This is a genomic window from Kordiimonas lipolytica (genome assembly GCF_042651265.1).
GTDB classification, from domain to species: Bacteria; Pseudomonadota; Alphaproteobacteria; order Sphingomonadales; family Kordiimonadaceae; genus Kordiimonas; species Kordiimonas lipolytica.
The window spans coordinates 335,735-391,007 of sequence record NZ_JBHSCR010000014.1; the positions used below are offsets into that span (position 1 = coordinate 335,735).

At 56.0% G+C, this 55,273-nt stretch carries 53 protein-coding genes (1 of these 53 only partly in view); 22 read left to right on the forward strand and 31 right to left on the reverse strand.

Annotated features, from left to right (window positions below):
- Nucleotides 1-604, forward strand: the 3' portion of a protein-coding gene (locus tag ACFO5Q_RS14165) for a putative bifunctional diguanylate cyclase/phosphodiesterase (RefSeq protein WP_068143730.1). It extends 1,820 nt beyond the left edge of the window; only the last 604 of its 2,424 coding nucleotides appear in the window; its start codon lies beyond the left edge, outside the window; its stop codon occupies nucleotides 602-604.
- Here the strand turns inward: ACFO5Q_RS14165 and ACFO5Q_RS14170 are convergent.
- The 4 genes from ACFO5Q_RS14170 to folE all read right to left on the reverse strand — a co-directional run bounded on the left by ACFO5Q_RS14170 (nucleotide 601) and on the right by folE (nucleotide 4,815).
- Complete coding sequence (locus ACFO5Q_RS14170; RefSeq protein WP_068143733.1) at nucleotides 601-1,443, reverse strand: trypsin-like serine peptidase; 843 nt, start codon at nucleotides 1,441-1,443, stop codon at nucleotides 601-603. The genes ACFO5Q_RS14165 and ACFO5Q_RS14170 overlap by 4 nt on opposite strands.
- On the reverse strand, nucleotides 1,436-1,858 hold the full coding sequence (hisI, locus tag ACFO5Q_RS14175) for a phosphoribosyl-AMP cyclohydrolase (RefSeq protein WP_068143735.1): 423 nt from the start codon (nucleotides 1,856-1,858) through the stop codon (nucleotides 1,436-1,438). Before hisI ends, ACFO5Q_RS14170 begins: the two co-directional genes overlap by 8 nt.
- A 77-nt stretch (nucleotides 1,859-1,935) precedes the next feature.
- Nucleotides 1,936-3,981: a calcium-binding protein gene (locus tag ACFO5Q_RS14180; RefSeq protein ID WP_068143738.1), complete on the reverse strand. Its 2,046-nt coding sequence runs from the start codon at nucleotides 3,979-3,981 to the stop codon at nucleotides 1,936-1,938.
- Between the two features lie 174 nt (nucleotides 3,982-4,155).
- Nucleotides 4,156-4,815: a GTP cyclohydrolase I FolE gene (gene folE / locus ACFO5Q_RS14185; RefSeq protein ID WP_082719661.1), complete on the reverse strand. Its 660-nt coding sequence runs from the start codon at nucleotides 4,813-4,815 to the stop codon at nucleotides 4,156-4,158.
- A 227-nt stretch (nucleotides 4,816-5,042) separates the two neighbouring features.
- On the opposite strand from folE, the gene ACFO5Q_RS14190 reads away from it, so the two are divergent.
- The 3 genes from ACFO5Q_RS14190 (at nucleotide 5,043) to ACFO5Q_RS14200 (ending at nucleotide 8,181) form a co-directional block, all read left to right on the forward strand.
- Complete coding sequence (locus ACFO5Q_RS14190) at nucleotides 5,043-5,474, forward strand: iron-sulfur cluster assembly scaffold protein (protein WP_068143740.1); 432 nt, start codon at nucleotides 5,043-5,045, stop codon at nucleotides 5,472-5,474.
- A 73-nt stretch (nucleotides 5,475-5,547) separates the two neighbouring features.
- Complete coding sequence (locus tag ACFO5Q_RS14195) at nucleotides 5,548-6,603, forward strand: serine hydrolase domain-containing protein (protein ID WP_068143742.1); 1,056 nt, start codon at nucleotides 5,548-5,550, stop codon at nucleotides 6,601-6,603.
- 81 nt (nucleotides 6,604-6,684) lie between these two features.
- Nucleotides 6,685-8,181 (forward strand): FMN-binding glutamate synthase family protein, encoded by a 1,497-nt coding sequence (locus ACFO5Q_RS14200; RefSeq protein WP_068143744.1) that lies wholly within the window; start codon nucleotides 6,685-6,687, stop codon nucleotides 8,179-8,181.
- Nucleotides 8,182-8,278: 97 nt separating this feature from the next.
- Here ACFO5Q_RS14200 and ACFO5Q_RS14205 read toward each other — a convergent pair whose 3' ends face one another.
- The 4 genes from ACFO5Q_RS14205 to ACFO5Q_RS14220 form a co-directional block, all read right to left on the reverse strand.
- Nucleotides 8,279-9,109, reverse strand: a complete 831-nt coding sequence (locus tag ACFO5Q_RS14205) for a hypothetical protein (protein WP_068143746.1) — start codon at nucleotides 9,107-9,109, stop codon at nucleotides 8,279-8,281.
- Nucleotides 9,110-9,210: 101 nt separating this feature from the next.
- The gene (locus ACFO5Q_RS14210) at nucleotides 9,211-10,608 is read right to left on the reverse strand and encodes a protein adenylyltransferase SelO family protein (RefSeq protein WP_068143748.1); all 1,398 of its coding nucleotides are present in this window, start codon (nucleotides 10,606-10,608) and stop codon (nucleotides 9,211-9,213) included.
- Nucleotides 10,605-11,207: a nitroreductase family protein gene (locus ACFO5Q_RS14215; protein WP_068143750.1), complete on the reverse strand. Its 603-nt coding sequence runs from the start codon at nucleotides 11,205-11,207 to the stop codon at nucleotides 10,605-10,607. The genes ACFO5Q_RS14210 and ACFO5Q_RS14215 overlap by 4 nt, the downstream gene beginning before the upstream one ends.
- Nucleotides 11,208-11,277: 70 nt before the next feature.
- On the reverse strand, nucleotides 11,278-11,799 hold the full coding sequence (locus ACFO5Q_RS14220; protein ID WP_156431853.1) for a GNAT family N-acetyltransferase: 522 nt from the start codon (nucleotides 11,797-11,799) through the stop codon (nucleotides 11,278-11,280).
- Nucleotides 11,800-11,904: 105 nt separating this feature from the next.
- Here ACFO5Q_RS14220 and ACFO5Q_RS14225 point away from each other — a divergent pair, with 105 nt between their 5' ends.
- The 5 genes from ACFO5Q_RS14225 to ACFO5Q_RS14245 all read left to right on the forward strand — a co-directional run bounded on the left by ACFO5Q_RS14225 (nucleotide 11,905) and on the right by ACFO5Q_RS14245 (nucleotide 16,307).
- A complete protein-coding gene (locus tag ACFO5Q_RS14225; RefSeq protein WP_068143751.1) occupies nucleotides 11,905-13,182 on the forward strand; it encodes a PQQ-dependent sugar dehydrogenase in 1,278 nt (425 codons plus the stop codon).
- Entirely contained in the window at nucleotides 13,169-13,573 is a 405-nt protein-coding gene (locus ACFO5Q_RS14230; protein WP_082719662.1) for a c-type cytochrome, read from the forward strand. The genes ACFO5Q_RS14225 and ACFO5Q_RS14230 overlap by 14 nt, the downstream gene beginning before the upstream one ends.
- Nucleotides 13,574-13,649: 76 nt before the next feature.
- Nucleotides 13,650-15,608 carry a TonB-dependent receptor gene (locus tag ACFO5Q_RS14235; RefSeq protein ID WP_197420918.1) on the forward strand — a complete coding sequence of 653 codons (1,959 nt, stop codon included), beginning with the start codon at nucleotides 13,650-13,652 and terminating at the stop codon, nucleotides 15,606-15,608.
- Nucleotides 15,609-15,617: 9 nt separating this feature from the next.
- The gene (locus ACFO5Q_RS14240) at nucleotides 15,618-15,941 is read left to right on the forward strand and encodes a hypothetical protein (RefSeq protein ID WP_068143757.1); all 324 of its coding nucleotides are present in this window, start codon (nucleotides 15,618-15,620) and stop codon (nucleotides 15,939-15,941) included.
- Nucleotides 15,942-16,043: 102 nt separating this feature from the next.
- Nucleotides 16,044-16,307, forward strand: coding sequence for a hypothetical protein (locus ACFO5Q_RS14245; RefSeq protein WP_068143759.1), 264 nt, complete (start codon nucleotides 16,044-16,046; stop codon nucleotides 16,305-16,307).
- A 54-nt stretch (nucleotides 16,308-16,361) separates the two neighbouring features.
- Here the strand turns inward: ACFO5Q_RS14245 and ACFO5Q_RS14250 are convergent, their stop codons facing one another.
- On the reverse strand, nucleotides 16,362-16,958 hold the full coding sequence (locus ACFO5Q_RS14250; protein ID WP_068143761.1) for a methyltransferase family protein: 597 nt from the start codon (nucleotides 16,956-16,958) through the stop codon (nucleotides 16,362-16,364).
- Nucleotides 16,959-17,108: 150 nt separating this feature from the next.
- On the opposite strand from ACFO5Q_RS14250, the gene ACFO5Q_RS14255 reads away from it, so the two are divergent.
- Complete coding sequence (locus ACFO5Q_RS14255) at nucleotides 17,109-18,272, forward strand: alpha/beta hydrolase-fold protein (RefSeq protein WP_068143762.1); 1,164 nt, start codon at nucleotides 17,109-17,111, stop codon at nucleotides 18,270-18,272.
- Between the two features lie 2 nt (nucleotides 18,273-18,274).
- On the opposite strand, the gene ACFO5Q_RS14260 is transcribed toward ACFO5Q_RS14255, so the two are convergent.
- Together ACFO5Q_RS14260 and ACFO5Q_RS14265 are read right to left on the reverse strand one after the other, a co-directional pair.
- Entirely contained in the window at nucleotides 18,275-19,519 is a 1,245-nt protein-coding gene (locus ACFO5Q_RS14260; protein ID WP_068143764.1) for a serine hydrolase domain-containing protein, read from the reverse strand.
- Between the two features lie 111 nt (nucleotides 19,520-19,630).
- Entirely contained in the window at nucleotides 19,631-20,554 is a 924-nt protein-coding gene (locus ACFO5Q_RS14265) for a fatty acid desaturase family protein (protein ID WP_068143766.1), read from the reverse strand.
- Nucleotides 20,555-20,809: 255 nt separating this feature from the next.
- On the opposite strand from ACFO5Q_RS14265, the gene ACFO5Q_RS14270 reads away from it, so the two are divergent.
- The 3 genes from ACFO5Q_RS14270 (at nucleotide 20,810) to ACFO5Q_RS14280 (ending at nucleotide 25,276) form a co-directional block, all read left to right on the forward strand.
- Entirely contained in the window at nucleotides 20,810-22,618 is a 1,809-nt protein-coding gene (locus ACFO5Q_RS14270; protein ID WP_197420919.1) for an alpha/beta hydrolase family protein, read from the forward strand.
- Between the two features lie 135 nt (nucleotides 22,619-22,753).
- Nucleotides 22,754-23,539, forward strand: coding sequence for a type 2 periplasmic-binding domain-containing protein (locus ACFO5Q_RS14275; protein ID WP_068143769.1), 786 nt, complete (start codon nucleotides 22,754-22,756; stop codon nucleotides 23,537-23,539).
- A 189-nt stretch (nucleotides 23,540-23,728) separates the two neighbouring features.
- Nucleotides 23,729-25,276 (forward strand): peptide MFS transporter, encoded by a 1,548-nt coding sequence (locus ACFO5Q_RS14280; protein ID WP_068143772.1) that lies wholly within the window; start codon nucleotides 23,729-23,731, stop codon nucleotides 25,274-25,276.
- A gap of 126 nt (nucleotides 25,277-25,402) precedes the next feature.
- On the opposite strand, the gene ACFO5Q_RS14285 is transcribed toward ACFO5Q_RS14280, so the two are convergent.
- From ACFO5Q_RS14285 to ACFO5Q_RS14300, 4 genes are all read right to left on the reverse strand, one after another.
- Complete coding sequence (locus tag ACFO5Q_RS14285; RefSeq protein WP_068143775.1) at nucleotides 25,403-26,218, reverse strand: substrate-binding periplasmic protein; 816 nt, start codon at nucleotides 26,216-26,218, stop codon at nucleotides 25,403-25,405.
- Between the two features lie 76 nt (nucleotides 26,219-26,294).
- Nucleotides 26,295-27,113 carry a substrate-binding periplasmic protein gene (locus ACFO5Q_RS14290; RefSeq protein ID WP_068143777.1) on the reverse strand — a complete coding sequence of 273 codons (819 nt, stop codon included), beginning with the start codon at nucleotides 27,111-27,113 and terminating at the stop codon, nucleotides 26,295-26,297.
- 114 nt (nucleotides 27,114-27,227) lie between these two features.
- Nucleotides 27,228-27,971 (reverse strand): hypothetical protein, encoded by a 744-nt coding sequence (locus tag ACFO5Q_RS14295; RefSeq protein WP_156431854.1) that lies wholly within the window; start codon nucleotides 27,969-27,971, stop codon nucleotides 27,228-27,230.
- 91 nt (nucleotides 27,972-28,062) lie between these two features.
- Nucleotides 28,063-28,764: a hypothetical protein gene (locus tag ACFO5Q_RS14300; RefSeq protein ID WP_068143781.1), complete on the reverse strand. Its 702-nt coding sequence runs from the start codon at nucleotides 28,762-28,764 to the stop codon at nucleotides 28,063-28,065.
- Between the two features lie 211 nt (nucleotides 28,765-28,975).
- Between ACFO5Q_RS14300 and ACFO5Q_RS14305 the strand changes: the two genes are divergently transcribed.
- The 3 genes from ACFO5Q_RS14305 to ACFO5Q_RS14315 all read left to right on the forward strand — a co-directional run bounded on the left by ACFO5Q_RS14305 (nucleotide 28,976) and on the right by ACFO5Q_RS14315 (nucleotide 32,794).
- Nucleotides 28,976-30,409 carry an amidohydrolase gene (locus tag ACFO5Q_RS14305; RefSeq protein WP_197420920.1) on the forward strand — a complete coding sequence of 478 codons (1,434 nt, stop codon included), beginning with the start codon at nucleotides 28,976-28,978 and terminating at the stop codon, nucleotides 30,407-30,409.
- Nucleotides 30,406-31,671, forward strand: coding sequence for an amidohydrolase family protein (locus ACFO5Q_RS14310; RefSeq protein ID WP_068143783.1), 1,266 nt, complete (start codon nucleotides 30,406-30,408; stop codon nucleotides 31,669-31,671). The genes ACFO5Q_RS14305 and ACFO5Q_RS14310 overlap by 4 nt, the downstream gene beginning before the upstream one ends.
- Nucleotides 31,672-31,741: 70 nt before the next feature.
- Nucleotides 31,742-32,794: a serine hydrolase domain-containing protein gene (locus tag ACFO5Q_RS14315; RefSeq protein WP_082719666.1), complete on the forward strand. Its 1,053-nt coding sequence runs from the start codon at nucleotides 31,742-31,744 to the stop codon at nucleotides 32,792-32,794.
- A 49-nt stretch (nucleotides 32,795-32,843) separates the two neighbouring features.
- Here the strand turns inward: ACFO5Q_RS14315 and ACFO5Q_RS14320 are convergent, their stop codons facing one another.
- Nucleotides 32,844-34,874 (reverse strand): S9 family peptidase, encoded by a 2,031-nt coding sequence (locus ACFO5Q_RS14320; protein ID WP_068143787.1) that lies wholly within the window; start codon nucleotides 34,872-34,874, stop codon nucleotides 32,844-32,846.
- Between the two features lie 39 nt (nucleotides 34,875-34,913).
- Nucleotides 34,914-35,513 carry a cytochrome b family protein gene (locus ACFO5Q_RS14325; protein WP_068143789.1) on the reverse strand — a complete coding sequence of 200 codons (600 nt, stop codon included), beginning with the start codon at nucleotides 35,511-35,513 and terminating at the stop codon, nucleotides 34,914-34,916.
- Nucleotides 35,514-35,644: 131 nt separating this feature from the next.
- On the opposite strand from ACFO5Q_RS14325, the gene ACFO5Q_RS14330 reads away from it, so the two are divergent.
- Both ACFO5Q_RS14330 and ACFO5Q_RS14335 read left to right on the forward strand, forming a co-directional pair.
- The gene (locus ACFO5Q_RS14330) at nucleotides 35,645-36,604 is read left to right on the forward strand and encodes a GNAT family N-acetyltransferase (protein ID WP_068143791.1); all 960 of its coding nucleotides are present in this window, start codon (nucleotides 35,645-35,647) and stop codon (nucleotides 36,602-36,604) included.
- Between the two features lie 286 nt (nucleotides 36,605-36,890).
- Entirely contained in the window at nucleotides 36,891-37,319 is a 429-nt protein-coding gene (locus ACFO5Q_RS14335; RefSeq protein ID WP_068143793.1) for a hypothetical protein, read from the forward strand.
- 24 nt (nucleotides 37,320-37,343) lie between these two features.
- Here ACFO5Q_RS14335 and ACFO5Q_RS14340 read toward each other — a convergent pair whose 3' ends face one another.
- The 13 genes from ACFO5Q_RS14340 to ACFO5Q_RS14400 form a co-directional block, all read right to left on the reverse strand.
- Nucleotides 37,344-38,246 (reverse strand): hydrogen peroxide-inducible genes activator, encoded by a 903-nt coding sequence (locus ACFO5Q_RS14340; RefSeq protein WP_068143795.1) that lies wholly within the window; start codon nucleotides 38,244-38,246, stop codon nucleotides 37,344-37,346.
- Between the two features lie 505 nt (nucleotides 38,247-38,751).
- Nucleotides 38,752-39,735, reverse strand: a complete 984-nt coding sequence (locus tag ACFO5Q_RS14345) for a type II secretion system F family protein (protein WP_068143797.1) — start codon at nucleotides 39,733-39,735, stop codon at nucleotides 38,752-38,754.
- A gap of 6 nt (nucleotides 39,736-39,741) precedes the next feature.
- Entirely contained in the window at nucleotides 39,742-40,731 is a 990-nt protein-coding gene (locus ACFO5Q_RS14350; RefSeq protein WP_068143799.1) for a type II secretion system F family protein, read from the reverse strand.
- Between the two features lie 3 nt (nucleotides 40,732-40,734).
- Complete coding sequence (locus ACFO5Q_RS14355) at nucleotides 40,735-42,420, reverse strand: CpaF family protein (RefSeq protein WP_068143801.1); 1,686 nt, start codon at nucleotides 42,418-42,420, stop codon at nucleotides 40,735-40,737.
- A 61-nt stretch (nucleotides 42,421-42,481) separates the two neighbouring features.
- Entirely contained in the window at nucleotides 42,482-43,699 is a 1,218-nt protein-coding gene (locus tag ACFO5Q_RS14360) for an AAA family ATPase (protein ID WP_068143802.1), read from the reverse strand.
- A gap of 9 nt (nucleotides 43,700-43,708) precedes the next feature.
- Nucleotides 43,709-44,362 carry a CpaD family pilus assembly lipoprotein gene (locus ACFO5Q_RS14365; RefSeq protein WP_068143805.1) on the reverse strand — a complete coding sequence of 218 codons (654 nt, stop codon included), beginning with the start codon at nucleotides 44,360-44,362 and terminating at the stop codon, nucleotides 43,709-43,711.
- Nucleotides 44,363-44,389: 27 nt separating this feature from the next.
- The gene (locus tag ACFO5Q_RS14370) at nucleotides 44,390-45,841 is read right to left on the reverse strand and encodes a type II and III secretion system protein family protein (protein WP_068143807.1); all 1,452 of its coding nucleotides are present in this window, start codon (nucleotides 45,839-45,841) and stop codon (nucleotides 44,390-44,392) included.
- On the reverse strand, nucleotides 45,838-46,725 hold the full coding sequence (cpaB, locus tag ACFO5Q_RS14375) for a Flp pilus assembly protein CpaB (protein ID WP_068143809.1): 888 nt from the start codon (nucleotides 46,723-46,725) through the stop codon (nucleotides 45,838-45,840). The genes ACFO5Q_RS14370 and cpaB overlap by 4 nt, the downstream gene beginning before the upstream one ends.
- Before the next feature lie 72 nt (nucleotides 46,726-46,797).
- Nucleotides 46,798-47,289 carry an A24 family peptidase gene (locus ACFO5Q_RS14380; RefSeq protein WP_068143811.1) on the reverse strand — a complete coding sequence of 164 codons (492 nt, stop codon included), beginning with the start codon at nucleotides 47,287-47,289 and terminating at the stop codon, nucleotides 46,798-46,800.
- Between the two features lie 130 nt (nucleotides 47,290-47,419).
- Nucleotides 47,420-47,614: a Flp family type IVb pilin gene (locus tag ACFO5Q_RS14385; protein ID WP_068143814.1), complete on the reverse strand. Its 195-nt coding sequence runs from the start codon at nucleotides 47,612-47,614 to the stop codon at nucleotides 47,420-47,422.
- A gap of 440 nt (nucleotides 47,615-48,054) precedes the next feature.
- Nucleotides 48,055-48,615, reverse strand: coding sequence for a TadE/TadG family type IV pilus assembly protein (locus ACFO5Q_RS14390; RefSeq protein ID WP_068143816.1), 561 nt, complete (start codon nucleotides 48,613-48,615; stop codon nucleotides 48,055-48,057).
- Nucleotides 48,602-49,162 carry a TadE/TadG family type IV pilus assembly protein gene (locus tag ACFO5Q_RS14395; protein ID WP_068143818.1) on the reverse strand — a complete coding sequence of 187 codons (561 nt, stop codon included), beginning with the start codon at nucleotides 49,160-49,162 and terminating at the stop codon, nucleotides 48,602-48,604. Before ACFO5Q_RS14395 ends, ACFO5Q_RS14390 begins: the two co-directional genes overlap by 14 nt.
- Before the next feature lie 9 nt (nucleotides 49,163-49,171).
- Nucleotides 49,172-50,662 (reverse strand): TadE/TadG family type IV pilus assembly protein, encoded by a 1,491-nt coding sequence (locus tag ACFO5Q_RS14400; protein ID WP_068143820.1) that lies wholly within the window; start codon nucleotides 50,660-50,662, stop codon nucleotides 49,172-49,174.
- Nucleotides 50,663-50,950: 288 nt separating this feature from the next.
- Between ACFO5Q_RS14400 and ACFO5Q_RS14405 the strand changes: the two genes are divergently transcribed.
- The 4 genes from ACFO5Q_RS14405 (at nucleotide 50,951) to ACFO5Q_RS14420 (ending at nucleotide 54,354) form a co-directional block, all read left to right on the forward strand.
- Nucleotides 50,951-52,240, forward strand: a complete 1,290-nt coding sequence (locus tag ACFO5Q_RS14405; RefSeq protein ID WP_068143821.1) for a Tad domain-containing protein — start codon at nucleotides 50,951-50,953, stop codon at nucleotides 52,238-52,240.
- Nucleotides 52,241-52,246: 6 nt separating this feature from the next.
- A complete protein-coding gene (locus ACFO5Q_RS14410; protein WP_068143823.1) occupies nucleotides 52,247-52,720 on the forward strand; it encodes a TadE/TadG family type IV pilus assembly protein in 474 nt (157 codons plus the stop codon).
- A gap of 1 nt (nucleotide 52,721) precedes the next feature.
- The gene (locus ACFO5Q_RS14415; protein ID WP_082719668.1) at nucleotides 52,722-53,186 is read left to right on the forward strand and encodes a TadE/TadG family type IV pilus assembly protein; all 465 of its coding nucleotides are present in this window, start codon (nucleotides 52,722-52,724) and stop codon (nucleotides 53,184-53,186) included.
- An 85-nt stretch (nucleotides 53,187-53,271) separates the two neighbouring features.
- Nucleotides 53,272-54,354, forward strand: coding sequence for an alpha/beta fold hydrolase (locus ACFO5Q_RS14420; protein WP_068143827.1), 1,083 nt, complete (start codon nucleotides 53,272-53,274; stop codon nucleotides 54,352-54,354).
- A 109-nt stretch (nucleotides 54,355-54,463) separates the two neighbouring features.
- On the opposite strand, the gene hisN is transcribed toward ACFO5Q_RS14420, so the two are convergent.
- Nucleotides 54,464-55,270: a histidinol-phosphatase gene (gene hisN, locus ACFO5Q_RS14425; RefSeq protein ID WP_068143829.1), complete on the reverse strand. Its 807-nt coding sequence runs from the start codon at nucleotides 55,268-55,270 to the stop codon at nucleotides 54,464-54,466.
- Nucleotides 55,271-55,273: the final 3 nt, after the last annotated feature.

Genomic DNA, 55,273 nt, shown 5'->3' on the forward strand with positions numbered 1-55,273 from the left:
AATTGGCAACTGGATCATCGATGAAGCCTGCAAGGAGGCGGCAAGTTGGGAAAACCCTCTAAGGGTTGCCGTGAACCTGTCACCGGTTCAGTTCCTTGAAGATCATCTGGCCGGCTATATTGCAGACACGCTTCAGCGACATGGCCTTGCGCCACGCCGCCTCGAGCTTGAAATCACGGAAGGCGTGCTGATAGAGGACGAAGAACGCGCGCTTGATATGCTCAGAACGCTGAAGGAGAAAGGTGTTCTGTTGGCGATGGATGACTTTGGAACGGGCTACAGCTCGCTCAGTTATCTCAGGCAATTTCCTTTTGATAAGCTGAAGATCGACCGCAGTTTCATTATCAACCTGCAAAGCGACCCGCAGGCGCTGGGTATCGTCAAGGGCATGATCGGGCTCGGGCACGGCCTGGATATCCCGGTGTTGGCAGAGGGTGTGGAGACCGAAAGCCAGCTTGCGATGCTCCGACTGGAACATGGTGACGAGGTGCAGGGCTTTTTCACCGGCAAGCCAAAGTCAATTGCAGACTATGCCAGCCTGACCAAAGCATCTGAAAAACAGGATGAGGCCGGTCAGCCGGCGATATCGGGGCGTACAGCCTAACGCCCTTCGGCGAGCAGTGCCCCGAGCTTTTCACTGAACGCCAGTGCGGAAACCCCGATGCTATTATGCTTTGTGCCACTGCGGTGCGATACCGTGGTGATGCCAATAACCCGATACCCTCCCGTCAGCTGTTGTAGGATCGGGCCACCGCTATCGCCATTCAGCGACAGACAAGTGGTTACCAGCACATGCCCTTTATAAGGGGCGGCAACGATCTGGCAGTTTTCTTCCAGCGACAGGATGTGCGCCCGGTCGCCGGCATACCCGGCAGTGGTCACCTGGGGCATTATCGAAACTAGCTCAGGTTCCGTATGTTTCCCGGGCAAAAGGTCGGGGTGAAGCTCAAGAAAGCCAATGTCGGCGCCGATGGGGTCAGTCAGGATAAGCAAGGCCCAGTCTTGGGACCAGTTTGCCGGATTTATCGCCGCATTTTCGAGGTTGAAGTCCTTACCGAGGATATAGCCTTTGACCCTTGAGTGGGCGATATAGTCGCCTTTTGCGTAGCCTGCCAGAAAATGAAGATTGTTGGGAACCGATCGTTTTTTCGTGCGCGGGGAATAGACACAATGGGCCGCTGTCAGCACCAGTTTTTCGCCCACAAGCGTGCCGCTGCAGTGGGTCAGGCCGTTGTTGTTTACACGCCCAATGGCACGCCAGGGCGCTTCGCTGCTGTCCACCGTGCGGCGCTTGAAGCTGGTGACCACATTTTCAGGCACACGGCCTTCAGCTGCCCGCATGCGCTTCAGGCGTTCTTCCGGCGTCATGGTCGCGTCCTGGTCCTGTGCCCATACAGGCACAGCCAAAAGCACGAAGGCGATTATGGCTAAGGTCCTAATCATCCGTATTCAGCTTGGGCGGTTCTGTGTCGCTTACAGGGATGTTTACTGTGATGCTGCGGTAGAAGCAGCTGGGGTGTCCCACGTGACAGCATTTTCCCCCTTTTTGCTCCACAACAAGCCACAGCGCATCCTGGTCGCAGTCTGTGCGGAATTCCTTCACCAGTTGAAATTCGCCAGAGGTAGCGCCCTTGTGCCAAAGCTCCTGGCGGGAGCGGCTGAAATAATGCGCCTCGCCTGTCTCGATGGTGCGCTCAATGGCCTCAGCGTTCATCCAGGCCTGCATCAATACCCGGCCCGTTGTTGCGCAGGTGGTGACAACAGGGATCAGGCCCTGGTCATCGAACTTGGGGGCGAAGGCATCGCCTGTTTCCACAGTCTTTCTGTCAGCCCGGTCTGCAAACTGGATTTTGGTCATTGGTACGCTCTTAAAAATAACAAAGCGGCATGATCGCCCGATCACACCGCTTCATCAAGTCTCTTGCTTCGATTTTATCAGAAGATGAAATTATCCGTGGCCAGTTCGCCCATTGTAACACCGGTCAGCAGCACGCTGTCACCGCCACCAAGATCAATCAACAGGCCTTCCGTCGTGTCGGTGGCTGCGGCCTGAACGCTGGCGAGGTCTGTGAAGTCTGTGCTGGTGCCAGAGAGGTTCAAGGTGTCTTCCTCAAGACTGAAGCCTTCAACAATGTCACTACCGCTGCCGCTTTCAAAGATCAGAACATCGGCTTCGCTGCCGGGCCGAAGGATATCGTCACCACTGCCGCCATTGAGTGTGTCGGCACCTGTGCCTCCATACAGCGTGTCGTTGCCCGCGCCGCCGCTGATGATGTCTGCATCGGCACCGCCGTATAGTTCATCGTTGCCGTCGCCGCCATTTATGACATCATCTTCTGAGCCGCCGAAAATGATGTCGTCGCCATCATCGCCAGACAATGTATCTGCCCCCAATCCACCGCCGAGTGTGTCTTGGTCTTTACCTCCATAGCCGAGATCGTCTCCGGCACCAGTCCATATTTGGTCCCCACCGGTACGACCGGTTATTTCATCATTACCATCGCCGCCAAACAGGAAATCGCCATCCGCGCCGCCGTCGATGGCGTCGTTACCATCGTTTCCGTGAATATTATCCCGGCCACGTTGGCCATATTGGTGATCGTCATTGCTGCTACCTGTCAAACGGTCACCGTCATCGCCACCATAAGTGTAAACACGCTCGAATTCACCACTTACCAAAGTGTCTCGGCCCGTACCGCCAAATAAGCTTGCGGCTGAAGCGTTGGCTACAAGGCGATCATGCCCGCCGTCTCCGTAGAGGAATGTGTGTTGCCCGTTTGCCTGAAGCAAATCGTTCCCCTCGCCTCCTCGCAATTTATTATATTCGCCACTGCCCACGATTGTGTCGTCTCCGCTAGCGCCGGAGACTTCCAACTGGTTGCCAACGCCTTCGATAAGGTCGCCGTCTTCGGTGACTGTGTACACGTTAAGGGCGACATTCAAATCTGACGGGGTTTCGTAGCCGGTGAGGTCGATTGTATCATTGCCAAGAACAAGATTCTCGATTTGCATGGCAGGGTTCGAGCCGAAAAATCCGATTACATCGATGCTGGCGATTACTTCATGGTTATTGTTCAAGATGTTGATTTTGAGGTTGTGATAGAAGCTTGAGCCGGAAAAGGCGATGTTGTCGGCACTATGAGCGATATTGGAGATATCGAGGATATCTACTTCGCCTTCTACTGAGGTGCTGCCTAGTTCAGAAATGCTGACTTCAAATTCTTCGGTGGACGCTTCTATATCCCAGTCCAGAATATAGCGATCGCTGCCATTGCCGCCAAAAAGGAAGGCCGGGCCTGCCAGTGAGTGATACAGGATGTCATCGTCACTACCACCATAAAGGCTCTGCCTAATGGCACCAGTATGCAATACGTCTTGCCCACCTTCTCCCAGGGCGACCGCATCCGGTGCGCTTCCAAGCGTGATGGTGTCATTTCCCTCTAGGCCACTGATGTCCAGAGTTAAGCTGTCTGTTGTAATGATGTCATCACCGTCGGTGGCGCCAAAGAAAAAGATACCGTTCATCGCCGCGCCGCTGATTCCCATTGGGATATTCAGGCTATCTGTTCCGATTTTCAGGGTTTCGATCTGGGTATGGGAAAGATTTCTGTGCGAGACATCAACTTGTCCGACGAATTCGCCATCCTCATAAACCCGGATGCCAAATATGTTGGAATAGGTGCCGCTGAAGCGAATATCCGTCAGGTTGCCCGCAACTGCGGACAGGTCCAATGTGTCGTTGCCCCAGCCACTTTCAGGGTATGCGGCGGATTCGGTTTCCGATATCCAGGTAAAGTATGGCTCGTCCGCTGAATGGGTTTCCCAATTAACCACATAAAGATCGTCGCCATCGCCGCCATGCAAGGAGGTATGATTGCCGTCACCTGTGGATAATGTGTCGTTTCCGTCCCTGCCAGCCAGAATATCATTATCCCCTGCCGTCAGAACGTCGTCAGTGTCAGTGCCTTCGATATATGACATTCGATGTCCCCCAATCTCTGTCATCGATAGTCTCAATATGTGTATTTTTTCACATAAATGTGGTATGTGGGAGTGTCAATGCGTTCTCCCTCCCCCCTTCCCAAATTTGAGAGAAAGAAAAGGCTTACTCCCGGAAGAAGTAAGCCTATTTGTGATCGGCTGCAAACACCTGTTCTATCCGCGCACCATGTCCCAGAAACGGCGCTCCTGGTCGGCTTCGCGGAAACAACCACGGAACTGGCGGGTGATGGTATAGACATCACTGTGCTTCACGCCGCGGCAGGACATGCAGCTGTGCGTGGCGTCCACCACCACGGCCACGCCTTTGGGCTTCAGATATTTTTCAATCGCGTCGGCGATCTGCGCGGTCATGGTTTCCTGCGTCTGCAGCCGCTTTGCATAAGCCTCGACGATGCGTGCAAGCTTGGAGATGCCGACTACTGATCCATTCGGCATATAGGCCACATGCGCTGTGCCCAAAACGGGCACCATATGGTGCTCGCAGTGGCTCTCGACTTTGATACCGCGCAGCACCACCATGTCGTCGTAGCCCGCGACTTCTTCAAATGTGCGCGACAGGATGTCGGCCGGGTCGTCTCCGTAGCCCTTGAAGAATTCCTGATAGGCTTTGGTGACACGCTTAGGTGTGTCCAAGAGGCCTTCTCGGGTCGGATCGTCGCCCGCCCAGCGGATCAGCGTGCGCACGGCCTCTTCGGCTTCGGCACGGCTTGGCTTGAGCACACGTGGGGTATTTCCTGCGCCTGCGTCCCCACGGGCGTCATCAGGGATTACCTTCAGTTCAGAGCCATTGGCCCTTTCAAGTACGGCATCCATCTAAAATTCCTTTCTGTGGATGATGGCCAACCTCATGTCGTCGGGTCGGCTATGGAATCGGTTTCCGGCGCGGGGCGCTTCGGAAACACCGATAGATATGGTCAGGATTAGCTGGAAATCAAGGCAAAGGCAAGATTTCTGAACCATGGGCCAAATCCTTCTTGGCATTCACTTACAGTCGGCTTACGTAAGGGGTGAACCTCTGGATCACTGGTTTGGGGCCTTTTATGACCGAACTGTACAATACCGATATCCTGCGCTGGACCACACGCATTCCGCACACCGACCGGCTTCAGGTGGCGGACGCGACAGTGACCAAGACCAGCCGCATCTGCGGTAGCCGGATCAGCGCGGATGCCTGTGTCCGGAACGGGGTGATCACCGAATTCGGTCAGGAGGTGAAAGCCTGTGCACTTGGCCAGACTACAGCCGCCATCGTTGGCCAGCATGTGATCGGGCTCAGTGAAGACGAGCTTTCTGACATCGCCGCGCGTTTCCGCCATATGGTTAAGACCGGTGAGGCTGACTTCCCTGATAAGTGGGCAGCTTTGGCGCTTCTTGCCCCTGTGTGGGAGCATCCGGGTCGCCATGGCAGTGTGCTACTGCCCTTCGAGGTGCTTGAAAGCCTGTTCGCCGAAGCGGATCATGCAGGCAACTGATTTCAATTCGATCTAACTATCGACAAAGTTCTGTTGTTCACTATGGTTGGCGCAAACCGAGTGGAGAGCGAAGATGGTGCGACGTTTCATATCAGGCCTGTTGTTGCTGGCAGTAGGCATTGTCAGCCCGGCCCTTGCCAACGGCACGATGGATGAGATGACAGCCGCCATCAGCCGCGGGGATTTCAAGGACATCACCAGTGTTCTTGTCATGAAAAACGGTGACATCGTCTACGAGCGCTATTTCGGCAATGGCAAGCCCGACTATCTCAATAACACGCGCTCCGCGACCAAAAGCATCACCAGCATGGCGGTGGGCGCGGCGATCGAGCAAGGCGCCTTCACCGGTGTTGATGACCCGGTCATGCCGCTGTTCCATGTCTATGACCCGATCAAGAACCTGAACGATGACAAGAAGGATATCCGCCTTAAGGACCTTCTGACCATGTCGTCTGCGCTTGATTGTAATGACAATGACCAGACAACGCCGGGCTATGAAGACAAGATGCATGAAAAACAGGACTGGACGCGCTTCGCCCTGGACTTGCCAACCATGCCAGGCTGGTCGCGCGATGGTATGGGGCTTGGGCCTTTCCGCTACTGCACAGTAGGGACATTCCTTACCGGTCAGGCGATCGAAATGGCGGTTGGGCAAAGCCTTGACGATTTCGTTGACGCCGCCCTTTTCACGCCGCTTGGGATCAGCAAATACGAATGGTACCGCTCCCCCATCGGGGAAGAGCAGGCCGGTGGCGGGCTGGAACTCACGAGCCGCGACCTGATGAAGTTCGGCCAACTGGCGCTAGAGGACGGTGTCTGGCATGGCCGCAGGTTGCTGCCCGAAGGCTGGATCGCTGCAAGCACCAAGCCGCACCGCAAGGTCAGTGAAACGCAAAGTTACGGATACCAGTGGTGGATCGGGGAGTTCTTCTCAGCCACTACGGGGCTGGTTCACAAGTCCTATTATATGGCCGGTAACGGCGGCAGCAAAGTTGCTGTCTTTGAGGACATGGGCCTTGTGGTGGTGATTACGGCTGAGCGATACAATACGCCCGGCATGCACCAGCAATCGAACGACCTGCTGCAACGCTATATCCTGCCAGCCTATGAGGTTGGCGCCGTTCACTAGAGGTCTGTTGTCGCTTTACTGATCCGCCCGCCTGTGCGAGCCTTCTGGCAAGAACGGTCTGGCAAGGAAAAGGGGCATCGGATGGACGCGCTTCTGGCGAATCTTCCCATCATCTTGAAATATATGGCGCTTGTTTTTGTGCTCGCCATTGGACTGGGCGTGCTGTGGGTCATTGGGGCCTACTGGCGTGACAAGACCCAGCATGAAAGTGCGCTCAGGCGCAACTACCCGGTGATTGCCCGCTTCCGATATCTGTTTGAGCATCTGGGCGAGTTTTTCCGCCAGTATTTCTTCGCGCTGGACCGCGAGGAAATGCCCTTCAATAGGGCGGAGCGGTCATGGGTTTACCGTGCCGCGAAAGATGTGGATTCGACCGTCGCTTTCGGCAGCACGCGGGACCTTCGTCCAGCAGGGACCGTGTTTTTTGCCAACTGCGCCTTCCCCGCGATGGATGAGGAGGAAGCCGAGCCCACGCCTGTCACCATCGGCCCGGGTGCCAGGCACCCTTATACTACCAGCAGCATTTTCAATATCTCGGCCATGAGCTTTGGGGCCCTTTCAGTGCCGGCTGTGCGGGCGCTTTCCATGGGTGCAAAGAAGGCGGGTATCTGGATGAATACCGGTGAAGGCGGCCTGTCCCCTTATCACCTTGAAGGCGGCTGCGACATCGTCTTCCAGATAGGCACAGCCAAGTTTGGGGTGCGGAAACCGGAAGGCGGTTTTGACGAAGAAAAGCTGAAGGCGGTTGCTGCGCGCGAACAGGTTAAGATGTTCGAAATCAAGATGAGCCAGGGAGCCAAACCCGGCAAGGGCGGCATCCTGCCAGGCATCAAGGTGACGGAAGAGATCGCCGAAATCCGCGGCATTCCTGTTGGCGAAAGCGCCATCAGCCCAAACCGCCACCCGGAAATGAAAGGTGTGGGCGATATCCTCGATATGGTCACTTACGTGCGTGAGACCACGGGCAAGCCCACGGGCCTCAAGATGGTGGTGGGTGACGAAGAATTTTTCGGTGAACTATTCGCAGAAGTTGCCAAGCGCGGTGCGGAGAGTGCGCCCGACTTTATCACCCTTGATGGCGGCGACGGCGGCACGGGTGCCGCGCCCATGAGCCTGATTGACAATATGGGTATGCCTCTGCGCGAAAGCTTGCCGCTTCTGGTGGATAGCCTGAAGAAAAACGGCCTGAGGGAGCGTGTCAAAGTGATTGCATCAGGCAAGCTGATAAACCCGTCCGAGGTAGCGTGGGCCTTCTGCGCGGGGGCGGATTTCGTCAATAGCGCGCGGGGCTTCATGTTCTCGCTCGGCTGTATTCAGGCGCTTCAGTGCAACAAGAACACCTGCCCCACGGGCATCACCACCCATGACAAGCGCCTTCAGCGCGGCTTGGTGCCAGAGACAAAGGCCGACCGTGTGGCGCACTATGCTGAAAACATGAAGAAGGAAATCTGTATCATCGCCCACAGCTGCGGTGTGGCAGAACCCCGAGCGCTCAGACGCAAGCATGCCCGCATTGTCATGCGACCGGGCCTGAGCAAATCCATGGCAGAGCTGTGGCCCGATGTGGCGGAAGGGTAGCGGTAATCGATCTACAGATTTTCGCGCGTTCGCTTGTGATGGCGTTTCAATCTAGCTCTATTCCGGGCCGCCGAATCCAGATTGTAGGTCGGAGGTTTTACAGCTGTGCCTGTTCGTATGCCATGTATAGTCGGTTGATCATCTCTTGGTCTTCGATTTCGTCCAATGTCACGTTAAAAACCGCTTGCTGGTTGGTAGTTGCGTCAATAGGGAACAGAATGCCAGACCCATACGGATAGCCTTCTTCCTTCACAAAGAGCCGTGCCATGTCGGACTCAAAGACCGAAAAATTGAAGGCCTTCCGAAGGGTAGGCGTGTTGCTGCCTTGTGACCAGGCAAGCACAAGTAATTGATATTCGCCGATATCAAACTTGCCCAGATTTCCTCGCGTGAAGTCGCGAATGTGCGACATCAGGTCTGTTCCGATCGTGACAGCCGGGCCGTTGGGAACATACTTGGAATTTATTTCGATCTGGGTTTTCTTGGTGATCTCACTGATCGTTGCTGATTGCGTCCTGCTCCAGCTGCTGAAAGATGCGATGAAGCCTGACCAGATCGTATCGCTTGGTACCGTGATGTTGCTGAACGGGATTTGAGCAACGATTTCGTTCCGGCTGATGGCTTCGGGTTGCAGATAGTAAGTTTGAGCCGGCATCACATGGGCATAACCCGTGTCTTTGGACTTGATGAATATGTCCATTCGCTCGACCACTCCGCCCGCGCCCCCTTTGTTGACAAGCTGAACAAACAAGTTTGCGGTCAGGTTTCCCCAGGTTTCAAACAGGGTCATGTTGCGCCCAACAACAAGGTCGAGGTTGGGCTTTTCGAAATAGGTATAAAGCGGCTTCATCTGCGACAGAACGACCGCGACAATGGAAATCACGATTGGGGCTAACGCCCAGCGTCCAGCTTTTGTGTCTTCAGCCATAAGTTCCCCCAATGCTGGAAAGAATTATCACTCAAAACGTATGCGTGCTTAGTAAAGGTGGTTTATGCTAACCCCTGGGTTGAAGGCGGGCAAGCTGCTTTTCAGAGGCTGAGCGCCTCGCCCATCTCGCGGATAGTGTCGATTTTCTGGTTTAGCGGCGACCAGTCGTCGCGCTCGGCGATGTGGGACCAGATGTCTTCCACTTCATCAATCAGCATGGTGCAGGGCGCGTCGCCGTGGAAATAGGGGTGCTTCAGCGCGCCGGGTTTTGCAGGACTATAGCCCTTGAGCGCGTCGCAGAGCTCGCCAAATTCTTTGTAACGCTCTGCCTTGGGGCTGGCCATGGCGCGGTTTTCGCTGATGCCGCCGCCGAACCAGTCGAAGAAGAAGCGCTCATAAGGGAACTGTTCCCTCAGCATGAAATTGTTGATGAGTGTGAGGAGCGCATCATCAACCTTGTCGCCCTTCGGCTTGATGCCCAGCCGCGCCAGCAGCTTTTCACGTAGCGCGGCAAGATAGATGCTGGGGAAGGGCGCCAGCACATCCTTCAGTGCCTGTTCCTCGCAGATATCCGCCAGCGCGCCGCCAAGTTGGTAGATGTTCCAGTGCAGCGCATCGGGCTGGCGGCCGAAGGCATAAAGCCCGGTCTCATCGAAATAGGCAGCGGTGAACTGCAGGTCCATTTTCGGCAGGAAGCGCCAGGGGCCGAAATCGAACACCTCGCCCGAAATATTGATATTGTCTGTGTTCAGTACGCCATGTACGAACCCGGCGGCCATCAGTTCGGCGGCCTGCACAGCCACTCGTTCCATCACAAGGCCAAGGAAATGAAGAGCCTTTTCAGCGGCGCTGCCTTTCATTTCGGTATCGAAATAATATTTCAGGCAGTAGTCCACGAGCTTCGTCAGCTTTTCCTTATCGGTGAAATAGGCGTGGCGCTGGAAGGTGCCGATGCGGATGTTGCCGTGGGTCAGGCGCACCATCACGGCGGAGCGGGTGGGTGAGGGTTCATCCCCGCGCATCAGGCTTTCGCCCGTTTCGATAATGGAGAAGGTTTTTGAAGTGTTCACCCCAAGCGCTTCCAGCATCTCGGTCGCCATGATCTCGCGCACGCCGCCCTTCAGGGTCAGCCGCCCGTCACCGGACCGGCTGTAGGGCGTGGTGCCGCTGCCTTTGGTGCCAAGGTCCATCAATCGGCCCTGATCGTCCCGCATCTGGGCGAACAGGAAACCGCGGCCGTCGCCGATATCCGGGTTATAAACCTGGAACTGGTGGCCGTGATAGCGCTGGGCCAGGGGCGAGGGCAGATTGTCGTCCAGTGGTTCGAAGCGGGCGAAATGTTTGACCCAGTCGTCATCCGACAGGTGATCAAGCCCGACCGACCTCGCAGCCCGGTCATTCCTGTAGCGTTGGATCGCCTGCGGAAAATCAGCCGCCTGAACCGGATCGGCGAAACCTTCACCGAGGTTCAAGAAGGCGGTTTCGGGGCGATAAGTCATCGGCCCTCATTGCTTTCCGGGAAGCCCCAAGTGATATGATCGCTTATATTGGGGCGGGGGCGTTCGGTTGGCTCGTCTGCCTGGTTGCCAAAGAACAGGAAGCCTGCGATCTGCTCGTTTGCCGAAAGGCCCAAACCGTTCGCGACCGTTTTGCTATAGGCCGCCCAGCCGGTCAGCCACTGGCTGGCAAAGCCAAGCGCTGTTGCGGCCACCAGCATGTTTTGGCAGGCCGCGCCGATGGATAGTTCCTGCTCAAGCACTGGGATTTTGTGATCAGGGTTGAGGCACATGATGGCCACCACAAGTACAGGCCCCTGACTAGCGTAGCCCTTCATTTTTTCGGCGACCCTCGGGTCGCGCTCATCTTCAACCACCAGGCCTTCGGCAATCAGGTCACCCAGCTTCTCACGCTCAGCGCCCGTGAGTACCAGGAACCGCCAGGGCGCCAGTTTGCCGTGGTCTGGCACGCGCATACCGGCGGCTAGAATCTTCTCCATCTCGGCCCGGTCGGGGCCCGGTCCAACCATGTCCTTCGCCTTGACGCTGCGGCGGTTCATTAGAAGATCATAGGTGGCTTCGTTGGGCGTGTTGAAGGACATTGATTGACTTTCAGTTTATCGTCGGTTGCTGGCAGGGATATTGGGGTTTGCCCTGCGCCTGTCAATGGGATTAGCCGCCGGTAGGGTCCAGATGTTTGTAGAATATGGTCGTGTCGCCGAAACTGTCATCGGCTTCAATGGTGTAATGGGGCACTGTACCAACGCACGTATAACCCATGCGGGAATAGAGGCCTTCTGCAATATCGCCGGTGGCTGTATCCAGCATCAAAAGGGTGCGGCCTTTCTCCAGGGCGAGCCGCTCCAGCGCGATCATAAGGTTGCGCCCCACGCCGATGCCGCGGGCATCCGGATGGACCATCAGTTTCTGAACTTCCGCCCTGTGGCGGCCGTTGGCTTTCATGCAGGGCGCCAGCTGAACGGATCCGATCACCTTGTCACCGACATGGGCAATCAGCATCCAGACCTGGCCGGATTTCAGTGCGGCATTGACATCATGCCAATAGGCTTCAGCTTCTTCCGGCTCAAGCGGCGCGTGAAACCCGATGGAGGCCCCTTCGCCCACAGTGCGGACCAGCATGTCGACAAAGGCGGGCAGGTAATCTGTCAGGTTGGCTATCTGTTCGATCTTCATCCGAGCTTCCTGAAAAGACGTAAGAAGGCATGATCACCTTCTTGTTTGTTTTCAACATCATACCCATGCGCTATAGCTACTGGCAATCAAGCCCGGAGGAAAAAGATGAAAAAGATTATCGCTGTTGCTGCCATGACCGCAGCGCTTGCAATGCCCGCCGCAGCCGAGGTGGTAGGCGTGAACCCGTCTGCGAAGGTGGATGAGGCAACTGGCATTCGCGTTCCTGCGGGCTTCAAAAGCACTGTATTTGCAGACGGCGTGGGCTTTGCCCGCCATATGGCCGTGTCCGAAAGTGGTTGGCTGTATGTGGCCTTGATGCGACCGCAGGACGGGTTTGGCGCGGTGGCGCTGAAGGACACGGACGGTGACGGCAAGGCGGACGAGCGCAAATATTTTGCACAGGGTTTAACTGGCACCGGCATGGGTATTGAGGGCGGCAAGCTTTACTATGGCACCAACACCTCGATCCTGCGCTGGGATGTGCCGACTGATGGCGCACCCGTGGGTGAAGCAGAAGTGGTTGTGAGCGGCATGGAAGACCGCAGCCAGCACGCAGCCAAGCCTTTCACCTTCGATGGTGCCGGGCACATTTATGTGAACATCGGTGCGCCATCGAACGCCTGCATGGAAAAGATGCGCACCAAGGGCTCGCCCGGCATGGACCCATGCCCGATCCTTGAGGAATTTGGCGGTATCTGGCGTTTTGATCTTTCGAAGGCGGGGCAGAGCCAGGCAGACGGTATGCGCTATGCCACCGGGGTCCGGAACGCCATGGCGCTGGATTGGAACAGCGCGGCTGACAGCCTTTATCTGGCGCAGCATGGCCGCGACCAGCTGCAGAGCTTCTTCCCCGATCTTTATGACGCCGAAGCCAGTGCCAACCTGCCGGCGGAGGAGTTCCACCGTGTGGGTGAAGGCGCGGATATGGGCTGGCCATACGGTTATGTGGACCCCAGCAACGATGGCCGGGTGTTGATGCCGGAATATGGTGGCGACGGCAAAATGACGACTGACCGCGGCCAGATGCCGATGATCGCCTTCCCGGGGCACTGGGCGCCGAATGACATGATTTTTGTCAAGGGTGACAAGTTGCCGATGGGCTATAAGAATGGGGCGTTGATCGCTTTCCACGGTAGTTGGAACCGGGCGCCTTTGCCGCAGGCTGGCTACCGCGTTGTATTCGTGCCGATGGACGGGCAAGGCGAATTGGCAGGTGACTGGGTTACCTTCGCGGACGGCTTCCCCGGCATGGAAGTGGTAAAAAGCCCCCGCGATGCCAAGCACCGGCCTACGGGCCTTGCGGAAGGGCCGGACGGCGCTATTTATATTTCCAGCCTGATGTCGGGCGGACGCATTTATCGGGTGACGTATGAAAGCAATTAATCTTGGAATGGTCGCGGCAGTGCTGGTTTCCAGCACCGCCATGGCGGAAGACGCGCCGGTTGATGTGCGCGAAGTGAAGGGCAAGGCGCTCTATGAAGAGCACTGTGCTTCCTGTCACCAGTTCGACGGTGGCGGCGTGCCTATGCTGCAGCCCGAACTTATCGACAAGCCGCGCGCCAATGGCCCGGTTGGCGGCGTGATTGACATGATCCTGTTCGGCAGCGCCGCCATGAAGCCGACGGACGAAGATTATTCGAACGAGATGCCGGCTTTCGCGCATCTTTCAGACAAAGATATTGCCCTGATTGCCACTTATGTACGCACGCACTTTGACAATAATGGCGGCCTCGTCACTTCTGACGATGTCCGCGACCGCCGACCAGCAAACTGACCCGGAAGCCGAGAACGAGTATTGTGTTCAAAACCCGGAACAATGCGAAGAGATATGGCTCTTCCATGAGATATTGGTGTCGCAAAGGCGCTTGGAGGGTGCCGCTTCCGGTAGCTCCGAAACTATACTGGAGGTCAGGAAGTCTTCGGTAGACAGGCTGGACAAGGTCTTGGGAACCGTCCCGGGTGTTGGCCTGTTCCGACGGGCTGACAGCCGCACGGCGCATCCGACAACACAGGGGCTTTCCATGCGCGGCGTTGGTGCGAATGGGGCGGGGCGTGTTTTGGTCACGCTGGATGGTGTGCCGCTGAATGATCCGTTCGGTGGCTGGATCTATTGGTCGTCTCTCAATTCCCTGGATGTTGGTGATGCCGTTGTACGCAAGGGCGGTTCGCCCGGCGCTTTCGGCGCGCAGGCCCTGGCGGGGCAGGTTGATTTGCGTAGCACAACGCTTAGGGATGCCTATGACGGTGCTCGCGGATGGCTTGGCAGTGACGATAGCAAGAATATCGGTGTTCGCTATGTGAAGGAATTTAAAGGAGGCTCGCTGGCGCTTTCCGGCGGCTATTTCGATACGAATGGCGATTATCTTCTAGCCGAAAATCAGCGCGGGTCTGTGGACGTGCGTGCCGCCTCAGAAACCGCCTATATCGGTATCAATGGCGGCTATGAGTTTGAAGATGCCTATGTTGTAGGGCATGTTCGGTATTTCAAGGAAGACCGGGTGAATGGCCTTAGTCTTGCTGTCAATGAAACGGAGGCGTTGGACGCTTCGTTGACCGTGACGGGCTATGCGGATGCTTTTGATTGGGAGCTGATCACCTATTACCGAACACGCGATTTTGCCAATGTTTTCGCTTCGGCCCGCGATGACCGGACGACCGAACGCGCGGTGCTGGACCAGTTCGACGTGCCTGCGTGGGGGGCGGGGGTGCTGGCGCGCGTGCAGTTTGATGGGGTTGAGTTCGGTATGGATGGCCGCCGCATGAGCGGGGAAACCAACGAACGCTTCCGCAACCTGGGTGCGGGCTTCACCCGCCAGCGCCGGGCGGGCGGTGACCAGTGGACGCTCGGGTTTTACGGTGAATACAGTCATGAGGCGGATTGGGGGGCTCTCTCCGCCACGCTCAGGTATGACCGCTGGCGCACCTACAGTGGCGTGCGGGACGAATATAACATCGAGGACGGCTTCCCCGGCTTCGCTTCGCCAGACCGGTCAGACCTTGTGCCCAACCGCAAGGGCGGCGGATGGACGGGCCGTGTGGGGTATGAACGCGCACTCACCGGTGCGATCGATATGCGCGCGGCGGCCTACAAGACCTGGCGGCTTCCGACGCTGAATGAATATTACCGCCCGTTCCGGGTGGTGAATGACATTACCGAAGCCAACCCGAACTTGACGCCTGAAACGCTCTATGGCGCGGAAATCGGCTTTGACTATGAACCGCTGAATACAGTGAAGCTGTCTGCCACCTATTACCGCAACTGGCTGAAGGATGGCGTGGGCAATGTCACCATCGGCTTCGGCCCGGGCTTTTTTCCGCTGGGCGGCTTTGTGCCGGATGGCGGTGTCCTGAGGCAGCGGGCAAACGTGGATGAAAGCATCACCGACGGCATTGAGCTGGATGCAATGTTGGAGCTTGAAACCCACTGGACGCTCTCCGCCAGCTATCTGTATGCCCGCGCGCGCATCACCAAATTTGACGCCATGCCGGAACTTATTGGTAAGCACCCTGTGCAGACACCACGCCATACCGCCACAGTGCGGGCGGCATATTCTGGCGATGGTTGGGATATGAATATTGAGGGCCGCTATGCCGGTGGACAGTATGATGATGACCTCAATACCCGCCGCCTGGATGCCATCTTCACAGTGAATGCCGGAGCCCGATATGACATTTCAGGCAGTTTCACCCTGACGGCCCAGATGGAAAATCTGTTTGACGCCAAGGTGGTGTCGGCGGTAACTGCTGATGGGCTTGAGACTCTGGCTCAGCGCCGCTTCTGGCGTATCGGTCTTGAAGCCAGCTTTTAGGGGGACATTGTGGCAGTGCCGGTTTTTCATCTTCTCTTGTGCCGCAAAGGCGACAAGCTGCCGCCCTATGTGATCCAGCTGGCGAAAGGCTATAACGCCCAGCTTTATATCGCCAACAATGAAAAGCATGTGCGCACGATGCTGCGTGAGCATCCCATCGACATGGTGCTGATTGGCAGCGGCCTGTCAGCTGAGGTGCGCGGTGCCATGGTGCAGGCCATTGCATCAATCCGCTCAGACCTTTCCATCCACCTTAATGGTGACGTGGAAGGCGGACTATCCTTCCCGCAGTTTATGGAAAAGACACTGTCGGCCTACCTACCCAAGCACTGACTGCTTGCTTTCCGGTATTTTTCTGCTACTACAAAAATCATAAAGAAAAGCTGGCCAACGAGCCCGCAAATATACGACAACGACAGCTTGAGGAATAAACCCATGAAAGCAATCAACGCTATTATTATGTCCGCCGCCTGCCTGACGCTGGGGGCTTGTGCCATCACTATCGACGGCGATGACCATCCACGCAGCTATGACCGCGGCCACGACAGCGTGACAGTAACCCTGCCAAACGGCGACCGTGACCGCTTCTCCTGCCCTGAAGGCACCAGCACGTTTGTTATCAACATGAAGGACGAAGGCAAAGGCATGGTCTATGGCTGCCGCACAAATGGTGCACCGATGCCGGTTGTTGAAGAATAATTGGCGCTATGGCGAAGCGTTTGAAAGCCGGGCATTGCCCGGCTTTTTTGTTGGCTACAGCCAGCGGCGCACCCGCGCCTTGTAGGCTTCAAAGGCGTCACCAAACTTGTCAGAGAGAAATGCTTCTTCCTGCCTGATAATCAGGCTTACGAAAACCCAGGTCAACGCAAGGCAGGTCATGGTAAACAGCCCTGGCGCGACAACAACAGCACCGATTAGGAACAGCATGATGCCAACATAAATCGGGTTGCGGGAAAACTGGTACAGCCCACCGGTGACAAGGTCCATGCCTTCTTCCGCGTCTGGCGGCAGGCCGATGCGCCAGCTGTGCCCCATGTCCATCTGGCTGATCACGGCGATCAGGATGCCTATGGCCATCACCGCCACGCCCCAATGGGCATAGGCGAAGGGCTGCACCATCAGTATGTCATCCAGTGCCGGCCAGAAGGGGCGGGCGAACAGATAGAGGTTCAGCACAATGCCTATGATGCCGGCACTGGCCTCAACCGGGTTACGCTTGCGCCCCAGAAACGCCAGTACACTGACCCCCTCACGCTGGCGCAGGTGCAGGATGCGCGCGAAGCCCCATAAAAGGGCCAGTCCGATCAGGGCCGGTGGGCCATATAAGTTGATGGTGGTTATGCTTGGCATGATATGTCTCCGCTATGGGAAATCCCTTATTCATGCCAAGCATAAAGGTTGAAGCAACTATAAGCTCAAGCCCTTATTTGCCAAATATGCCAGGTTGTTCAAGTTACACTTTTGCTTTAATGTTGCGACACCACGGAGCCAGGGGGGATCATGAAACAGTTCGCTGCATTTTTGCTGGTGGTTTGCGCGGCCATTGCGCCCGTGTGCGCCGAAGATATAACCATCGGGAAAAGCTACACGTTTCATTCAGAAATTCTGGATGAAGACCAGTCCTATGGCGTTGCGCTTCCGGTTGGATATACGCCTGATCAATCTTATCCGGTGATCTATGTACTTGACGGCTGGGAGCTGCAGTTCCAGGCCGTTACAGCTGTTGCGCGCGCCCAGAACATGATGGGGTCCTTGATGCCTGGCGCCATCGTTGTGAGTCTGCCAAGCAACGATCGGTACAGGGATTATTTTGCATCGTCGGATGACACGGATGATGAGGGTCATCACCAGCCATGGATGGCGGCAGCTGGCGGTGGAGAACGCTATCTGCAGGTGCTGCGGCAAGAGGTGTTCCCCCTTATTGAGAAGGCCTACAATGTGAAGCCTTACCGGGTTCTGGTTGGCCACTCAGCAGGCGCGGCTTTGGGGCTTCATGACTTGATGAGCGGAGCCAACAGCTTCAACGCCTATCTGATGATCGATCCGCCGGTTACCATGCAGAGCGGATATCTGCTGAAACTGTCCCAAACCATGGAAGAGGTCGGGGCGCCTAAATTGGCCTTGTATCTGTCATATGTGCCGCATGACGACGGCAAACATATTGCCGCGTTGCGGGAGATGCTGGCCAATATTGAAGCGCGGGCTCCAAGCGGCTTTCGGGCGACCAGCCAGCTGTTTGAAAAGGAAACTCACCAGTCCGTTCAGCTTGAAAGCTATGTTTATGGCCTGCGCGCCATATTTGACGGCTACACTCCACCACCCATTGAGGACGCAGCAAAGGACCCGATGCTTCTGGCGAAGCATTACGCTGGCTATTCAGGCAAATTGGGCGTGGAGTTCCTGCCAGACCAGGCCTTCACTAATACTGTCGCCTACAATGCGTTGAATTATTACCAGTGGCCGGAAAAAGCGCGTCAGCTCTTCCAGATGAATGTGGAAAACTTCCCTAAGTCCAGCTGGGTATGGAGCGGTATGGGAGATTATTACGCAGGCATCGGGGAGACTGAGCAAGCGGCCAAAGCCTTTGAAAAGGCCTTGGCGCTGGAAGCGGACAATTCCTATGCGGCGCAGCGCCTGAAGGACGTGCAAGCCAAACTACAGTAAGCTCACTCTGACTGCATGCCAGCAGCCGTTTCCCGCGCGGCGAGGTCTGCAGAGATGGCCTGGAACGCAGTGACGATCATATCTTTCTGCGCTTTGTTCGCCGGGTCGTTGAAGCCTTTGTTGGCGCTGGTTTTCGCAATCACGATGCCTGTCGTCGGGTCCACATAGATGAACTGGTGATAGATGCCCGCTGCGAAAAAGTCGCCGTGTGGGTTTGTTGGTATCCACCACTGATATCCATAGCCAAACGGCGTTTCCGAGCCCGGGTTGTCGGCGCCGGGCATAAGATGCGGTGCTTCCGGTGTTACGGACGCCTTGACCCATTCGACTGGCACGATCTGTTCATCACCCCAACGGCCTTCATTGAGGTACAGCCGCCCCATCCGCGCCATGTCACGCAGGCTCGCCTGCAGGCCGCCCATGGCCACTTCCATGCCGTGCCCGTCGATCAGGAAATAGGCGTCCTGCTCCATGCCAAGGGGCTGCCAGATTTTTTCCTCAAGAAGCTGGGTGATGGTTTGCCCCGTCACGCGCTTCAGGATCATGCCAAGCACATGGGTGTTGACGCTGACATAGTCGTTATAGGTGCCGGGTTCACGGTCGCGCGGCAGGCTGGTTGCGAATTCGTCGAGGCTGCCACCGGTGCCGATGGTCATGGACATCCGGTTAACGTCTGATGTCAGGTCGCCGTAATCCTCGGTGAAGCGAATGCCGGTGGACATGGTGAGCACATGCCTGAGCGTCACGCCGTCATACCCCGTGCCCTTGAACTCAGGCAGATACTTGGTGACCGGATCGTCCAGATCGTCGATCAGGCCGTCGTGCATCGCAATGCCGAAAAGCGCGGAGATGAAGCTTTTGGTCACGGAAAACTGGATGTGCCGGTCATCCGCCTTTTGCCCCTGGTAATATTCTTCAAACAGGATCGTGCCGTCCTTCGCCACCAGAAGGCCTGTGGTGCCGGTCTCGACCATCAGGTCCTTGATCGACCGTTCTTCGCCGTCATAAATATAGCTGTCGGTGATAGGCTTCAGGTCATAGTCAAAGGCTGAAGGCGTGCCGCTCGCATGCACGGTGGTGGTGTTGAAAAATTCCTTGGTGTTACGGTAATTTTCCGTCAGGTGCTCCACGTCATAGAAACTGGCCATGCGGTAGAAGGCCTGGCCCATATTGACCGCATAATAGCCAAGCGGCACAAGAATGATGATAACCACGGCCCAGAAACCGCGTTTTTTGAATACGGACATAATCCCTCCCCAGGACCCCAAATACACCAATACTGATATTTTTATCAGTTATAGCGGAAGTGGGGAGAAAGCCCCACTCAAAAAAATTTAGGCGCTTCAGGACTGTTCCGGTCAGGCAGAGGCATTCAGCTTGATGATGTCCCAGTAGCCGGTGCGGATTTCCATCTCATCCCCGAAGCCACGCTTGAGCATCAGGTCATGCACCTCCCGAAGCCGCCAGCATGGCACAAACGGCAGCATGTGGTGCTCGATATGGTAATTGACGAAATAGGGCGCGAATGTTAGCCGCTCCAGGGGATTTGCAAGGGTGGTGCGGCTGTTCTTCAACGGGTTTTCAAGGTCTTCCATGGTGGCGTGTTCTGCAATATTGCGCACCCGCAGGAAAAGCTGCTGTGTGGTCATGAGCGGCAACAGCCAGCACAGGAGGAACAGGTCCATCCTGCCCGCCAGCGCAAAGCCGGTGATCGTGAGCGCATAGAAGGCGATCGGCCCTGTATAGAAGGCGCGCAGGCGTTCCCAGCGGCCTTTTTTCTCACCCCATACATAGCGGAAGATGCCCACTTGTGTTCGCAGGAAAACGATACCTGTGAGGTCGCGCAAGATCTTGCGCGCCATGCTGCTTTTTGACACTGGGAAGGGGGTATAGAGATAGTTTTCCGGGTCGGCGTCCGTACGGGTGAAGCGGTGGTGCGCCATGTGCCGCTTCCGGTAGGTGTTCATGCTCAGGATCATAGGCCAGGCGGCCAGCGCCTGCGAAAGCTGTTCATTCAGCCAGCGCGTCTTGAACAGCATGCCGTGGCTGCCTTCATGCATCAGGATCGCCAGCCCAAGCTGGCGGCTGCCGACAATGATCAGGCACAACACCAGGGTGGCGGGGTTCGGGAACAGGGCATAGAGCGCAGTGCTGCCGACAATCAGCCCCCAGCAGTGAAAGAGCAGCCAGAAGCCCATAAGATCCGACCGCTGCCGAAGCCGGTGCGATTCCTCTTTCGTCAGAATATCCGACGGTTTGATGCTGTTCCACTGTGTCGACATGCGTGTCCCCCGACCGGTCTTGTCGTCTTTCATTAATGATAATCATTATGCATGATGAAGGCTGGGTTCGCGAGTCTTAAAAACAATAGCCACGGTGATGGGGCTCAGCTTGCGCAGTAGCCCTGAAGTTTGAACCGATGGCCTATTTGAGAGTGCCTCATTGCGTGCTAGCCTACATCCATGCGTCACCATGTTAGTCGTTTGATATCATTGCTCGTTCTGATTCTGGCCTCGCCCCTAAGTGCGGCGCACGGCGTGGGGGATGCCGCTCTCCTGGAACATCTGTCGCGTCCGCCCATGCTGGCGGCGGTATCCATGTCGCGGGACGGACATTTCCTGTCTGCGCTGCGCCGCAATGGAGATCAGTCGGAACTGGTGGTCTGGTATGCGGACGCGGGGGTTGAGGAAGCCGAAGTGCTGCCCTATGCCTTCGAGGACCTCGACTGGTTGGCCTGGGTTGGCGGCGGGCGGCTTTTGCTGTCGCTGAATGAATATGGCCTGGTTCTATATGACGCCCATGTTCGTCGCCTGAGGCCGTTGATCGACGGTGAGGGGCCCCGCCCGGGCGATTTACCACCTGTGCTCCTGAGCTCGCTGCCGGAAGACCCGCGCCGAATTCTGCTGCAGTGGGAAGATCCCGGCGTGCCTGGCTATCCGGCGGTGTACCGGGTTGATGCAGTGTCGGGCGAAAGCGAAAAGATCGTCGGCGGATGGAAGCCGGTGATCCGCTGGTGGGCGGCGCCGCAAGGGGAGGCGATCCTGGGCGAGGGGTTTGTCAGTCGCCGTCACCGCTTGTTCGCACCGCGCGCTGACGGCAGCTGGAAGATGATCCGCGACCGGGACTATTTTGACGACGATGCGCTTGCGGTTCTCGCGGTGGAAACCGGTGGCGCAACGGCGCTTGTGCTGTCGTCGCACCAAAGCGATACCCGCGCCCTGTGGCGGATGGATGCCCGCAGCGGTGATTTTATCAAGAAGCTGGCCGGCCATGACCGGTTTGACATTATAGCTGCCATACTGGACCCGGAAACCAACATGGCCGTGGGCGCTACGTTTGAGGAAGACGGGATTGAAGACATTGTGTGGGCCAGCCTGCACCGCGACAGGCTGCAGGAAATGGCAAAGCGGGCCAAGGTTCCGAACCTCTCCCTGGTTACAGCAAGCGTGGATGGCAGGCGCCAGCTTTACCGGGGCCGCCTTAAGCACGCGCCGCCACGCTATTTCCTTTATGACGCTGAGATCGATCTCCTGAGCCTGCTGCCTTATGACCCAGCAGATGACACGCTGCCCTCGCCCGATACCGAAGGGGTTTGGATTGATCTTCCGAAAGGAAAGGGGCAGATGCATGCCCTTCTTAGCCGCGCGCACACCCGCCGCGCAATTGTGCTTGTACATGGCGGGCCCGTGAAGCGGGTGACGGCAGGCTACAACCCTTTTGTCAGCTGGTTGACCGCCAATGGATACAGCGTGCTGCAGCCCAATTTCCGCGGCTCCAGCGGGTTTGGCGAAAAGTGGCGCCGGGCAGGCTATGCCGAATGGGGTCACGACATGCAGGATGATGTGCGAACGGCGACGGAGTGGCTGATTGACCAGGACATTGCGGAAAGGGGCCATATCTGTGTGGTTGGCGGTTCCTATGGCGGTTATGCTGCGCTCATGTCGGCGATCAAGGACGATGATTTGATCGGTTGCGCGGTCAGCCTCAATGGCGTGACGTCGATTGAGCTTCTGATCCGCCACCTGAAGGAGGGGCGCTTTCACATGCTGACCATCCCGCGTATTCAGGGACGGCTGTCGAAATGGGCGCTTCGGCGCCGGTCGCCGCTTAACCGGGCCGACCTGGTGCGAGTGCCTGTTCTGCTGTTGCATGCAACGCATGACACCAACGTGCGTTTCGAACATGGCCAGTTGATGCACACTGTCCTGACCCGACTGGAAAAAGACCATAATTTCATTGTACTGCAAGGGGCAGAGCATCAATTGAAGCGACCCGCCGACAAGCGCATCTATTACAGGAACACGCTGAATTTCCTGGATGCTCACATCGGGTCAAGGGCGCCCTGACGGGAATCAATAGTGATGCTTGCTGTTTGTGCTACTTGATGGCTAGAATGAGTTCAGTTGTCTTGTATGGCGTGGGGCCGAGTTTCAAGTGTGGTTGATGGTTACGTGGTAAGTCTGAAAAAGAGGGCAGATGGAATGATACGGGTGGCAGCAGTGTTGCTGTCGCTTGGCTTCCTGTCTTCCCTGCCTATCCATGCCGAAGACGCGAGGCCAATGAAAGTGATCATGCCGCTTTGGGGGCCCAGCATCCAGGCTGATGGCACAGGCATGTTTGTTGATATGTTCCGCTTTGTGCTGAAGGGCCATGAAGACCGCTATGACATTGAATTTGTCAGTTACGACAAGGCGTTGCGTCTGCTTCTCTATAGCGATGTCGATTGTGCCTATCCGATCAGCAAAAAGACGATCATGGTCTCCATGAAGCACACAGACCCGGACCAGATGGTCCAGTCTCTGCCGGTTCTTGTGTCCAAGACTTATCTATTCTCACGTCCCGGCGAGCCGGTCTTCAGCGGCATGGACCAGTTGAAAGACAAGCTTCTCATTCAGATCAGGGGTGAAAATTATAACCATAACTTCAGGATGTCCCAGGCCCGCTTCTGGAACGTGGATACGGAAATCGAAAAGGTACGCGTGCTTCTGGAAGGTCGGGGGGATGCCATGCTTGGCAGCATGCCGGAAATATTGATTTCCTTTGCGGAACTTGGTGTGGAAATACCGCCTTATGATCCTGGTTTTACAGTGCTGGATTATAATAACGCCATGACCTGCCGTTCATCGCCTAAAGCCAGTGCGCTCGTTAACCTGTTCAATCAGCGAATCCGCGAAACGGTTGAGGACGGTAGTTTGCGAGCCCGAGCAGTGGGCCATGGCGTGCCCGAGAGTGTAGTGGATGCATTCCTGCCAAAGCTACCACACTGATAAACCAATCACTCTCTGATGCACCACCATAGAAAATTGGCTTATTTGAGCCGATTTTGCTTCCCGCTTTTCCCGATTTGTGGTTTGTAAAGGCGATGCTTTCCAGCAAGAGAAAGCCAAAGACCTAAAAATGGGGAGTGGCCGCGCCGTCATGATGCAGCGGTCCAAGAGAATATAAAAGGGGTAGAAATGTCCGACACTGTTGTCTCGACCGAAGGGTCACAGGAAAAGGAATTCCTGGGCCACCCGATTGGCCTAACTATCTGTTTCCTAACCGAAATGTGGGAGCGTTTTTCATACTATGGTATGCGTGCGCTTCTGATCCTGTTTCTGACGAAGCACTTTCTGTTTCCTGCCGGTGAGGCAAGCCTGATTTATGGCGCGTACACTGGTCTGGTTTACATGCTTCCTGTGGTCGGTGGCTATCTGGCCGACCGCTATCTGGGTAGCCGTAAAGCGGTGACCTTTGGCGCTATTCTACTGGTGGCAGGGCATATATCGCTGGCCTTTGAAGGGCCACAGGCAGTTATTGACGCTGCGGGCGATGTGACGCGCTCTGATGTGCATGTGTCCGTCTTCTTCCTGTCGCTGGCGCTGATCATCACGGGTGTTGGCTTCCTGAAGGCAAACATTTCCACCATCGTGGGTGCGCTTTATGGCCCCAACGATCCTCGCCGCGACGGCGGTTTCACCATCTTCTATATGGGCATCAACCTTGGTTCGCTTCTGGCAACCATGATTGTTGCAGGCATTGGTGAAACGTACGGCTGGGGTTACGGCTTTGGTCTTGCCGGTATCGGCATGCTGTTGGGCCTTGTCGTTTTCTGGAAGGGCCAGCACCTTCTGGAAGGCCGCGCAGACCCACCAAACCCGGAAGAGCTGAAAAAGCCGATTTTCGCAGGCCTCAGCACCGAATGGTTGATCTATATTGGCGGTCTTGTGGCTGTTGGTGTCATGTGGTGGCTGGTGCAAAACCAGGCGCTTGTGGGCTCCCTTCTGGGCGGCACCGGTGCGCTTATGGTTGCGATCGTACTGGCTTACGGCTTCACAAAATGTACGAAAGAAGAGCGCGAGCGCCTCTGGGTAGCCACGATCCTGATCGTGTTCCAGGTGGTGTTTTGGGCGCTTTTCGAGCAGCAGGGCTCCAGCCTGACGCTGCTTGCAGATCAGCAGTTCAACCGTGATCTTGGCCTTTTCTCACTGACGGCTGCGCAGGTTCAAACCATGAACCCGCTCTTCATTGTGATCTTCGCGCCAATCTTCGCCTGGATGTGGGTGAAGCTGTCGAACCGCGGACTTGAGCCCTCCACCCCTGCTAAATTTGGCATTGCCATGCTTCTTGTGGGTGTCGGCTACCTGCTGTTCTCCTATGGTCTCGGCCTCACAGATGGCCCAAACAAAAGCTTCTTCTGGCTGTTTGTCATCTATCTGTTCATGACCTTGGCAGAGCTTTGCCTCAGCCCGGTTGGCCTGTCGATGATCACCAAGCTTTCGGTGGCGCGTCTCGTCGGCATGATGATGGGCATGTGGTTCCTGTTCACCGCCTTTGCAAACTTCGTGGCGGGCTTCCTTTCCAGCCTGACAGGTGCGGAAGGCCACGGGACAAGCTCGGGCGAACTCAGTGTTGACGCAACAATCGAGCTCTTCCATTCCGTTGGCCTGCTGGCCGTTGGTATTGGTGTGGTTCTGTTTGTGCTGACGCCACTGATGCGCAAGTGGATGCACGGCGTTCACTAAGCGCTGCGACTATGAATATTGGACGGGGCCTGCGGGCCCCGTTTGCGTTTTCGTTGCTTGCGGTGGATTTCTTGGCCCCACTGAGCTGCGGAACGGCTTAGGCAGGTTTTGGGTCTATTAGCGCCTTCACTGCAACGGCATGTAGGTCAACTGTTCCGGCGGCACATATTTGTGCAGGATGGTGGTATAGTCCTCGGTGCTCTGGAAATCCTCGATCGCCTTGTCTATGGCCTCCACCGTGGTGCGGGGCACCGTCAGTTTCGACAGGATAAAGTGGATATAATCGTCATTCAGCAGCGCCGGGTGCACGCCCACCCGGTCGAGGGCGTTCATCTTCTTCAGGATATGGATGCCGTTGAACAGGTCATTGAACACCACGTCCACCCGGTCTTTCACCAGCCAGGTGAACAGAACCTCATATTCGGGTGTCTGCAGGATATATTTCCTGAGTTTCGGGTCCGCCTTGTAGAGCGCCGCGAATTCGTCGCCGTACCAGCTGCCCAACAGTATGCCGATCCGGTTCTTGCCTGAAACCACATCGGCGATGGACATGACATTCTTTTTCTCAAGGTCTTTCAGGCGCATGAACATCACCATGGTTTCACGCCGGTAAGGCCGGGTGAACCAGGCATATTGTTCACGTTCTACCATGCGCGACGCTCCCAGTGACCCGTCTATGGTGCCGAACTTGATGGCCAGAAGGGTTCGCTTCCAGGGCATGACCTTGAGCTCGAACGCGCATCCTGCGGCGCCGAAAGTTTCACGCAAGAGCTCTATGTCCAGGCCAGTGGGGGTGCCATTCTCATCGCGGTAGTGATAGGGCTGCCAGTCAAAGAAGGCGATGGTCAGCTTCTTGGAGCAGGCCGCGTTTTGCGCGCTCGCTGGCAAGGAGAGAGAGGTCAGGATACTCACAACAAGGAACAGTGCAGCATGTCTGGTCATGGCTTTTCCCCGAAGTAATGGGAAACTATAGCATATTTTGCGCGGTTTTGGCCAAGAAGATGCGCCTTTTGGGGCGCTATGGTTGCTGGCCTGCAAACTTCTCGAGCAGGGCGACAGGCAGGTAGCGTTCCGTAATACGGTCTATTGTCCCGTCCTCTTTTAGCCCGGTGATGGCATTGTTGATTGTGGCGACATCTGCTTCGGTCTGTGTCTTACGGCTGAGAAGGATATGAACGCTGTTTACATGCACAGCGAAGGGCAGCAACTGAATGGCGCCGCTGCCAACCGTTCGTTCGGCAACATACCTGCCACCGGCGACGTCATTGACAGCAACGTCAACAAGCCCTGCTTCAAGGGCCCGGAAAAGATTTTCGAAATCCTCGAATGTCTGGATACGTGAGCGGAACACCGGATTGTCTGTGCGGGCCTTCTCGAAAGCCGGGCCGTACCAGCCACCCAGCACAACCCCGACCCGCAGCGGTGTGCTTGTCAGGGCGTCAAAGGATGGCGGCCTTGCTTCATCGACCATGTCGGCGCGCACGAATGCACCGATCACTTCATCTCGCACCGGGACAGTATAATGGCCAAATATGGCCCTGTCTTCGGTGAAGGAAACGGTTGGCATGCCGTCCAGTTCCCCCAGCTCGATATTCCTAAGCGCCCGCTTGAAGGGGATGCGGATAATATGGAGGCTGCAGCCCGCCCTGCCAAAGATCGCGGCCATCAGCTCAATATCCAGGCCGGATGCGAACTGGTCGCCTTCCCAGATGGTGTAGGGCGGCCATTCGATCGCCCCCAGCGTGATCGTTCTGTCGCAACCTTCCGCACTCGCTGGCCGGTCAAGCGCGGCCAGCCAGAAAAGGGTCAGGGCACAGATAACAGCACGAAAAAGCAATTGCGGGTCCTTTCAGGATGCATAGTGCCCCTGAGGAAATTAAATATTTGTGAATACTGGTATGTTGGCCAGTCAGTCGTATTCGTGGTGTTCGCCTGTGCTTGACGGTGCTGTCTAGCCGTTTTGTCGCCGGGCATTTTCTGCTATGGCGGCCCACTTCTTCTGGGTTTTTCGGTAATGACCGGTAGCCCGCCGCAAGCGCGCGGCAACTTCGTCAAATATATGCATTGCAGCATCGGGCTGACCCGAATACTGCAGCAGCAGGCCGTATCGTACGCGCGCTTCTTCCCCTGTCGCATACCCGATGAGGTTTTCGTATGACCCAAGCGCGGCTTCAAGCTGACCTGCTTCTGCAAGGCCGCGGGAATATAGCAAATGCCCTTCCTGGCTATTGAAGCCCGGGTTCTTTTCCTGCAACAGGTCCAGTATCTCCACTGTCTGGTCCGGGCGGCCTTGTTCCAGACTCAACCGCGCCTGTCTCATCAGAATGTGTGGATCGTGCTTGTGGGCGCCTTGCAGGCAGGTCTCGATATGAGGGGCCGCTTCATCCCACTTTTCCAGCGCCATCAGGGCATCGGCAAGGCGCAACCGGTTTTCGGTGCTTTCGACCATATCGAAGGCATGATGTGCTTCCCTCAGCTCCCGTTGTGGGTCCAGGATTTTGACGGCCCCTTTTTTCAGGTTGCCAGCGGCGCGGGTGTTGCCAGCATCAGGCAATACCTGAGTAATGAGATAAATAGCACAGCCAATTCCGGGGGCCATAATGACCAGCCAGATCCAATATTTGTCCCGCCCGGTTTTCACCACATGATAGGCACACCCCAGCTGCAGCAGCACTAGCATAACGAAAATTGGCACGTGAACCCCCTGCATGCTTCCCAGAATGCCCGAACGGTACTGGGTGTCAGGGTCGGAGGCAAGAATTTAGTGTGAAGGGTACTTTAATGGCTTAGGGCAGCAGCAGGATGCGGTTGAAACGGTAGACGTATATCTTGCCACGGTCATTGATATCAATGCGCCAGAAAAGCGTCTCTCCGCCGGATGTCCGCCAGTCCTTGAGGATGAAATCCATCGGGTGCGGGCCAGCTTCTTCTTCGACCACAAGGTGGAAGCCGATCATGCGTTTGCTGCGCTGGCTGAAGAAATATTTCAGTCTTGCGCCTGCGGGCGTGGTGCCGCTGACGGTGAAGGCCAGTTCGTCGGCGAATTCCTCGATCGTCACTTCGCGGTCAATGGTCTGAAGTTCAGAGGCAGGGAACAGGGCGCGGCGATGGAACTGATGCCCGTGAACAAAAGCCGCCATGGCGGGTGTGAGCGTCCTGCGCTCGCCGTCCTCGCCTTCAAACCAGATCGTGCCGTCCGTATCGCCGTAGGTTACGGTGCCGTCCTCGCTGATCATGGTGAAGCGGGCGTCGCCACCAGCCGGTGTGCTTATGCCGCTCGTGACCACTGTGTCATAGGTGCGGCCTTCCACGGTGACATTGGCGCTGGCTTCAATGCGGCCCACATCCTTTGCCTCGCTGTTCCATCCGATTGCCTTGGCGGCTTGCTCGAACAGCATCTCGGGCGTGGGCAGGTCTACGGGCTGCGCCCATGTCCGCGTGGGCGCAAGAACAAGAAAGAAACAGATCAGATACAGGCGTACGGGCATGCCAAAATTCCTCAGTTCGGAAGAATCGCAACCTACCACAGGCAGAGCGCCTAAAACAGCGCCGGGATTTCAAAACGGTTCGTCCTGCGGAGGGAACGGTTCGTCGATCTGAACGAAAGTAGCAATGCTTTTTGATGACTCGGATTAACACGCTTGATACGCTCCGGCGACACGCTGCCAAGGGACAGGGCAGTAACATGGAGAGATTAGTATGAAAAAAGCAATGACGCGGCCCTCATGGCTGCGATCAGGGCTCGCCATCACCGCTATGGGGCTTGCGCTTGCCGCATGCCAGCCAGGCGAGGAGCAGGGCGAGTTTGTCGAGATCAACAAGGATCCGTATCCATCCAGCTACACGCCGCTTCCAAGCAAGCCGACGCTGATCACCAATGTCACCATCCTTGATGGCAAGGGCGGCCGTATTGACGGTGGCTCGATCCTGATGGAAGGCGGCGATATCAAGGCCGTGGGCCAAAGCATTGAAGCCCCCGCGGGCGCTGAGGTGATTGACGGCGCTGGCCGCTGGGTGACACCAGGCATCATCGACACGCACAGCCACCTTGGTGTGTATCCAAGCCCGGGCGTGCGGTCGCATTCAGACGGCAACGAAGTGGGTGAGCCGGTAACGGCAGACGCATGGGTAGAGCATTCCAACTGGCCACAGGACCCGGGTTATATCCGTGCGGCCGCTGGCGGCATTACGGCGCTGCAGCTGCTGCCGGGTTCCGCGAACCTTGTGGGTGGCCGGGCGGTCACGCTTAAGAACGTACCGGGCCGCGTGGCGCAGGACATGAAGTTCCCTGGTGCCCCATACGGCATGAAGATGGCGTGCGGTGAAAACCCGAAACGCGTTTACGGCGAAGGCAAGAATAGCCCGGAATTCCGTCCGCATACCCGTATGGGTAACGTGGCGGGTTACCGCGCAGCCTGGGCAGAAGCGCAGGATTACCAGCGCGCCTGGGACAAGTATGAGCGCGACTATAAGGCCGGCAAAGACGTTCTGCCGCCGAAGCGCGACCTGAACCTTGAGACGCTTGCGGGCGTTCTGAACGGTGAAATTCTTGTTCACATGCACTGCTACCGCGCTGATGACATGGGCACCATGCTCGATGTGATGAAGGAATTCGACTATAAGATCTCTAGCTTCCACCACGCTGTGGAAAGCTACAAGATCGCTGATCGCCTTGCTGAAGACGGTGTCTGCTCCAGCATGTGGGCAGATTGGTGGGGCTTCAAGATGGAAGCTTATGACGGCATCCGCGAGAACATCCCGTTCGTTCACAAGGCCGGCGCCTGCGCGATTGTCCATTCCGATAGTGACAGCGGCATCCAGCGCCTGAACCAGGAAGCAGCCAAGGCCCTTGCCGACGGTCGCAAAGCCGGCGTTGATATCTCCAAGGAAGAAGCATGGCAGTGGCTGTCGCTCAATCCGGCGAAAGCACTGGGCATCGCTGACGAGACCGGCACGATCGAAGTGGGCAAGGACGCCGATATCGTTCTGTGGTCTGGTGATCCGTTCAGCGTTTACACCAAAGCCGACAAGACATTTGTTGACGGTGCCGTGGTGTTCGACCGCCATGATCCTTCCCGACAACCGGTGATGGATTTCGAGCTTGGCCAACCAGGTGAAGGAGACGTGAAATGAGGAATTTGAAATCTCTCATGGGCGCCTCCCTGGTAGCCCTGATGACAGCGGGTGTTAGTGCGGAAGATATCGCCATCACAGGCGGTACGGCCTTCACCGATGGCGGCAGCGGCAAGGTGGAAAACGCCACCGTGCTGATCCATGACGGCAAGATCCAGTCTGTAACGGCTGGCGGTGATGTGCCTGCGGGCTACCGTACGGTGGATGCGTCAGGCAAATGGGTAACCGTTGGCTTCATGGTGTCCGGCAGCAACCTGGGCCTGATGGATGTGCCGCTTTCCGGTAACCTGAATGATGCCCGGGCAACTGGTTCATCGAACGGCATGGGCCTTCAGGTGAAATATGCCTTCAACCCGGCATCCACGCTGATCCCGGTTACCCGCATTGAAGGTGTGACCCGCGCGGTAACGGGCTTCTCGGGCTCGAAAGACATGTGGCGTGGCCAAAGTGCTGTTGTGGCGCTTGCCGGCGATGACATGATCGTTGCCGACTATGTGGCCCTGTCCATCGATATGGACGAAGGCGCGGCCAGCTCGAACGGTGGCAGTCGTGCAGCCCTTTGGGACACGGTCATCACCACCCTTGAAGGCGCGCGCCCAAGCGGCGACGACGACAAGAAGGATGACGAGAAGAAGGACAAGAAACCCAAGTATGACAGCGGCAAGATGGCTCTTGAGCGCGTCATGAAAGGGGAGGTTCCGCTTCTGGTCGAAGTTGAGCGCAAGGCCGACATCCTGAATGTCATCGAACTGAAGAAGCGTTTCGGCATCAATGTGGTGATCACAGCAGGCGCAGAGGCCTGGATGGTGGCGGATGAGCTTGCGGCAGCCGGTATTCCGGTGGTGCTGGACCCATCCCGCAACCTGCCGGAAGACTTCGACACGCTTGGCAACACCAGTGCCGCCGCTGGCCGTCTGCATGCGGCTGGCGTAAAGGTGGCCTTTATGGCGCCTGACACGCACAACAGCCGCTTGGTTGTCCAGAACGCAGGCATCGCGGTTGCCATGGGCATGCCGTGGGAAGCCGCGGTTGACGCCATCAGCAAGAACCCGGCCGAAATCTTCGGTGTGGCGGATAGCTACGGCACTATGGAAGCTGGCAAGGACGCTGATGTTGTGGTTTGGGACGGCGACCCGCTTGAAGTGATGACCAGCGCGGATGCGGTGTTCATTCGCGGCGAGGAAGTGCCGCTTGTGTCACGCCAGACCAAGCTGCGCGATCGCTACAAGGAGCTTTCGCGGTCTCCGGCTTTCAATAAGTAAGCCGACATTGCGAAACACAGAAAGCCGGGGTCATGCCCCGGCTTTTTCATGACAAGAACAGGAGGCTGGAATGCGAGGAATAATCATCGGGATGCTTTTGGGCTTGGTTGCCTTCAGCCCTGCCAGCGCAGGGGAGTTGGCGGAGCGTTTCTCTGCCGCTGCAGGTGACGGCGTGAATGTATCCTATTTCATTCTGGATGATGCGGGTGGCACCGCCGACCAGGCAGGCGACAAGCTTTACCAATCCACGCCTGTGCGTATCGCGAGTGTGACAAAAACCTTCGTGGCGGCGACGGCGCTTCGGCTGGTGGAAGAAGGCAAGCTGGATATCAGCAAGCCGATCAACCACTATATTGACGCGCAGTATGATGACCTGTTGACGTCCGACGGCTATGACACGTCTACTATCACCGTTAGGCACTTGCTGAGCCACACCGGCGGCTTGGTGGACCACACCCACGGCAAGCCTTTCTTCGAGACGTTGCTTTCTGACCCCAGCCACCACTGGACGCGCGAAGAGCAGATAAAGGGGGCTGTCGATTGGCTTGACCCGCTTGGTGCACCGGGCGAGAAATTCAGCTATTCCGATACGGGCTATGTGCTCTTGGGCCATATCATTGAGAAGCAAACAGGCCTGACGCTCGCGGCGGCTGTCAGGCGCTATCTGGCGCTCGACAGCCTTGGCCTCAAGAACACCTATTGGGAACTGGTGGAAGAAAATCCGGATGCCGAAGCACGCCGCGCACACCAGTATTTCCAGGGCATGGACACACACGACTGGAGCGCAACGCTGGACCATTATGGTGGTGGGGGCTTGGTTTCCACCACACAGGATATGGCCACCTTCTTTGCCGCCCTGTTCGGCGGCAAAGTGTTCAAGGACAAAGGCACGCTTGACCTGATGCTGTCACATGACGGCCTGCCGACAGACAGCCCCTACAGGCTGGGCATCTTTGAATATGAAGTGGACGGTGTGACCTTTTATGAGCATTCCGGCTTCTGGGGCACGCTTGTGATGTATGTACCGGCTGAAAAGCGGGCCATCGCGGGCGCGGTGCTGCACCAGAAGCACTTCAAAGCCATGCGCGAGGCGATGGTTGGAGTGATTACTGCAGGCAAGTGATGCCAGTCCGAAGGACCAGAAAAAGGCCGGGTTTCCCCGGCCTTTTTTGTTATTTATATTTCTCGAACCAGGCGAGGATGTTTTCCACCTTGGCCACCAGGCGTGACGGGCGCCCCGCAATGCCGTGCGGGCTGTCGGGCACGCGCACCATCAGCGTGTCGACGCGCCGAAGCTTCAGCGCCTGATAGAACTGCTCGGTTTCCGAAATCGGCGTGCGGCGGTCCGCCTCGCCCGTGATCAGAAGCGTCGGGGTTGTCACATTGCCCACCAGCGAAAGCGGCGAGCGCTTCCAGTAATGTTCCACATGCTCCCACGGCATACCGGGGAACTGGTAAGGGATCTGCCCCAGATAGCTGTCAGCTGTCAGCACCTTCGATATCCAGTTGATCACAGGCTTGGCAACCGCCGCCGCGCGGAAACGGTCCGTCAGGCCAATGGCATAGGCGCTGGCGATGCCGCCTGCTGACCCCCCGGTGATGTAAAGTTGGTCCGGGTCAATGAAGCCAAGGCCGATCATGGCATCGACGCCTGAGTTATGGTCGGCGAAATCAAACTCGCTTGAGTATTTGTTCTGCAGAAGAAGCGCAAAGCGCTCGCCGTAACTGGTGCTGCCCCGGTGGTTATCATAGAAAACCACATAGCCTTCCGCCGCAAAGCGCTGCATCTCTGCCGAGAAATTCGGGCCGTACGAAAGGTGAGGGCCACCGTGGATTTCCAGGATCAGTGGGTATTTCTTGGCTGTGGGGTCAAAGCCCGGCGGCGTGATGTACCAGCCGTGGATTTCCTCCCCATCGATGGACGACTTGTAGGTAATTTCGTGCGTCTGCCCGAGCGTCTTGTGCCCAAGCGCGTCTTCATTCAGGGCTGTGAGCTGCCTGGTCTTGCCGTCACGCACGGTAAAGATATCTGCAGGCCGCGTGCCGCTGCCGCGTGTGAAGGCCACGGTGCCGGCCTTCATGTCAAAGTCGCCGCTGGTGTAGGGGCGGCCAAGCGTGGTGCCGCCTAAGGCGTCCGCCACCATCCGGCGTTTGCCGCGGGTGTCCGTATAGTGCACTTCCGCCAGTCCCCGGTTTTCCATCATGAAATAAAGGCCACGCCCGCGCGCGTCCCAAATTGCCTTGTCAACTGACCGGTCCAGATCTGCTGTCAGGCTTGTTGCTTCACCGCCCGTCAGCGGCATCAGTTTCAGTTCGCGGTTGCGGTATGCGAGTTTTTCACCGTCGCGGGCGAGGAAGGCAATGGTCTTGCCGTCAGGCGATACCGTCGGCGCTTCCTCTGAGCCGGGCGTGTTGGTGACCTGGCGGATCGTGCCGCCCATGCTCACAGCGAACAGGTCGCTGTCACGCTGCTGATATTCCCAGTCCTCATTCCTGTTGGCAGACAGGATAATCTCGCTGCCGTCTGGCGTGAAAGCAAGCGGGCCGTGGTGGTTAAATTCGCCGCTTGTCAGCTGGCGGGCGCTGCCGCCGTCAGCCGGGATGATGAACACATGTCGGAAGGCCGGTTTAAGAATGCCCTGGCCGTCGCGCTGGTACCGCGCCTTCGAGACATATTTCACCTGATCAGACCATGTGGCGCCCTCCGGCTTCTTCGGCATTTTGACCTTCAGCGGTTTATGGTCAGCGGGAACCCGCATGGTGAAGGCGATCTGTTTACCGTCAGGCGACCAGCTGATGTCGCGCGGGCTTTCCTGCAGGTTGGACAGAAGCGCCGTGCGGCCGCTCGCGAGCCACAGCACATAAAGCTGGGTGCTGCCTTCTTCGTTCGAGAGATAGGCGATGCGGTCACCGCTTGGCGACCACACAGGGTTTGAAAAATTCTTGCGCCCCGACATCAGCGGCATATGGCTTGTGCCGTCAGCATTCGCGATCCACAGGTTGGTGCGCGTGCGGTCGGTCATGATGTCGTTGCTGCGGCGTTCATAGACTACCTGCTTCCCGTCAGGGGACACCGCAGGGCCTGTAGCATATTCCAGATTGAAGATGTCTTCTGCGTTGAACAGCGTGGAATTTGCCTCTTCGGCCCATGCAGGTCCGAAGGCTGTCAATGCTGCCACTAAGAAGAGTGCGGGTTTAAACATGTCTTTGTCTCCCTGACAGCTGGCGAATGCCAGCCTGAATTATTCTTGTGTCGCCTGTTTGCGTTTTCCCTGCCTGTAGGCGGCGATCCGAAGGCCAAGGGCAACAAGGCCCAGGATGGGAATCCAGCCCTTCGGGCTTGGTTCCATTATCAGTTTGGGCGTCGACGTGATCATGAAGATAGCCCATATATAGTAGCTGCCTTGCTTATGCAGGCGTTTCCAATGCTTTGCCCCGAATGCCCTGACCCCAGCGTTGTTTGAGGTGAGCGTCATCGCAAGCAGAAACAGATAGGCGAGGCCACCTGCAAATAGCACAGGAGCGGGGCGGCTGGCGTCCGTCAGCGCCAGGTTCGACAGTACCAGCACACCGTGCGTGCCGTGAATCAGCGCGAATGACAGGCCGATGTAGCGGCGGTTTCGCATCAGGAAGCGGGGCCCTGTGCCCGGTGCTAATCGCGCCAGGCTGGAGGCCGTGAACGCGAAAAAGAAGAAGATGAAGCCCATATGGGCCGTTGGGATCATCATGTCCGGCAACGCGGCAACATAGCCGCCAGCCGCAGAAATTTGGCTTGTGATAAACGCCGCCAGAAGAAGTATGACCGGGACAAATATCCTTTTGCCTTCAAAGAGTGCCAACATTCCTGAATTCCCCTTCCTTTCATTGTCGCCTGTTCGGTGCCGGTGTCCAAAGAGTTGACAGGAGCGTCCAGCCTAATGAAAGTCTGACCCAGATACCAAGAAAACAAACACGACAATTAGCGAGTAGCAGCATGCTTGAGATGAAACCGCTAACGGAAGCGGATCTGGAAGCCTACTTCGATCTTTTCAATGACCAGGGCCTAGCGCGAAATGCGGGGACGGTGCCGCATCCGGTTGACCTTGACTGGGCGCGTGAACGCATGATCTCGCGCCGAGAGGCTGAAGCCAATGGCGAGCTCAAGGACCGAGGCTTTTTTGAGGATGGTCGCTTTGTCGGCAGCGGCGGCTATTTTTTCAGGAATGGCGAGCTGGAGATCGGCTATTCCGTGCATAGGAACGAGCGCGGCCGCGGCCTGGCGACACGGATGGCGCGGATGGTGGTTGCCATGGCGCGGGAGGATCGGCTCAAGGGGCCGATCATTGCCAACTATTTTACTGACAACCCAGCTTCTGGGCGGGTTCTTGAAAAAGTTGGTTTTGCAAGAGCCGGGCTTGGCACAGGAACATCCATGGCGCGCGAGGGTGAGATTGAGAGCCAGCGCATGGAGCTGCGGGGAGATGTGCGTGTTGTTGATCCCGTTGTCAGCGATTACCCCGTGCTGTTTGAGCAGCAACTGGACGAAGACGCACGGTGGCAGGCTGGTGCCAGCCGGGTTTATGCCAGTGCCGGGGAATATCAAGCTCACATGGAGGCGGCGATGGCGGCCGGTGCCGTTCGGCGTACGATACTTCATGAAGGGCATGTTGCGGGGTATCTGGCATCGTCTGACCGCCAGGGTATGCGCGAGGTCAGCTATTGGCTTGGAAGGGCACATTGGGGGCAGGGTATTGCGACCAAAGCGTTGGCGGAATTCCTTGACCAAATGGGCACACGAAAGAGTGCCCTGTGTGCCCGTGTGGCCAAGGATCATCCGGCGTCGCTGCGCGTATTGGAAAAATGCGGCTTCGTGCGTATTGGGGAAGACAGCTTCTACTCCGACACCCGCGGGGAGCAGGTCGAAGAATATATCTACCGACTTAATAATCGTTAAATACGATTATTATATTCGTTAATATTCGTTGGAATAGATAAATAGTTTCCACCATATTCAAGGGGAAGCGGCGCCCCGGCTATACCCCTTCCTCACCCTAGTGGCCGGGTCGCTGTCTTCCCAGTTCCTCGCATGCTTCGGTTGATAGCCCCCATACATCGACTGAAGCTGTCGTCCTGCCGCTCCCGGAGATTTCGGGAGCGGCTTTTTTTATTCATAAATCCGGAGGGTTAGGGGGGCGAGCGTTGTCCCATAGGCAAAACAAGACGTGCCACAGGGAGCAAATATGTCAGAAGGCTGGGCAGAACCGGCACTGCGCCAACAGATTGAAGGTCTGGTTGCGATGCTTAATCGCGGTCAGGTTCTGGAAGCCCTTGAGCAGTTTTATGCCCCGGAGGCCCGGGTTTTCGAAAATGACTATCTGTTTGCGGAAGATCGCCTTGAGGCGCTTGCAAGGCAGCGCCCTTTCATTGAACCCTGCCTGTCTATCGATGGTGATGTGAGGCTTGTCTATCAGGATTTGGGGCGCGGCATTTCGGTTTTGAACAACCAGACACGATTTGATCACCCTGAATATGGCCGGGGTCAGATTGACGGCATACATGTGCTCTATTGGCAGGGCGAGCGGGTGGTTCGGGAAAATTATTTTTCCGGATCCAAGGCCGGTGAGGCGCTGACCTTTTGGGAAACTCTGGCTGGCTCTGACCCTGCATAGCGGGCGGTGTGCGTACCGAAGATGCTAAGGGTGTTCAGCGCCAACTTCCTTGATGACTTTTCCCAGGGCTTCAAAGGTAGAGGCGCGTGGGTTGGTTTTCCGCCAGATCAGGCCAATGGTCCGCGTGGGAACGATATCCGCGAAAGGCAGAACCTCCACTCCTGTACCTTCGGTCAGGCCAGCCTCAACGGCCATGCCAGGCAAAAGGGTAATGCCGTGACCTGCTGCAACCATTTGCAGAATGGTGTTGAGGCTGGTGCCGGCCATTTCACGTCTGGCTCCACGGCCAAGAAGCTGGCAGGCCTCCAAGGCATGGTCGCGCAGGCAATGGCCTTCCTCAAGAAGCATCAGCCGCTTTTCATCCAACTCTGTTGATTTGATGCCGCCTTTCGGCGCTTCGCCTGCGGGGAAGGCAACCAGGAACGGATCGTGGAATAGCGGCAGTTCTACTACGTCGCCGCAGGCATAGGGCAGGGCATATAGCACCAGATCCAGCTCACCTGTGCGCACCAGTTCACAAAGCTCCGCCGATTTGTCTTCCCTCAGATGCAGTTCAAGGTCAGGCAGCTTCTTGCTGATAGCAGGCATGATCTTGGGCAGCAGGAATGGCGCTATTGTGGGGATCACGCCCATGCGGACAATACCCTTCAGTGGGTCTTTGGCAGAGGTTGCCAGATCTGTGAGGTCATCCACATCATTCAGGATGCTTTGCGCCCGGCGGACGATTTCTTCCCCAAGTGCGGTGAACATTACGGAGCGTTTGGTGCGCTCTACCAATTGGGTACCCAGAAGGTTTTCCAGTTCTTGCAATCCGGCTGACAGGGTCGACTGTGTCACGTGGCAGGCATCAGCTGCTTTGCCGAAGTGATTGGTCCGGTGCAGGGCCACAAGATATCTAAGCTGCTTCAGGGTGGGAGGAAAGCTCATCGATCAATCCGATTAAATTGCCTGATATAAATTTACCTTGTCACTATAGGTGCCGGCCATGTTTTAGCCAAGCTGAAATCGCGGATATGGCAGGGTGCCTGAATATGGTCACATTTCGCCTCTTTACTACCCGCGCCTGTTAATTGGGGGCAGTGTTTCCAGTTCTATTTTCCTGTGATTGTTTAGCGAAGCCTGGCTTTGGCCAAAAAAATGGCCGGGTAAAAACCCGGCCCGAGTCACGACAGCGAGGATAGTACGGCTGCAGTCACGCAACCGTAATAGGAGTGGGCGCAGTCGAGTCGCGCCCTCTCGCACCTCCTAAGAAACCAAATATCGGCCCTCGGGTCAATGCCTGTCTGCTTCAAATCGTTCAAATCCTTGGTTTTCAGTCATTTTTTCGGGGTGCAGCGCAGCATTTTCTACACTTTGGTGCACTCGGTACAGTCATAGTGGAGTGTCGCAAAATGCTTCGCGTGATCAGGCTTAAGTGATTCGCGCCCAGACCTTAGCCGCGGTTAATGAAACCGTCCGTTACCTTGCATGCCGCAGGGCCTAGAAGCACGACGAAAAGGGTCGGCAGGATGAAGAGAATGAGCGGCACTGTAAGAGTTGCAGGTAGGCGTGCCGCCTTTTCTTCCGCCAGCATCAGGCGCTCGTTTCGGAACTCCGCTGACAGAACCCGTAGGCTGCTGGCAAGCGGTGTGCCATAGCGTTCACTTTGCACAAGCGTCGTGACCACGCCCCTGAGCGCAGGCAGGTCTACACGTTCTGAGAGGTTCAATAGCGCCTGACGCCTTTCCGGCAGGAAGCCAAGCTCAATGGCTGTGAGGGAGAATTCGTCCGAAAGTTCGGGGGCCGCACGACCAAGTTCTTTTGCGACCCTGTTGAGGGCGCTGTCGAGCGTCAGCCCTGCTTCGGCACACACCACGAGAAGGTCAAGGGCATCCGGTAGGGATTTCCTTAGCGCGTCTGTACGTTTGGCTTTGATGTTAGAGACATACATGTCGGGCAGCTTGAAGCCCAAGAGGACAGCAGCGATCGAGAAGACTGGATACATGCCCGCCTTGCTGGACCAGACACCCATGCCGTAAAACATGGTTACGGCCAAAAGCCCCATAATCAACGGCATCGTCAGGCGGGCCACCTGAAAAATCACCAGCGCATCTTTTGATCTGAAGCCAGCCTGTGTCAGTTGGGCTGAGACTTTCTGCGTCTGTTCCTTCTGCAACAGCTGTAGCTTGTCGGCAAGCTTCCGCATGGCACCGACACCGTCTACCTTCTTGACTGGCGAGCGGCGCTTGGAGGTGGTCATCAAACCAGCCTTGAGGGAATCGCGCCTGTCCTGCAGGGACTTCACGCGGCCTTTCATGGGGTCGCGGACCAGGGCGGTCTGATAGATGGTGTACATCACCAGAAGCGCCACAAGCCCTGCAACCACCGAGAGGATATCAATGAACTGAATACCAAGAATGTTTTCGATTTCCTGCATCGGCTTTTAGACCTCGAACTTGATCATTCTGGACATGATGAAGATACCAAAGCTCATCCATAAAAGCCCGCCAATGCCGGCCATGATAGCTTTTGGATGGGTGAATAGAATGATGCCATAGTCATAATTGATGGCGAGGATCGCACCTAGCATGATGAAGGGCAGCAACCCGACGATCCAGGCACTGGCCTTGGCTTCTGACGACAGGGCCCTTACCTTGAGCTTCATGGCTTGCCGGCTACGCAGAATATTCGACAGGTTGCCCAGGGTTTCAGCCAAGTTGCCTCCTGTTTCCCGCTGTACCACAAGTGAAATCACGAAAAATTTGAAGTCTGGTGTGTCCAGCCTATCAGCGGTTTCCCAGAGTGCTTCTTCAAGCTGTTTGCCGAGCCGCATGGCGTCGGTGATTTTCTGGAATTCCACACCGGTTGGTGCGCTCATTTCCTTGGCCACGTTCGAGATACATTCGTTCACTGGCAGGCCGGACTTGAGGCCCCGTACCATAAGGTCCATGGCCTCAGGGAACTGTTTGGTGAAGCGTTCCTTGCGCTTGTTGATGCGGCCTGAAACCCACATATGTGGCAGGCCAAATCCGAGGATAACACCAAGCGCAACGGCAAGCACGCCACCAAAGCCCATGAAGAAAAAGAGGCCACTAGCAGCAACGGCAACGCCGAAGGAAACGGTGGCATATTTAGATAGTTCTATTTCAAGCCCTGCCTGGGCCAGGCGTTTCTGGATCTGATCCTGCCGGGGCAGCATTTCTGCTATCATGCCAGCCAGGCCTGCTTCTGCCTGGCGCAGGCGAATGGACCGTGCCTGTTCGCCCTTCAGTGTGGTCTTGGCGTCAAAGCGGGCCTTGAACTGTTCAAGCCGCGCGCGCGTTTCCTTGCGGCCCTTGCTGAGCATGCCGGTAATGAAGACGCCGAGCACAATCAGGATGATTGTGATCAGCCCGCCGGCCAGAAGGATGATATTCAGATTGGCGCCCTGCATGATCTATCCGTTCATTGCCTCCATCAACGCGCGGTCCAGGCCGAAATATTCGGCCTTCGTCAGGAAATGCGGCCGCACGCCGGTTGAATGGAAATGGCCCACCAGGCGACCGCTTTCGTCCTCACCTGTGAACTCGAATTTGAAAAGATCTTGGGTCGTGATTACGTCCCCTTCCATGCCGACCACTTCGGTCACGTGGGTTGTCCGGCGGCCACCGTCGCGCATCCGCTGCACCTGCACGATCATGTCCAGCGACCCGGCGATCTGTTCGCGGATGGCTTTTGCCGGCAGGTGTAGGCCAGCCATATTCACCATGTTTTCAAGGCGCGTCAGAGCTTCCCTCGGGCGGTTGGCGTGAATGGTGCCCATCGAGCCGTCGTGACCGGTGTTCATGGCCTGCAGCATGTCGATGGCCTCGCCGCCCCGGATCTCACCAAGAATGATACGGTCCGGACGCATCCGGAGGGCGTTTTTTACCAGGTCACGCATTGTAACTTCGCCCTGGCCTTCAAGGTTGGGTGGCCGGGTCTCCAGGCGCACCACATGTGGCTGCTGGAGCTGAAGCTCGGCCGCATCCTCGATGGTGACCACACGTTCGCCCTTGTCAATCATGCGGCTGAGGGCGTTCAGCATCGTGGTTTTACCCGAGCCCGTGCCGCCCGATATGAGGATGTTCAACCGACACGCTCCAGCGATCTTGAGCAGCTTGGCAAGGGGGGCTGTGATTGAGCCGAAATCCAGCATCTTGTCGAGTGTGATCTTGTCTTTGGTGAATTTCCGGATCGAAATCGAAGCCCCATCGATGGCAAGCGGTGGGGCAATCACGTTCACCCGGCTGCCGTCAGCCAGGCGAGCGTCACAGATAGGGGATGTTTCGTCTACGCGCCGACCAACCGCTGTCACGATCCGCTGGGCAATGTTCATCAGGTGCTGGTTGTCGCGGAAATGAATATCCGTGAGAGTCAGCTTACCTTTTTGTTCCACATAGACCTGATTGGGGCCGTTGACCATAATGTCTGAGATAGTGTCGTCTGCCAGCAGGGGTTCAAGCGGGCCAAGACCCAGCATGTCATCAAGAAGCAGTGTAACCAGATCCCGCTGCTCTGAGAGGTTCAGGTTGATCTTTTCCTGAACCAGCAGTTCGCCCACCACTTCTCCGACCTGCTCGGCAAGTTCGTGGCGTGGCAGTTCTGCCGCCGCTGCCGGGTCGATATGCTCCATCAGCAGTGTTTGAACGCGGGTTTTAGCTTCAAACAGAGTCTGTTTGTTGGCATCTTTTGTTTTCGGAGTTTCCGGTGCGGCATCGCCAATGGGGCCGATGTTGGCTTCAGCTTCGTTCAGAAGATAGGTTACCAGGTCTTTTTGTTCCTGCTCTGAAAGCTGGGCCTCTTCGCTTCTCATGATGCGTTCGACCAGCCCTTGCAGCTTTTTGGTTACCTCAGCCTTCTGGGACATCCGAAGTTCGTCGGCTGTGAAATTGTCCTTGAGCTGGGATTCCGCGAGGGAGGCAAGCATTTCGACGGCGCTGACAGTTCCTGCATCTGTGATGGGCGGTGTCGCGGTAGCCGATGGTGTCTGTTGAATTTCCTGCATCGTAGCGACGGAAGGCGAAGCAGCAGTGCTGCTTCTTCCGAAGCCGCTGCCGCGCTTCAGTCCTTGCCGTTTTTTTCCAAATGCCTGCGACTTCATACCGCTTAACCAGTCCTGACTTGCCTAGGTGTACCCGTTGAATTCACTCTCTATAAAAGCGCTATTTCTTTAACAATTTGTCTAGCCACGACCCAGATTTCTGGTTTTCCTCTTCGTCCGCGTCGATTAGCTGCATCAGTTCTTTGTAGGCGGCTGCCGTCTTGCTGTTTGGCACAGCATCGACAACCACTTTCCCTTGCTGTGAAGCTGCCATGGCGGTTTTCGGGTCGAACGGGATTTTGACTTCGACAGAACGCTCAATCGAATTTTCGAAATCTTTTTCTTCGACTTCGTTCGGCACCATGCCGACCTTGTCTGCAACCACATGGATGTCTGCGCTTGGTGCTGCCTGCTTGATGTGTGCCAGAAGGCGGATACAGTCGCGCGCAGCAGGAAGGGAGAAATCTGTCACCAGAATGATGTCCGTTGCTGCCTTCAAAATGTCGGTATGATCGCCCAGCATTTGCCGGGGGATATCAACGATCACATCGGAGTAATTTTCTCCAAGCGCAGTTACCAGCTGTTCAAGCGCCCCCTCAGCGGGTTCACGGAACGCCCCTACAGGTGCTTCAGCCGCAAGGATGGCCAGCTTGTCATGGGGTTTGACCACGGCGCGTTCCAGGAACAGGCCATCAACCCGGTGTGGGTTGTCAAGGGCGTCCGGCAGGCCGCGACCCGGTTCCAGATCAAATTGCATTGCCGACGTGCCGAAATACAGGTCAAGGTCAAGGATTGCGGTGTTCTTGCCCTTTTCTGCCATCAGCCATGCCAGGTTGGTCACGATTGAGCTGGTCCCCAGGCCGCCACGCACGCCAACACATACAATCTGGCGGTTTTCGGTTTTCACTTGTTGTTCCGGTGTTTCCTCCACAGCGACCAGCGCTTCCTGTCCAGCAAGAAGGGCATTCTGCAGAAGCTCAGCCGTTACCGGTTTTACCAGATAATCGAATACGCCAGCATGGATAAGGTCCCGGTACAGGGTAACGTCATTGACGTCGCCGATTGCCAGCACGAGGGTGCCTTCCTCGGCCACGTCAGCGAGCGCCTGCATATCAGCGCGCGGGTCTGCGCTGCCGGAGATGTCGACCACTAGGAATTCAGGGCACGGCATGGCGCCCAGCGCCCGCACCGCCTGGCCGATACCGCCAGAATAAACCATTTCCGGGTTCCAGCCGATTTTGGCGGCCACGCCAGACAAGGTCTGAAGCGTGTCATCATCTACCATGAATGCTGCGAAGGGCTCGCGGGCGGAAGTTTCAACTTTTGCCGTCATGTTCATTTCGCCCTCTTACTTCTTCTGATCGCCAGGCAAGCCAGTACCGGTACCGGAGCCAGATTTTGCCTTGGAATCAGCATTGATAAGCAACGGTGCTACGGCCCTTGCAGTGGATCCTCGGCCTTCTTGTCCAGCTACCAAATCGCGTGGATTGGCAACCATCAGACCAAGGTTGGAGGTGTTCGAACAGCCGAAAAAGCTGCTTGGGTTGTTGCGGCTGTTGTTGCTGCTTTCCGGTGCCCATTCGCCGCAATTGGGCGTAGTTACCACATAGCGCTCCAGATAAAGTACAACGCTTCCGTCTGACGGTAGCCCGCCAAGCGTGGCTGAGCCGCCATAGCTGTAGCCCTGGCTTTTGAGATAATCTTCAAGGGCGCTCAGGCGGGCGTCAGATGCGTTGCCACGATCCAACATCAAAACATCGCCATAGGTGATGTTTGCCGCTTTAAGGAAGCTCTGGATACCGGCATAGGTGGCGCTTGATGGGGTGCTTGTGCCGTCATCTTCCGCCCTGATTTCATAGGGCAGGCGGATCATCTGCACGCTATTGCGCATTGTGGCTTCATAAGGCGAAGCTGTCGCCACATCCGTATGTTGGCATGCCGATAGGCCAAGCAGCCCAAGGCCAAGGAATGCCGATTTCAGAATTTTTGCCTGATAGGTCATGGTCCTGTTCCTTTTCTGCTTTTTTGCCTAGTCCAGCTGGAAGCCGGCTCGCTTCTTCAGCGAGGCACCGCTTTGCTTGTCTTTATTTGCTGCATCGTTTGCAGGTTGCGGCACCCAGGACCGGCCATTCAGATAGCGGTCCATATCGTTGGGGGCAACGAAGCGATCGGTTGGCAGCACCAGCTGACGGTCAGAGACCGGGCGAACAACATAAGGTGTAACGACAATCAGAAGCTCAGTTTCATCACGGCGGAAGGATTCCGAGCGGAACAAGGCGCCCAGGATCGGGATATCGCCAAGGCCAGGAATCTTGTTCGCGTCCTGCACAACATCGTTTTGCAACAGGCCAGCAATCGCGAACGATTGCCCGCTGCCTAGCTCTACCGTCGTTTCTGCCCGACGCGTACTGATAGACGGGATGCTGATGCCTTCAACCCTGATCGCGCCAGCACTTGAAAGGTCGCTCACTTCTGGGCGAACCCGCATGGATATGCGACCGGAGTTGAGGACGGTCGGGGTGAAATCGAGTTTCACGCCAAATTCGCGATACTCAATTGCGATGCCATCACGGCTTGGTACAGGGATCGGAAATTCGCCGCCCGCTAGGAAATTTGCGGCTTGGCCGGTCAGGGCCGTCAGGTTTGGTTCAGCCAGAACCGTCAGGAAGCCCTGTTGGTCCAGCGCGTCGATCGCATAGTTCAAATCCAGCGCATTGCTGACGACGTCGCCATAAATGGATTTCACACCCTGCTCAGGGAATTGGAACAACTTCAGCGGACCTTCGGTGATCGGATCGACGATAATATCTGCCACGTTGCGGCCCGTAATCATGCCAATGCCGAAGTTGGAGCCGAAATAGCCGCCCTCCCAGTTGAAGCCCAGTTGCTTGACCACGCTACGGGAAACCTCGGCGATGCGGACACGCAGGTTCACCTGGGTCGGCTGCATGATTTCCAGCTCGTTAATCACACGGTCTGTCGCCAGAACGTCTTTGGCCAGATATTCAGCTGTGGCCGCCTGGTCCGGGCTGTTAACGCGGCCATGCAGCACGATGATGCTACCGTAGGTGCTGACCGAAATGGCGGTGCCCGGAAGCATATCTTCATAGGCGCGGAAGAGCGCGTCCAGGTTTCTGGTCACCGCCACATTGGCGGCATAGATGGTCTGGTCCTTGTCGTCCAGCGCGTAGAAGCTGGTCTCGCCTTGGGCTTTGCCATAAATATAGATCACGCGCGGTGACTTGACCTGTACGTCAGCCACATTCGGGTCCACAATGAAGACTTCCGCGGCCGGACGGTCAAGCCTTACCAGCGTACCCTTGCCGACCTGTACAGGCAGGGACACTTCGCCAGCATCTACAATGCTGGCACCCGACATGGATTTAAGGGATTCTGCCTGTGCCGGCATAACCGGTGTCAGGGACGTGAGCGCGAGACCGAGCAAGGTCGTTCGCACGATGTTATTCATCTGCCTGATCATTTGCCTCGCTCCTTGCTTTCGCCTGTGCCGTCAACTTCCTGCGCGGTTGAACCACGACGGACAATCACCACATCGCGCTTTTCATCTTCAGCGGCATCGGGGCGGAACTTGCTCACTTCCGGACTGTCCGTGAAGGTAAGCGTGGTACCCACTGGCGGGCTGTCAGGGTCGGAAGGCAGGCTATCATTGCCGCCCACGAGACTACGGAGGCTGAGCGACAGGCTACCAAGGCGCTCCAGCATGGCGACCTTTTCAGCCATCTTCGGAGTGACCTCAAGGGTTGCCGTCTTGGCAATCTTCACTTCTTCCGCATCAGCAGGGCTGCGTTGGTCGACACCAAGTACCCGCACATTCTGGAATACGGTCTCGGACGTTACGTAAGGGATTTTTGTACCTTGCATATCGAAAGATTGGGTCAGGATAACGTCCACCCGGTCACCCGGGAAGACAAAGCCCCCGACGCTGCTGGTGGGTGACAGCTTTACAGTCACAGCGCGCATGCCAGGAGACAGAACCGCCGCCATGAAGCCTTTTTCGCCCTGCGAAACCATCGCAGATTTGGTGACCGGTTCGCCGCCCGAGATCGGCGCACGAACAACCTTGCCTACAATATCTTCGATCTTGCTTTTTGGCTGGCTGTAATAGTCTGCCGCCAGGCCATCTTCAGGCCACGACCGCCAGGACACATGATCCTTTGTCAGGATAGTGCCAACAGGCAGGGGCTTGGATGCAACGAGAATCTTCGCGGCAGGTGCTTGCACCGCCGTTGCTTGCACTTGTCGGCTCTGCTGTTCAAGGCCGCTAAGGAAGCTTCGGGTCAATAGGACCACCAGCAACACGCCGACGCCTGCGACGGCAATTAGAATTAGGCTTCTGGGGTTCATAGTCCCCTCCTGGCTTTTGTCACACACTTCCCAGGCCATGGTCAGGCCAAAGGGTTAATAATTCTTCACGAATTAGGTCGAAAGTGCAGATATCTGGTGGAAGCAGATCCACAGCCCCCCGGCTGAAATCGCGACGCCATAGGGTACTTTGACACTATGTTCCGATTTGTCTTTGCTCCAACGGCTCCAGGCAAGGAGGGCAAGGGCAACAATTCCGCCGATTACTGCAACATAGAGCACAAAAGAGAGCCCCAGGTCCGGGCCGGCGAAAAGGGCCACTGCGGACATTAGCTTTACGTCTCCACCACCCATCGCGCCCGTTGCAAACAGGGCCAGACCGACAAGGAAGACCGAGCCTCCGACAACAATTGGCCATACAAGGGCGGCCATGACATTTGTGCCGGATAGAAGGTCAGCTGCAACTGTTACTCCGAAAAGTCCGACTAGGATCAGGCTAAGGCGGTTAGCGATGCGCCTGGTCTTCAAGTCTTCAATTGCAGCGAGGATAAGCACCACAGCAACGGCCACAAATATGCCTGTATATATGGCTGTCGTTGCTTGCATATCTTGCCTGAGAACTGCTTTCCCGAAATCTGTATTCAGATCCCAATTTCACTAAAAAAGCCGCCGGCAAAAGTTTTCCCCCAGCGGCCTTTTGAGTTTCTTGCTTTCCAACTGTCCGTTGGTAGCCAGCTTAACCTGCAGCAGGCGCTGCTGGTGTAGCAGTTTCAACTTCTGTTGCAACACCTTCAAACATTGCGCTGAGGTCACCGCCAAGGGTGTTCAGTGCAGTGATCAGTGCAACAGCGATGAGGGCTGCGATCAGGCCATACTCGATGGCGGTAGCGCCTTCCTCGTTAGTACGTAGTTTGTTCAAAAACTTAATCATTGGTTTTCTCCAGCTGCCAAGATTGGATGTCACCTTTATAGCGGCGAACAACTAAATAAAAAGTTAACAGCAAGTCTAAAATGCTTTTTATTACAAAGACTTATTGTAAAAACTGAAGTAAAATTAGCTAAAATTTTATCATGCTTAACAAGCTATTGATTATGTTCATGAATCTAGGCATGGGCGACATGAATATCGGGGCGAATTAGGGAGAGTTTTGGGCTTTCATTAGGCTGAAAAAGGCAGCTGGCTGGAAGGCTGTCGTGAAAACTTTAAAAAAAATCGGTGATTTTTAGAACCCGAAAGGTGCTTCCGGGTGCAAAACGAATCGAAAATCAGCGTTATTACAGGACAGCGAAAGACTCGGGGCTAAGCCTTTCATGCTTGCGTGTCCGAGCGAGAATGTTGTTTGCTGTCACTTGCGGCCAATGACTGCTTGGTCAGGGTTGGATTTCCTGCAGGGCGCCAATGCGGGGCCGAAAATAGGATGTCTTGCGGATCGTGTAGCTGTCGAGGAATGAAAATATGAGAGGCTCGTAGCTATAGAATATTTCTGTTGCCAGGATGGTTTCATCGTCCCTTAGCGTTAGTCCTGCGGGAACGTCGATGGCATCACCCTCATCTCCGATGTCACTGCCGTGGACAAGGTTGCCACCACCAGAACGCTGCCAATAGATCGTCGAGGGTACGTCTTCTGCTTGGCTGATAGCGGATACATAGGCGATAGTCCGGGTTTCCGTGTCAAACGGTCTCATGATCTGAGGTACAACCTCGAAAATATCTGCGACAACAGCTTCGGTGATTTCCTCATCCCGGGTGGCCAAGTCAGATACTGCAACCACGGTATGCTGCAGCTTCAAGTGCAATAGAAGATAGTTCCCCACCTCTACGGTTCCCATCAGAAGCACTATATAGAGCGGCATCGACAGTGCGAGCTCAGTCAGAACTGCCCCGCGCTGATCCGAGCAGATGCTTTTGATGATGCGTCTAAAACGGTTCATTGCGGACTGCTACTGTTGCCTGGATGGTGATTGAACGCTCTGCCCATTCGGCGAAGCCGGTGATGCTGTTTGCAGGGTAAGAGAGACGGTAAAGTACTATGTCGCCCGCGTCTCCAAGGCCTGCAGAAGCCATGTCAGAGTCCCATTTTCCGTTGCCATTGACGTCCGAATAGGCTTCGCCTTCGTCGTAGGTGCCACTGTCATTTGCGTCGGTGTATGGCTCGGCGTTGCCGATGTCCGAGAATTGTTCATATACCAGTGTCTCTACTGTCACCTGGTTCATGTCGATCCAGCCAAAAGTTTCCTCTTCGACGATCTGCAGCAACTGCTCTTCGCGCGTCGCTGTTGGGTCGCTACCTCCCGTAACACCAAACCGTGATGCACGAAGGACGGCATTCTCAAGCGCCGCATTGATGAAAAAATAATTTCCTACTTCGAGGACACCGACGATCACGGAAAGCAGGATAGGAAGCCCGATCGCAGCTTCGACTACAACTGAGCCTTCTGTCTGCTTCCGAAATTTCTTTAGCCATTTCCGAATTGCCATAGCCACCTCCTACTTTGAAAGCCTGAGGTTGGATAGTTGCCTGCCAATGGAATCGAAAGCCTCTTCAAGTGACGCGGCGGTGGGCGCATGGAAATAAAAGGATGGGTTGGTGGCGCAGGCGGAGTAGGCAGCCTGCGTACTGCTATCGGGCGTGTCGCCGAAGGTGATGGTGTAGATAATGATACCATCGGCCTTGATGTTTGCGCATGTGGTGTCGAACCGGTCATCCAATTCGTTGCGTGCGTCATAGATATTGTTGAACCCAAAGTCCTCGACTCGGCCGTAGGCGGTATAGTCTGATCCGCCGAGCTCATCATCAGCGCTGATGAACTGGTTTACGCCGTCGGTCAACATCACGATCACTTTGTCCATAAAGGGCTCGTCATGATCCAGCGGCAGCTCTGCGGGGCTGCCAGACCACTGTCCGCGCCAGTTGGGGCTTACGACGCGCCAACCCCAGGTCAGCCCAAGGTTGGCCGCAGTGCCACCGAAGCTCCAGGGCTCCATGGCATCGATGGCATTAAGGATTTTCGTCTTCTCGGCAACCAGTGGTGTGATTTGGGGGCCGCATCCCCTGTTGGGGCCGAGTGCGGTTGAAGAGTTGTTGACTTCTTCAATGGTGCGCACGCCTGTGTCGTCATCGATCCAGGGGTTGTCCTCTTCCGCTTCATACCAGCCCCGTCGCCAGCTGTATTTCCATGTTACATAGTCTGTGTCTTCCCAGAAATAAGGCTCAAACGGTGCGAGGCTGGGGGGCGTATCTGTCTGGTCTTCACCGTCCGGGCGCGCCTCAAGGCATCCCATCCATTCAGTGGGTGAATATTCATTATCCACCTTTGTTTTCCCCGCAGCCGACAGCCAGTCATAATGCGCGTTTCCGACATTGACGTGGGTAATATAGGGAACAACGCCAACCCATAAATTTGTGTTGGTCTCATCATCGCCATACACCACATCAATCAGATTAGCGGCGGCGGTTTTCATAGTGGTAATCTTGTTGTCGCTTCGCATGGAGCCGGTATTGTCCATTACCAGTACAAGTTCCATGCCGCGGGTTTCCCGCGTAATTTCGGTATCTACCGTTACGGTCAGGGAATCGTAACCAAACAATGTCATAAAGGTGGCTTCGACGGTGGCGGTCGCGGTCAGTGTGATCAGTTCATTGTCATCGCTGATGACAATATTCATGTCGCTTGCGGATGCCATGCCGCCCGTAGCTGCTATGTTCGCATTGAAAAATTCAATCGCGTCGGCCTGCATGGTATCTACGTCCATTGCATGGCCAGCGGCCAGCCCGGCAGAGTCCAGTGACTTTTGCAGCACATCCTTGACATAAAAGACGCGCGCACCGTCGATTGTGAGCCCGGCCGCGGCCGTCAGTGTCAACATGCTGCCAGCCACCATGGGCAGAAGGCTGCCGCGCTCATCCTGACCAAGACGCGCCAATAAGCGGTTGGCAGCATCAAGTGCCTTACCTGTCTTTTTTATCCACTGTTTCATTGCCTGAACCTTGGAAACTACCTGTTTGGTTGAAAGGCTGAGCCTCTGGTTGTGGCATGTAAAGAAATGCAGAAAGTTTTAGGTAAATTGCGCCCATGAAATAGTTGGGTTGTGTGAATACGATCTATGATTTTATGTAATGTTTTTAGGAAGTTAAGGTGTGTATTTGGGCAAGTTCAATCGCCAATTTTGCTAAAAAACGGGTTATTTATGCACCGAATGTAAACGAATCTGCAGTAGCGTTTTAGGTCCAGGCAACGTGACCGGAACGACAGGCAAACGATTCGGATGATAAAGCTTTCGGAAATAAAACGCTTCTGGCGTGACGAGACTGCTGGCATGATCACTTTAAGTGCATTCATGTTGCCAGCAATATTGGGTTTCGCCGGGTTGGGCATGGATGTATCAGGCTGGTACATGGAGCGGCGTGATGTCCAGAACCTGACAGATATGGCCGCAATCGACACCGTGCACTCCGGCAATAACTTTACCGACGCTGATCTGCAAGCGCAGGTTTCTACTTTCCTGAATGACCGGGGATTCGACCCCGCCCGGGACACTCTTACGCTGAATACTCCCCCAAGTCAGGGCGATTATGCAGGGCAGACCGGCTTTTATGAAATTATTGTCTCCCGGAATGTAGAGCTGACGTTCCTTAGCGCTTTCTATGCCATTACAGGCAACTCGCTCACCGTCAATGTCTCGGGGCGGGCCGTGGCAGGTACACTCATTATCGGCACTCAGTGCGTCGTGGCACTGGACGACACAGAAGATCGGGCATTGAATTTTTCGGGCAGCACGATTGTGGGGACCGACTGTGGTGTGGCATCTAATAGCGTTAGCGAGCAGGCCATCTATATCGGGGGTAATGCCGAGCTTGATACGGTATCTGTGCAAACTGTAGGTGATATTGAAGTCTCTGGCGGCGGGGTTCTCACGAGTGATTCTCCGCCACAGTCGCTGTCCACTCCCGCTGATGATCCATATACCAGCCTGCCGATCCCAACCGATATGGGGTGTGATGTTTCTGGCAACACAAATGTTGGTGACAATGATGTAATGACGCCGGGTCGTTACTGCGGCAATTTGCGCATCCAGGGTGAGAATATTGTATTTGAGCCGGGCGTATATGTGATCGAAGGTGGCGACCTGATCGCCAATGCGAACTCCGAGTTCTCGGGGGAAGGCGTGACCTTTATTTTCACAGGTGATACCGCCGGTGATGTGGGTAGCATTTCGATGAACGGTAGTGCTACGGCAACGCTTTCCGCACCGACCACAGATGGCGATACATATGAAGGTATCCTCGTTTATCAGGACCCTATTGCCGATTACCGCAGTGCAGGGGTGTCTGCCATCTTCAATGGTGGGGTTAACCTCATGCTTGATGGTGTGATTTATATGCCGCGTGCAGACATCACTTTCACCGGCGGCGCCCAGGCAGAACCATCCTGCCTGCAGGTATGGGGTGCGACGGTTACATTTTCTGGCGATAGCGTAATCGGCAATGATGATACAATATGCGAATCCATGAACCTGGAGACATCTCCACAGTTCCGGATCATGTTGGTGGAGTAGGGAGAAATGGCGTTCCTGCAAAAACTGCGAAAAGACGAAGACGGCTCCATCGTTATTGAGACAGCAGCCATCATGACGGTGTTGGCACTGATTTCTGTTGGCGTTGTAGATTTTGGCCTGGCCTACGCTCGCAATATGCAGCTTTCAAACGCGGTCAGGGCTGGGCTTCAGTATGCGCTCGTGCGCAAGCCCGTGAATGACGATTATTCGGCCATAATCGCCGCAGTTGAAGCCTCCGCGCCGGCGGCGGACCCCAGCGCTGCCCGTGAAGTAACGGCAACGCTATATTGTGAGTGTCCAGACGGATCCGCAAGCGATTGTACCACCACTGGCGGGGTTGATATCACATGTGACGATGGCACGCTCAGGAAGGCCTATCTGGATATAACACTCACTGAAGAATATGATCTTCTGCTGACTTATCCGGCAATAGCAAGCAGCCTTACGCTGAGCCAAACCGTAACAGCGCGGTTGAACTGATATGACAAAGACGTCTCCATATCAGCGACTGAAAGCTTTATTGGGGCGTTTGCGCTGCCGAGATGACGGTGTTGCGGCGGTTGAGTTCGCCATGACAATTCCCATTTATCTGGGCACCATCATCATGCTGATTGAGTTGTCGCGCATCGTCTACACGCAGGCGGTGGTTCTTTATGCGGCAGAGGAAGCGACGCGCTATGCGCTCGTGCATTATGACGCTACATCTAATGACGTACAGGCGATCGCCGAGGCGAACCTGCTGGGGCTGGACCCAGACAACATTACGGCCATAATTATCACATCCCCTGTTGACCCGACGGATCAGACCAAACTGGTGACGGTGGAAGTGCAATATCAATATTTGCCGATCCTGTCGCTAGAGGCATTCCTCAACTTGGGCGATGATGCCGGACTTGCCATAACCGGTGAGTCCAGAGGCTTTTTGACAGAAGAAATACCCTACTAAACTTTCGTGTAACCGCCAGTTTCTCCCAATTACCGCTTGTCTCAAACGGCTATAAGTGGCAACGATTGGGGAAAATGGGTGTGTTATGACGACAGAAAACGAACAGGAAGCCAGCGCAGCCATGAGCGTGGCTGGCGAAGAATATCCAAGTGCCGAGATTTTGGCAGCTGCCAAAGAAAAACGGCGCACTGTGCCAGAAGATGCGGTCTTCAGTTATTTTGTGGCTCCGGATGACCGCCGCATTCGGTATGCCCGGTTTCCAGCAAGCAAGGTTTTGGAGCCCAAAGGCACTGTGATCTTCCTGCCTGGTCGCACCGAGTTCATCGAAAAATTCCTTGAAGATGTGCATATATTTAATGCGCTTGGGTTCGCCTGTGCAGCCATGGACCTACGTGGTCAGGGCATGTCCTGGCGCCCGCACCCGAACCGCGACAAGCACTATGTACGTACGTTCGACACACACCTGACCGATGTGAAAACCCTGTTTGAAGAAAAGCTGATTGGCAAAATGCCAAAGCCTTTCATTCTGATGGGCCATTCGGCCGGCAGTCATGTGATCCTGCGCTTCCTTCGGGAACACCCCGGTTATGCTGATGCAGCCATTACAGTTGCCCCGATGGTGAGAATTGCGACGGGCGGGTTGCCAGATTTTGTCGCCAAGGGGCTGCCGCTAATCATGCGTTATATGGGGCTTGGGGCGGCTTATATTCCTGGCCATACGGCCTTCAAGGAAGGACGCTGGGGCTGGCGCAAGAAACTGACACACGATGATGACCGTTTTGAAGATGAAGACTTCTTCATCAAAACCAAGGACAAGCGGCTGGCCGTCGGCGGGGCAACATACAAGTGGCTATGGGAAGCTTTGAAATCATGTGACAAGCTGAACGCAGAGGGTTGCCCGGAAGGGATCGAAACGCCGGTACTGATGCTTCAGGCAGAGAAAGACAGCATCGTCGACAATGCCGCCCAAACCAAACTTGCCGAACGGATGCCGAATGCCAAACTGGTGGTCATCAAGGGAGCGATGCACGAAATCCTGAAAGAAACCGACGGGATGCGGGCAGATCTGTGGCATGCCATCGCCGCATGGATGGATTTGGAAAATGGCCCTGATTTTGGCGACGATGTGCTGCAGACCAACACACCGGCCCCATTGGAGGACAGTTGAGTTCTTTCCGGTCCCCCCGGCAGTGTGTTCGCTAGAATAGCCCAAAGGTCGTCCTTCGGGCTATTTCGAAGATAGCCTTCGCTGCAGCATGCTTGATATTGCAAAGTCGCTAGGACTGGAGGATATCCATCACCTGCTCAAGAAGTGTCGGGTCCCCCAAGGCCAGGAGCCGCCCACAGTCGCCTGGCGCCTCCCCTTCCCAATTGGTGGCGGATCCGCCAGCACCCCGGATCACCGGGATCAGCGCCATCATATCGTATGGCTTGAGGCCGCTTTCTACCACCATATCCATGTGGCCTGCCGCCATCACGGCATAGGCGTAACAGTCAAGTCCATAGCGAACCAGCCGGATTTCCCTTAGAAGCGTATCGAAACGGTCGCGCTCAACACCCTTGAACAGGCCTGGGTCGGTACTTGAAAGAGTAGCCTTGTCAAGGCTTGGGCAGGCACGGGTTTTGATGGGCATATCATTCAACGTAGCGCCGCCGGGCCAACCCAGATAGCGTTCCTTGATGTAAGGCTGGTCGATCACGCCGATCACCGGCTCGCCATTGTGCCGGAGCGCAATCAGCGTTCCCCAGGTTGGCAGGCCGGAAATGAAAGCGCGTGTGCCGTCGACCGGATCAAGCACCCATTCGAACGGGCCTGCGGCTTCCTTGATGCCAAATTCTTCGCCGAAGATGCCGTGGTCGGGGTAGTGTTCTTCAATCAAGGCGCGGATCGCTTTTTCCGCTCCCTGGTCTGCCTTGGTCACTGGGTCGAAGCCGTCGCCCTTGTCTTTGTCGTCCACACCAATCGGTTGCCGGAAATAGCTGAGCGTGATCTCCGCGGCAGCGTCAGCCAACTTGCAGGCGAAGGCGCAGAGTTCATCAACCTGATCCTTTGAAAGCACATCGGAATGTGGTGTGGCGGTCATGAT

What these genes read in the sequence shown, in the direction of transcription:
- ACFO5Q_RS14180 (WP_068143738.1), bottom strand. Translation starts at nt 3,981, where the DNA reads ATGTCATATATCGAAGGCACTGACACTGACGACGTTCTGACGGCAGGG.
- ACFO5Q_RS14315 (WP_082719666.1), top strand. Translation starts at nt 31,742, where the DNA reads ATGCGAGGAATAATCATCGGGATGCTTTTGGGCTTGGTTGCCTTCAGC.
- ACFO5Q_RS14190 (WP_068143740.1), top strand. Translation starts at nt 5,043, where the DNA reads ATGACCGAACTGTACAATACCGATATCCTGCGCTGGACCACACGCATT.
- ACFO5Q_RS14275 (WP_068143769.1), top strand. Translation starts at nt 22,754, where the DNA reads ATGATACGGGTGGCAGCAGTGTTGCTGTCGCTTGGCTTCCTGTCTTCC.
- cpaB (WP_068143809.1), bottom strand. Translation starts at nt 46,725, where the DNA reads ATGAACCCCAGAAGCCTAATTCTAATTGCCGTCGCAGGCGTCGGCGTG.
- ACFO5Q_RS14355 (WP_068143801.1), bottom strand. Translation starts at nt 42,420, where the DNA reads ATGAAGTCGCAGGCATTTGGAAAAAAACGGCAAGGACTGAAGCGCGGC.
- ACFO5Q_RS14340 (WP_068143795.1), bottom strand. Translation starts at nt 38,246, where the DNA reads ATGAGCTTTCCTCCCACCCTGAAGCAGCTTAGATATCTTGTGGCCCTG.
- ACFO5Q_RS14200 (WP_068143744.1), top strand. Translation starts at nt 6,685, where the DNA reads ATGGACGCGCTTCTGGCGAATCTTCCCATCATCTTGAAATATATGGCG.
- ACFO5Q_RS14260 (WP_068143764.1), bottom strand. Translation starts at nt 19,519, where the DNA reads ATGTCCGTATTCAAAAAACGCGGTTTCTGGGCCGTGGTTATCATCATT.
- ACFO5Q_RS14350 (WP_068143799.1), bottom strand. Translation starts at nt 40,731, where the DNA reads ATGCAGGGCGCCAATCTGAATATCATCCTTCTGGCCGGCGGGCTGATC.
- ACFO5Q_RS14345 (WP_068143797.1), bottom strand. Translation starts at nt 39,735, where the DNA reads ATGCAGGAAATCGAAAACATTCTTGGTATTCAGTTCATTGATATCCTC.
- ACFO5Q_RS14170 (WP_068143733.1), bottom strand. Translation starts at nt 1,443, where the DNA reads ATGATTAGGACCTTAGCCATAATCGCCTTCGTGCTTTTGGCTGTGCCT.
- ACFO5Q_RS14420 (WP_068143827.1), top strand. Translation starts at nt 53,272, where the DNA reads ATGACGACAGAAAACGAACAGGAAGCCAGCGCAGCCATGAGCGTGGCT.
- ACFO5Q_RS14320 (WP_068143787.1), bottom strand. Translation starts at nt 34,874, where the DNA reads ATGTTTAAACCCGCACTCTTCTTAGTGGCAGCATTGACAGCCTTCGGA.
- ACFO5Q_RS14415 (WP_082719668.1), top strand. Translation starts at nt 52,722, where the DNA reads ATGACAAAGACGTCTCCATATCAGCGACTGAAAGCTTTATTGGGGCGT.
- ACFO5Q_RS14220 (WP_156431853.1), bottom strand. Translation starts at nt 11,799, where the DNA reads ATGAAGATCGAACAGATAGCCAACCTGACAGATTACCTGCCCGCCTTT.
- ACFO5Q_RS14280 (WP_068143772.1), top strand. Translation starts at nt 23,729, where the DNA reads ATGTCCGACACTGTTGTCTCGACCGAAGGGTCACAGGAAAAGGAATTC.
- ACFO5Q_RS14305 (WP_197420920.1), top strand. Translation starts at nt 28,976, where the DNA reads ATGAAAAAAGCAATGACGCGGCCCTCATGGCTGCGATCAGGGCTCGCC.
- ACFO5Q_RS14255 (WP_068143762.1), top strand. Translation starts at nt 17,109, where the DNA reads ATGAAACAGTTCGCTGCATTTTTGCTGGTGGTTTGCGCGGCCATTGCG.
- ACFO5Q_RS14265 (WP_068143766.1), bottom strand. Translation starts at nt 20,554, where the DNA reads ATGTCGACACAGTGGAACAGCATCAAACCGTCGGATATTCTGACGAAA.
- ACFO5Q_RS14380 (WP_068143811.1), bottom strand. Translation starts at nt 47,289, where the DNA reads ATGCAAGCAACGACAGCCATATATACAGGCATATTTGTGGCCGTTGCT.
- ACFO5Q_RS14205 (WP_068143746.1), bottom strand. Translation starts at nt 9,109, where the DNA reads ATGGCTGAAGACACAAAAGCTGGACGCTGGGCGTTAGCCCCAATCGTG.
- ACFO5Q_RS14360 (WP_068143802.1), bottom strand. Translation starts at nt 43,699, where the DNA reads ATGAACATGACGGCAAAAGTTGAAACTTCCGCCCGCGAGCCCTTCGCA.
- ACFO5Q_RS14230 (WP_082719662.1), top strand. Translation starts at nt 13,169, where the DNA reads ATGAAAGCAATTAATCTTGGAATGGTCGCGGCAGTGCTGGTTTCCAGC.
- ACFO5Q_RS14330 (WP_068143791.1), top strand. Translation starts at nt 35,645, where the DNA reads ATGCTTGAGATGAAACCGCTAACGGAAGCGGATCTGGAAGCCTACTTC.
- ACFO5Q_RS14410 (WP_068143823.1), top strand. Translation starts at nt 52,247, where the DNA reads ATGGCGTTCCTGCAAAAACTGCGAAAAGACGAAGACGGCTCCATCGTT.
- ACFO5Q_RS14385 (WP_068143814.1), bottom strand. Translation starts at nt 47,614, where the DNA reads ATGATTAAGTTTTTGAACAAACTACGTACTAACGAGGAAGGCGCTACC.
- ACFO5Q_RS14215 (WP_068143750.1), bottom strand. Translation starts at nt 11,207, where the DNA reads ATGTCCTTCAACACGCCCAACGAAGCCACCTATGATCTTCTAATGAAC.
- ACFO5Q_RS14250 (WP_068143761.1), bottom strand. Translation starts at nt 16,958, where the DNA reads ATGCCAAGCATAACCACCATCAACTTATATGGCCCACCGGCCCTGATC.
- ACFO5Q_RS14390 (WP_068143816.1), bottom strand. Translation starts at nt 48,615, where the DNA reads ATGAACCGTTTTAGACGCATCATCAAAAGCATCTGCTCGGATCAGCGC.
- ACFO5Q_RS14225 (WP_068143751.1), top strand. Translation starts at nt 11,905, where the DNA reads ATGAAAAAGATTATCGCTGTTGCTGCCATGACCGCAGCGCTTGCAATG.
- ACFO5Q_RS14195 (WP_068143742.1), top strand. Translation starts at nt 5,548, where the DNA reads ATGGTGCGACGTTTCATATCAGGCCTGTTGTTGCTGGCAGTAGGCATT.
- ACFO5Q_RS14395 (WP_068143818.1), bottom strand. Translation starts at nt 49,162, where the DNA reads ATGGCAATTCGGAAATGGCTAAAGAAATTTCGGAAGCAGACAGAAGGC.
- ACFO5Q_RS14325 (WP_068143789.1), bottom strand. Translation starts at nt 35,513, where the DNA reads ATGTTGGCACTCTTTGAAGGCAAAAGGATATTTGTCCCGGTCATACTT.
- hisN (WP_068143829.1), bottom strand. Translation starts at nt 55,270, where the DNA reads ATGACCGCCACACCACATTCCGATGTGCTTTCAAAGGATCAGGTTGAT.
- ACFO5Q_RS14245 (WP_068143759.1), top strand. Translation starts at nt 16,044, where the DNA reads ATGAAAGCAATCAACGCTATTATTATGTCCGCCGCCTGCCTGACGCTG.
- ACFO5Q_RS14400 (WP_068143820.1), bottom strand. Translation starts at nt 50,662, where the DNA reads ATGAAACAGTGGATAAAAAAGACAGGTAAGGCACTTGATGCTGCCAAC.
- ACFO5Q_RS14370 (WP_068143807.1), bottom strand. Translation starts at nt 45,841, where the DNA reads ATGATCAGGCAGATGAATAACATCGTGCGAACGACCTTGCTCGGTCTC.
- ACFO5Q_RS14210 (WP_068143748.1), bottom strand. Translation starts at nt 10,608, where the DNA reads ATGACTTATCGCCCCGAAACCGCCTTCTTGAACCTCGGTGAAGGTTTC.
- hisI (WP_068143735.1), bottom strand. Translation starts at nt 1,858, where the DNA reads ATGACCAAAATCCAGTTTGCAGACCGGGCTGACAGAAAGACTGTGGAA.
- ACFO5Q_RS14300 (WP_068143781.1), bottom strand. Translation starts at nt 28,764, where the DNA reads ATGCCCGTACGCCTGTATCTGATCTGTTTCTTTCTTGTTCTTGCGCCC.
- ACFO5Q_RS14285 (WP_068143775.1), bottom strand. Translation starts at nt 26,218, where the DNA reads ATGACCAGACATGCTGCACTGTTCCTTGTTGTGAGTATCCTGACCTCT.
- ACFO5Q_RS14365 (WP_068143805.1), bottom strand. Translation starts at nt 44,362, where the DNA reads ATGACCTATCAGGCAAAAATTCTGAAATCGGCATTCCTTGGCCTTGGG.
- ACFO5Q_RS14405 (WP_068143821.1), top strand. Translation starts at nt 50,951, where the DNA reads ATGATAAAGCTTTCGGAAATAAAACGCTTCTGGCGTGACGAGACTGCT.
- ACFO5Q_RS14310 (WP_068143783.1), top strand. Translation starts at nt 30,406, where the DNA reads ATGAGGAATTTGAAATCTCTCATGGGCGCCTCCCTGGTAGCCCTGATG.
- folE (WP_082719661.1), bottom strand. Translation starts at nt 4,815, where the DNA reads ATGGATGCCGTACTTGAAAGGGCCAATGGCTCTGAACTGAAGGTAATC.
- ACFO5Q_RS14335 (WP_068143793.1), top strand. Translation starts at nt 36,891, where the DNA reads ATGTCAGAAGGCTGGGCAGAACCGGCACTGCGCCAACAGATTGAAGGT.